This window comes from Modestobacter sp. SYSU DS0904, from assembly GCF_054051115.1.
Genome location: NZ_JBJHAQ010000002.1, coordinates 1 through 57100 on the forward strand (window position 1 = coordinate 1; position 57100 = coordinate 57100).

General features: G+C 73.4%; 54 protein-coding genes (1 of these 54 cut by a window edge). 35 read left to right on the top strand and 19 right to left on the bottom strand.

Translation table 11 applies throughout. The features are described 5' to 3' along the window. Positions 1–130 precede the first annotated feature (130 nt). Positions 131–364 carry a preprotein translocase subunit SecG gene (gene secG, locus ACI79U_RS01180; RefSeq protein ID WP_457064240.1) on the top strand — a complete coding sequence of 78 codons (234 nt, stop codon included), beginning with the start codon at positions 131–133 and terminating at the stop codon, positions 362–364. 211 nt (positions 365–575) lie between these two features. Further along, positions 576–917, top strand: a complete 342-nt coding sequence (locus ACI79U_RS01185; protein WP_457064242.1) for an RNA polymerase-binding protein RbpA — start codon at positions 576–578, stop codon at positions 915–917. A gap of 77 nt (positions 918–994) precedes the next feature. Here the strand turns inward: ACI79U_RS01185 and pgl are convergent, their stop codons facing one another. The 5 genes from pgl to tkt all read right to left on the bottom strand — a co-directional run bounded on the left by pgl (position 995) and on the right by tkt (position 8168). Then, complete coding sequence (gene pgl / locus ACI79U_RS01190; protein ID WP_457064244.1) at positions 995–1825, bottom strand: 6-phosphogluconolactonase; 831 nt, start codon at positions 1823–1825, stop codon at positions 995–997. Next, on the bottom strand, positions 1822–3039 hold the full coding sequence (locus tag ACI79U_RS01195; protein WP_457064246.1) for a glucose-6-phosphate dehydrogenase assembly protein OpcA: 1218 nt from the start codon (positions 3037–3039) through the stop codon (positions 1822–1824). Before ACI79U_RS01195 ends, pgl begins: the two co-directional genes overlap by 4 nt. Positions 3040–3087: 48 nt before the next feature. After that, on the bottom strand, positions 3088–4611 hold the full coding sequence (zwf, locus tag ACI79U_RS01200) for a glucose-6-phosphate dehydrogenase (RefSeq protein ID WP_457064248.1): 1524 nt from the start codon (positions 4609–4611) through the stop codon (positions 3088–3090). A gap of 124 nt (positions 4612–4735) precedes the next feature. Further along, positions 4736–5842 (bottom strand): transaldolase, encoded by a 1107-nt coding sequence (gene tal / locus ACI79U_RS01205; RefSeq protein WP_457064250.1) that lies wholly within the window; start codon positions 5840–5842, stop codon positions 4736–4738. Positions 5843–5930: 88 nt separating this feature from the next. Then, positions 5931–8168, bottom strand: a complete 2238-nt coding sequence (gene tkt / locus ACI79U_RS01210) for a transketolase (protein ID WP_457064252.1) — start codon at positions 8166–8168, stop codon at positions 5931–5933. Positions 8169–8489: 321 nt separating this feature from the next. On the opposite strand from tkt, the gene ACI79U_RS01215 reads away from it, so the two are divergent. Next, positions 8490–9413 (top strand): heme o synthase, encoded by a 924-nt coding sequence (locus ACI79U_RS01215; protein ID WP_457064254.1) that lies wholly within the window; start codon positions 8490–8492, stop codon positions 9411–9413. A gap of 246 nt (positions 9414–9659) precedes the next feature. On the opposite strand, the gene ACI79U_RS01220 is transcribed toward ACI79U_RS01215, so the two are convergent. Together ACI79U_RS01220 and ACI79U_RS01225 are read right to left on the bottom strand one after the other, a co-directional pair. Then, positions 9660–9902, bottom strand: coding sequence for a hypothetical protein (locus ACI79U_RS01220; protein ID WP_457064256.1), 243 nt, complete (start codon positions 9900–9902; stop codon positions 9660–9662). Positions 9903–9971: 69 nt separating this feature from the next. Continuing rightward, positions 9972–10913: a COX15/CtaA family protein gene (locus ACI79U_RS01225; protein WP_457064258.1), complete on the bottom strand. Its 942-nt coding sequence runs from the start codon at positions 10911–10913 to the stop codon at positions 9972–9974. A 173-nt stretch (positions 10914–11086) separates the two neighbouring features. Here ACI79U_RS01225 and ACI79U_RS01230 point away from each other — a divergent pair, with 173 nt between their 5' ends. The 9 genes from ACI79U_RS01230 (at position 11087) to ACI79U_RS01270 (ending at position 20796) form a co-directional block, all read left to right on the top strand. Next, entirely contained in the window at positions 11087–13681 is a 2595-nt protein-coding gene (locus ACI79U_RS01230) for an ATP-dependent Clp protease ATP-binding subunit (RefSeq protein WP_457064260.1), read from the top strand. Positions 13682–13856: 175 nt separating this feature from the next. Next, positions 13857–14645 carry a helix-turn-helix transcriptional regulator gene (locus ACI79U_RS01235; RefSeq protein WP_457064262.1) on the top strand — a complete coding sequence of 263 codons (789 nt, stop codon included), beginning with the start codon at positions 13857–13859 and terminating at the stop codon, positions 14643–14645. 32 nt (positions 14646–14677) lie between these two features. After that, positions 14678–16084: a Fe-S cluster assembly protein SufB gene (sufB, locus tag ACI79U_RS01240; RefSeq protein WP_457064698.1), complete on the top strand. Its 1407-nt coding sequence runs from the start codon at positions 14678–14680 to the stop codon at positions 16082–16084. Continuing rightward, positions 16084–17409 carry a Fe-S cluster assembly protein SufD gene (gene sufD, locus ACI79U_RS01245; protein WP_457064264.1) on the top strand — a complete coding sequence of 442 codons (1326 nt, stop codon included), beginning with the start codon at positions 16084–16086 and terminating at the stop codon, positions 17407–17409. Before sufB ends, sufD begins: the two co-directional genes overlap by 1 nt. After that, positions 17409–17750 (top strand): non-heme iron oxygenase ferredoxin subunit, encoded by a 342-nt coding sequence (locus ACI79U_RS01250; protein WP_457064266.1) that lies wholly within the window; start codon positions 17409–17411, stop codon positions 17748–17750. The genes sufD and ACI79U_RS01250 overlap by 1 nt, the downstream gene beginning before the upstream one ends. A 19-nt stretch (positions 17751–17769) precedes the next feature. Further along, on the top strand, positions 17770–18618 hold the full coding sequence (gene sufC, locus ACI79U_RS01255; protein WP_457064268.1) for a Fe-S cluster assembly ATPase SufC: 849 nt from the start codon (positions 17770–17772) through the stop codon (positions 18616–18618). Beyond that, positions 18615–19952, top strand: a complete 1338-nt coding sequence (locus ACI79U_RS01260) for a cysteine desulfurase (RefSeq protein WP_457064270.1) — start codon at positions 18615–18617, stop codon at positions 19950–19952. The genes sufC and ACI79U_RS01260 overlap by 4 nt, the downstream gene beginning before the upstream one ends. After that, a complete protein-coding gene (sufU, locus tag ACI79U_RS01265; RefSeq protein ID WP_457064272.1) occupies positions 19952–20422 on the top strand; it encodes a Fe-S cluster assembly sulfur transfer protein SufU in 471 nt (156 codons plus the stop codon). The genes ACI79U_RS01260 and sufU overlap by 1 nt, the downstream gene beginning before the upstream one ends. Continuing rightward, positions 20419–20796, top strand: coding sequence for a metal-sulfur cluster assembly factor (locus tag ACI79U_RS01270; protein WP_457064274.1), 378 nt, complete (start codon positions 20419–20421; stop codon positions 20794–20796). Before sufU ends, ACI79U_RS01270 begins: the two co-directional genes overlap by 4 nt. A gap of 102 nt (positions 20797–20898) precedes the next feature. On the opposite strand, the gene ACI79U_RS01275 is transcribed toward ACI79U_RS01270, so the two are convergent. The 3 genes from ACI79U_RS01275 to ACI79U_RS01285 all read right to left on the bottom strand — a co-directional run bounded on the left by ACI79U_RS01275 (position 20899) and on the right by ACI79U_RS01285 (position 24162). Beyond that, entirely contained in the window at positions 20899–21366 is a 468-nt protein-coding gene (locus ACI79U_RS01275; RefSeq protein WP_457064276.1) for a hypothetical protein, read from the bottom strand. After that, positions 21363–23198 carry an SCO7613 C-terminal domain-containing membrane protein gene (locus tag ACI79U_RS01280; RefSeq protein WP_457064278.1) on the bottom strand — a complete coding sequence of 612 codons (1836 nt, stop codon included), beginning with the start codon at positions 23196–23198 and terminating at the stop codon, positions 21363–21365. The genes ACI79U_RS01275 and ACI79U_RS01280 overlap by 4 nt, the downstream gene beginning before the upstream one ends. 76 nt (positions 23199–23274) lie before the next feature. Further along, on the bottom strand, positions 23275–24162 hold the full coding sequence (locus ACI79U_RS01285) for a S1C family serine protease (RefSeq protein WP_457064280.1): 888 nt from the start codon (positions 24160–24162) through the stop codon (positions 23275–23277). A 347-nt stretch (positions 24163–24509) separates the two neighbouring features. Between ACI79U_RS01285 and ACI79U_RS01290 the strand changes: the two genes are divergently transcribed. From ACI79U_RS01290 to ACI79U_RS01320, 7 genes are all read left to right on the top strand, one after another. Further along, a complete protein-coding gene (locus tag ACI79U_RS01290; RefSeq protein WP_457064282.1) occupies positions 24510–26111 on the top strand; it encodes an ABC-F family ATP-binding cassette domain-containing protein in 1602 nt (533 codons plus the stop codon). Between the two features lie 255 nt (positions 26112–26366). Then, entirely contained in the window at positions 26367–26597 is a 231-nt protein-coding gene (locus ACI79U_RS01295; protein ID WP_457064284.1) for a helix-turn-helix domain-containing protein, read from the top strand. Then, entirely contained in the window at positions 26594–27376 is a 783-nt protein-coding gene (locus ACI79U_RS01300; RefSeq protein WP_457064286.1) for an enoyl-CoA hydratase/isomerase family protein, read from the top strand. The genes ACI79U_RS01295 and ACI79U_RS01300 overlap by 4 nt, the downstream gene beginning before the upstream one ends. A gap of 85 nt (positions 27377–27461) precedes the next feature. Next, positions 27462–29354, top strand: a complete 1893-nt coding sequence (locus ACI79U_RS01305; protein WP_457064288.1) for an ABC transporter ATP-binding protein — start codon at positions 27462–27464, stop codon at positions 29352–29354. A 50-nt stretch (positions 29355–29404) separates the two neighbouring features. After that, positions 29405–29872 (top strand): SgcJ/EcaC family oxidoreductase, encoded by a 468-nt coding sequence (locus ACI79U_RS01310; RefSeq protein WP_457064290.1) that lies wholly within the window; start codon positions 29405–29407, stop codon positions 29870–29872. Continuing rightward, the gene (locus ACI79U_RS01315; RefSeq protein WP_457064292.1) at positions 29869–30687 is read left to right on the top strand and encodes a sulfurtransferase; all 819 of its coding nucleotides are present in this window, start codon (positions 29869–29871) and stop codon (positions 30685–30687) included. Before ACI79U_RS01310 ends, ACI79U_RS01315 begins: the two co-directional genes overlap by 4 nt. 64 nt (positions 30688–30751) lie before the next feature. Then, positions 30752–31123, top strand: coding sequence for a hypothetical protein (locus ACI79U_RS01320; RefSeq protein WP_457064700.1), 372 nt, complete (start codon positions 30752–30754; stop codon positions 31121–31123). Between the two features lie 4 nt (positions 31124–31127). Here ACI79U_RS01320 and ACI79U_RS01325 read toward each other — a convergent pair whose 3' ends face one another. From ACI79U_RS01325 to ACI79U_RS01335, 3 genes are all read right to left on the bottom strand, one after another. Beyond that, positions 31128–31835 carry a sirohydrochlorin chelatase gene (locus ACI79U_RS01325; RefSeq protein ID WP_457064294.1) on the bottom strand — a complete coding sequence of 236 codons (708 nt, stop codon included), beginning with the start codon at positions 31833–31835 and terminating at the stop codon, positions 31128–31130. Positions 31836–31911: 76 nt separating this feature from the next. After that, a complete protein-coding gene (locus ACI79U_RS01330; protein ID WP_457064296.1) occupies positions 31912–32661 on the bottom strand; it encodes an SDR family oxidoreductase in 750 nt (249 codons plus the stop codon). Positions 32662–32673: 12 nt separating this feature from the next. Further along, positions 32674–35535, bottom strand: a complete 2862-nt coding sequence (locus ACI79U_RS01335) for an aconitate hydratase (RefSeq protein ID WP_457064298.1) — start codon at positions 35533–35535, stop codon at positions 32674–32676. A 173-nt stretch (positions 35536–35708) separates the two neighbouring features. On the opposite strand from ACI79U_RS01335, the gene ACI79U_RS01340 reads away from it, so the two are divergent. Further along, positions 35709–36452, top strand: a complete 744-nt coding sequence (locus ACI79U_RS01340; RefSeq protein WP_457064300.1) for an SIR2 family NAD-dependent protein deacylase — start codon at positions 35709–35711, stop codon at positions 36450–36452. Positions 36453–36494: 42 nt separating this feature from the next. Here ACI79U_RS01340 and ACI79U_RS01345 read toward each other — a convergent pair whose 3' ends face one another. Continuing rightward, positions 36495–37397, bottom strand: coding sequence for an IclR family transcriptional regulator (locus ACI79U_RS01345; protein WP_457064302.1), 903 nt, complete (start codon positions 37395–37397; stop codon positions 36495–36497). Between the two features lie 321 nt (positions 37398–37718). Between ACI79U_RS01345 and ACI79U_RS01350 the strand changes: the two genes are divergently transcribed. Genes ACI79U_RS01350 through ACI79U_RS01385 form a run of 8 tightly spaced genes read left to right on the top strand, consistent with a single transcriptional unit; the run spans position 37719 to position 43953 of the window. Further along, the gene (locus ACI79U_RS01350; protein ID WP_457064304.1) at positions 37719–38294 is read left to right on the top strand and encodes a UGSC family (seleno)protein; all 576 of its coding nucleotides are present in this window, start codon (positions 37719–37721) and stop codon (positions 38292–38294) included. Beyond that, positions 38291–39385 carry a hypothetical protein gene (locus ACI79U_RS01355; RefSeq protein WP_457064306.1) on the top strand — a complete coding sequence of 365 codons (1095 nt, stop codon included), beginning with the start codon at positions 38291–38293 and terminating at the stop codon, positions 39383–39385. Before ACI79U_RS01350 ends, ACI79U_RS01355 begins: the two co-directional genes overlap by 4 nt. Beyond that, positions 39382–40293 (top strand): SDR family NAD(P)-dependent oxidoreductase, encoded by a 912-nt coding sequence (locus ACI79U_RS01360; RefSeq protein WP_457064308.1) that lies wholly within the window; start codon positions 39382–39384, stop codon positions 40291–40293. The genes ACI79U_RS01355 and ACI79U_RS01360 overlap by 4 nt, the downstream gene beginning before the upstream one ends. Continuing rightward, complete coding sequence (locus tag ACI79U_RS01365; protein WP_457064310.1) at positions 40290–41150, top strand: SDR family NAD(P)-dependent oxidoreductase; 861 nt, start codon at positions 40290–40292, stop codon at positions 41148–41150. Before ACI79U_RS01360 ends, ACI79U_RS01365 begins: the two co-directional genes overlap by 4 nt. Before the next feature lie 16 nt (positions 41151–41166). Further along, positions 41167–41727 carry a UGSC family (seleno)protein gene (locus ACI79U_RS01370; RefSeq protein WP_457064312.1) on the top strand — a complete coding sequence of 187 codons (561 nt, stop codon included), beginning with the start codon at positions 41167–41169 and terminating at the stop codon, positions 41725–41727. Continuing rightward, on the top strand, positions 41724–42779 hold the full coding sequence (locus ACI79U_RS01375) for a hypothetical protein (RefSeq protein ID WP_457064314.1): 1056 nt from the start codon (positions 41724–41726) through the stop codon (positions 42777–42779). Before ACI79U_RS01370 ends, ACI79U_RS01375 begins: the two co-directional genes overlap by 4 nt. Then, positions 42776–43006, top strand: a complete 231-nt coding sequence (locus ACI79U_RS01380; protein WP_457064316.1) for a hypothetical protein — start codon at positions 42776–42778, stop codon at positions 43004–43006. The genes ACI79U_RS01375 and ACI79U_RS01380 overlap by 4 nt, the downstream gene beginning before the upstream one ends. 2 nt (positions 43007–43008) lie before the next feature. Continuing rightward, complete coding sequence (locus tag ACI79U_RS01385; RefSeq protein WP_457064318.1) at positions 43009–43953, top strand: SDR family NAD(P)-dependent oxidoreductase; 945 nt, start codon at positions 43009–43011, stop codon at positions 43951–43953. A 162-nt stretch (positions 43954–44115) separates the two neighbouring features. On the opposite strand, the gene ACI79U_RS01390 is transcribed toward ACI79U_RS01385, so the two are convergent. From ACI79U_RS01390 to ACI79U_RS01410, 5 genes are all read right to left on the bottom strand, one after another. Further along, on the bottom strand, positions 44116–44970 hold the full coding sequence (locus tag ACI79U_RS01390; protein WP_457064320.1) for a DUF559 domain-containing protein: 855 nt from the start codon (positions 44968–44970) through the stop codon (positions 44116–44118). Between the two features lie 123 nt (positions 44971–45093). Then, positions 45094–46011: an SDR family NAD(P)-dependent oxidoreductase gene (locus ACI79U_RS01395; RefSeq protein ID WP_457064322.1), complete on the bottom strand. Its 918-nt coding sequence runs from the start codon at positions 46009–46011 to the stop codon at positions 45094–45096. A gap of 29 nt (positions 46012–46040) precedes the next feature. After that, entirely contained in the window at positions 46041–46937 is an 897-nt protein-coding gene (locus ACI79U_RS01400) for an amidohydrolase family protein (protein WP_457064324.1), read from the bottom strand. Then, entirely contained in the window at positions 46934–47605 is a 672-nt protein-coding gene (locus tag ACI79U_RS01405) for a 3-oxoacid CoA-transferase subunit B (RefSeq protein ID WP_457064326.1), read from the bottom strand. Before ACI79U_RS01405 ends, ACI79U_RS01400 begins: the two co-directional genes overlap by 4 nt. Then, entirely contained in the window at positions 47602–48363 is a 762-nt protein-coding gene (locus ACI79U_RS01410; protein ID WP_457064328.1) for a CoA transferase subunit A, read from the bottom strand. The genes ACI79U_RS01405 and ACI79U_RS01410 overlap by 4 nt, the downstream gene beginning before the upstream one ends. Positions 48364–48748: 385 nt before the next feature. Between ACI79U_RS01410 and ACI79U_RS01415 the strand changes: the two genes are divergently transcribed. From ACI79U_RS01415 to ACI79U_RS01445, 7 genes are all read left to right on the top strand, one after another. Next, positions 48749–49858: an NDMA-dependent alcohol dehydrogenase gene (locus ACI79U_RS01415; RefSeq protein WP_457064331.1), complete on the top strand. Its 1110-nt coding sequence runs from the start codon at positions 48749–48751 to the stop codon at positions 49856–49858. 11 nt (positions 49859–49869) lie between these two features. After that, complete coding sequence (locus tag ACI79U_RS01420; RefSeq protein ID WP_457064333.1) at positions 49870–51348, top strand: aldehyde dehydrogenase family protein; 1479 nt, start codon at positions 49870–49872, stop codon at positions 51346–51348. A gap of 60 nt (positions 51349–51408) precedes the next feature. Beyond that, complete coding sequence (locus tag ACI79U_RS01425) at positions 51409–52527, top strand: NDMA-dependent alcohol dehydrogenase (protein WP_457064335.1); 1119 nt, start codon at positions 51409–51411, stop codon at positions 52525–52527. Positions 52528–52637: 110 nt separating this feature from the next. Then, positions 52638–53738: a zinc-dependent alcohol dehydrogenase gene (locus ACI79U_RS01430; RefSeq protein WP_457064337.1), complete on the top strand. Its 1101-nt coding sequence runs from the start codon at positions 52638–52640 to the stop codon at positions 53736–53738. 44 nt (positions 53739–53782) lie between these two features. Then, a complete protein-coding gene (locus ACI79U_RS01435; RefSeq protein ID WP_457064339.1) occupies positions 53783–54784 on the top strand; it encodes an amidohydrolase family protein in 1002 nt (333 codons plus the stop codon). Positions 54785–55276: 492 nt separating this feature from the next. Next, positions 55277–56884 (top strand): ABC transporter substrate-binding protein, encoded by a 1608-nt coding sequence (locus ACI79U_RS01440; protein ID WP_457072650.1) that lies wholly within the window; start codon positions 55277–55279, stop codon positions 56882–56884. Continuing rightward, on the top strand, positions 56881–57100 hold the 5' end (the start) of the coding sequence (locus tag ACI79U_RS01445) for an ABC transporter permease (protein ID WP_457064343.1). It continues 818 nt past the right edge of the window; only the first 220 of its 1038 coding nucleotides appear in the window; the start codon lies at positions 56881–56883; its stop codon lies beyond the right edge, outside the window. The genes ACI79U_RS01440 and ACI79U_RS01445 overlap by 4 nt, the downstream gene beginning before the upstream one ends.

A 57100-nucleotide genomic window follows, 5' to 3' on the forward strand; every position in this document is an offset into this window, starting at 1 on the left:
GTGTGCCGGCGGCCGGCCGTCGGCGCACGGAGCCGGTCGCACTCCATCGGTTAGGCTGGCAGGTCGAGAGCCCCCGACGGCTGGGGTGCACGCCCCCACACCCCCCGGTCCACGGGCAAGGAGACGAACTGTGATCGAAGGCGCCCTCAACGTGCTGCTGGTGCTGCTGAGCATCGGCCTGATCGTGCTGGTCCTGCTGCACCGCGGCAAGGGCGGTGGCCTGTCGTCGATGTTCGGCGGCGCGGCCTCCTCGTCGCTGGCCGGCAGCTCGGTCGTGGAGAAGAACCTGAACCGGGTCACCGTGCTCTTCGGGGTCCTGTGGACAGTCTGCATCGTCGCCCTGGGCATCCTGATCAAGGCCTGAAGAAGGACCCCCTCCTCCTCACCCCTCGCAATCTCGGGGCGAGCCTCTGGACGGGGCCGCGGCCGGTGCCCGCGGAAAAGGCATGCTGCCGATCGCGTGCCGGTACGGACGGTGTCCGCATCGTGACCTGGGTAACGCTCGGTAGGCCCTAGACTGCCCGCGCGGTGATCAACTCGTCACCGTCGACGGAGCTGACATCAGGGGGCCGTACATGGCTGGTGGGAACGCGATCCGGGGCAGCCGAGTGGGCGCTGGCCCGATGGGGGAAGCCGAGCGCGGTGAGGCAGCCCCGCGCCACCGCATCGGTTTCTGGTGCGCCAACGGGCACGAGTCGCGGATCGCCTTCGCGGCCGAGGTCGAGGTACCGGAGACCTGGGACTGCCCGCGGTGCGGTCTGCCGGCCGGCACCGACCAGCAGAACCCCCCGCCGGCGCCCCGTACGGAGCCGTACAAGACGCACCTGGCCTACGTGCGGGAGCGGCGTTCCGACGAGGACGGCGACGCCCTGCTCGAAGAGGCGCTGACCCGACTGCGCGCCCGCCGGGGCGCCTGAACGGCGAGGGCCCGGGTGCACCACGCACCCGGGCCCTCGCCGTTCGCGCACCGGGGACGGGGACGCGGGTACCGCGCCTACCGCTGCGCGCGGAGGAGCCGGCTGGCGGCGGCCTCGTCGAGCAGCCAGCGGGTCGCCCGCCTGCCCCGGGCTCCGGCCGCCGGGATCTCCAGCCGGGTGGCGCCGGAGAGCGCCCGGGCAACGGCCTCGGCCTTGCCCTCGCCGCTGACCAGCAGCCACACCTCCTCGGCGGAGGTGATCGCGGAGAAGCCCAGGCTCACCCGGGTCGGCGGCGGCTTCGGGCAGTCCCGGACGGCGACCACCGGACGCTCGTCCCGGGCGGCGGGGGAGTCGGGGAAGATCGACGCCACGTGGCCCTCGGGTCCCATGCCCAGCAGCAGGACGTCGAAGCGGGGCAGCTCCGCACCCTCACCGGCGGCTGCGGACAGTTCCCCGGCGTACCAGGCGGCGGCGTCCTCGGGCTCGTCGAACCCGGCGTCGGACGACGGCATGGCGTGCACCCGCTCGGGCGGGATGCCGGCCGGCAGGACCAGGGTCTGCCGGGCACCGAGCTCGTTGCGGTCGCCGGAATCGGCGGGGACGAAGCGCTCGTCGCCCCACCACACGTCCACCGCTGTCCAGTCGACGACCGCCTGCTCGGGCTCGGCCACGAGCTCCGCGACCCGCTGGAGCACGGCGGTACCGATCCCGCCGCCGGTCACCACGACCGACGCGGTGCCGTGCACGGCCTGGGCGGCGGCCAGCCGCGCGACGAGCGCGGAGGCCACGGACCGGGCCAGCCGGTCGGCGTCGGGCAGCACGACCACGTCGGGCGTCTGGCCCTCCTGCAGGGGCCCGCCGCGAGCTTGCGAGTGGTGGGCGGCAGGAGGGTCCTTCTGCTGGCTCATCGCCGTCCTGCCTTCTTCGCGGCGGGTGCACCGGCGGACTGCACGATCGGCTGCTCGTCGGAGTCGTCGGCGGGGGAGTCGTGCTCGCCGCTCTCGGCGATCTCGTCGGTGTCACCGGGGGTGTCGGGCACGGTGGGCGCGGGTGCGGCCGCCGTACCGGACGCCTCGGCCAGCTCGTCGGGCGAGTTCAGCTCCAGCTCCGCCGCCGCGGCCGACTGCTCCGGCCGCATCGGGTCGTACCAGACGTGGTCACGGCAGGCGGGGCGGTCGGAGAGCCCGGAGAGCCCGGAGACCGCCTCCAACGCCTCGCTGTAGGGCTCGTCGGGGTCGAGCCGGCGCAGCTCCTCCCCGATCAGCTCGCCCATCGAGCGGTCGGCCAGCGCGACGACGGCCTCCGGTCGGAACGGCTGCGTGATGACCGCCCCGCCCTTGCGGTCGTCCTCGACCCGCAGCTCCTCGTCCTGGTCCAGCTGCAGCGCGACGGCGTGCACCCCCGACGGCCCGGGGACCCGGGCGGTGCTGCCGACCCGGATGTCGCAGCCGCACCGGGCGGACAGCCACCCGGCGATCAGCTGGGCGGTGGCGCTGGCCGGGTCACCCTCGACCCGGCCGCCGCGGACCCGCACCGGCTCGCCGCGCCGGCCGGCCACGGAGTCCAGCGTGGAGGCGAGCGTCGCCCGCCACGGCGTGCTCCGGGTCCAGGCCAGGTCCGTGTCGCCGGGGGCGTAGTCCGACGCCCGGTTGCGCAGTGCGGCCGCCGGGTCCTCCGCCAGCGCGGAGTCGGTGATCCGCCGGTCGGCGATGACCCCGAGCGCGTCGCGCTCGATGCGCTCCGGTGGCGCCTCGTGCCACCAGGTGACGACGGGGGCGTCCGCGGCCAGCAGCGGCAGCACCACCGACTCGGCGTGCAGGCCCAGCCGGCCGTACATGCGCATCACGACGGCCTCACCCGGCCCGAGCCGGCCACCGATCAGCACCTCGGCGTCCAGCCGGGGCGCCGGGGCCTCGATCTGGCGGCGGACGACGATCAGCAGCCGGCAGGGGTGCGACTCGGCGGCCGCGGCGGCGGCCTGCTCGGCCTCGGCGACCCGGCGTTCGTCGGCGATGACCACCAGGGTCAGCGCGACGCCGCTCATCACGGCGCCGCCGGTGCGGCGCTGGGCCGCCAGTTCCTTGACCACCGCAGATCCGGTGGTGTCCCACAGCGTGGTCACGAGGTCAGCTCCTCAGCTCGCGAGGGTGGGGCAGGGCAGGGATCCCGGTCACGGTCGGCGCCACGCCCGGCCCTCGGCCTCGAGCATGGCGTCGGCAGCCCGGGGGCCCCACTCGCCGGCCCGGTAGGAGTGCGGGGTGGTGCCGGCCCAGAAGTGCTCCAGCGGGTCGATGACCGCCCAGGAGGCCTCGACCTCGGCGTTGCGGGGGAACAGCGTGGCGTCGCCGAGCAGCACGTCCAGCAGCAGCCGCTCGTAGGCCTCGGGGCTGGCCTCGGTGAACTGCTCGCCGTAGAGGAAGTCCATCGCGACGTCGCGGACCTCCATCACGCTGCCCGGCACCTTGGACCCGAACTTCAGCGTCACGCCCTCGTCCGGCTGCACCCGGATGACCAGCTGGTTGTGGCCCAGCTCCTCGGTGTCGGTCGGGGCGAAGGGCAGGTGCGGGGCGCGCCGGAAGGAGAGCGCGATCTCGGTGACCCGCCGGGGCAGGCGCTTCCCGGTGCGCAGGTAGAACGGCACCCCGGCCCAGCGGCGGGTCTCGACGCCCAGCCGGACGGCGGCGTAGGTCTCGGTCGTCGACTCCGGGTCGACGCCCTCCTCCTGCTGGTATCCCTTCGCCCGCTGGCCGGCGAGCCAGCCCTGCTCGTACTGGCCGCGGATCGCGAACTGCGCCATGTCCCCGTCGGCGGGGATGGAGATCGCGCGCAGCACCTTGAGCTTCTCGGTGCGGATCTCCTCGGCGGAGAACTCGACCGGCTCCTCCATGGCGGTCAGCGCGAGCAGCTGCAGCAGGTGGTTCTGCAGCACGTCCCGGGCGGCGCCGGTCTTCTCGTAGAACCCGGCGCGCCCACCGATGCCGACGTCCTCGGCCATGGTGATCTGCACCGAGTCGACGTGGTGGCCGTTCCAGATCGGCTCGAACAGCGTGTTCGCGAAGCGGAGGGCGAGCAGGTTCTGGACCGTCTCCTTGCCCAGGTAGTGGTCGATCCGGAACACGTCGTCGGCGGTGAAGACCGAGTCGACCAGCGCGTTCAGCTCGCGGCTGGAGGCCAGGTCGGTGCCGAACGGCTTCTCCACGACGACCCGGCGCCACCGCTCCTGGGTGCTCTCGGCCATGCCGGTGCGCTGCATCTGCTTGAGCACGACGGGGAACAGCGCCGGCGGGATGGAGAGGTAGAACGCGGCGTTGCCGCCGATGCCGTGGCTGCCCTCCAGCTCGGCCAGGTTCTCGGCGAGCTCGTCGAAGGCGTTGTCGTCGTCGAAGGAGCCCTGGACGAAGCGGACGCTGTTGGCCAGCCGCTCCCAGACCTCCTCGCGCCACGGGGTGCGGGCGTGCTCGCGGGCGGCCGAGCGGGCCAGCTCGGAGAACTCCACGTCGCCCCAGTCACGGCGGGCGAAGCCCAGCAGGGCGAAGTTGGTGGGGAGCAGGCCGCGGTTGGCCAGGTCGTAGACCGCCGGGAGGAGCTTCTTGCGCGAGAGGTCACCGGTGATGCCGAAGACGACGAGAGCGCAGGGCTCGGGTACTCGGGGCAGCCGCCGGTCCCGCGGATCGCGTAGCGGATTGGTGGACATCGGCTCCGTCCTCGATCGCTGGGTGCCCGCCGTCCGGCCCGGGAGGACCGGGCCGGACGGCGGGTCGGGTGCTGCAGCGTTGTTCAGGTGGTGCGGTGCGGGTGCGCCGGGAGCCGGCGCACCGTCACTTCTTGTCCTGCAGCTGCTCCTGCACGGAGGCGGTGAGCTCGTCCCAGGAGTCGACGAACTTCTGCACGGCCTCGTCCTCGAGGACGCGGAAGACGTCGTCCAGGTCGACGCCGGCGTCGGCGACGGCCTGCATGACCTGCGCGGCGTCCGCGTAGGCCGACTGCACCGGGGTGCCGGCCTGGCCGTGGTCGGCGTAGGCCTGCATGGTCTTCTCCGGCATGGTGTTCACCGTGTCCGGGGCGATCAGCTCGGACAGGTACATCGTGTCGGAGTACTCCGGGTTCTTGACCCCGGTCGACGCCCACAGCGGACGCTGCTTGCTGGCGCCCTTGGCCTCCAGCGCCTTCCAGCGGTCGGAGGAGAACACCTCCTCGTAGGCCTGGTAGGCCAGCTGGGCGTTGGCCACGCCGGCCTTGCCCTTGAGCGAGGCGTCGGCGCCGGCGTCGTCCAGCCGCTTGTCGATCTCGGTGTCCACCCGGGACACGAAGAAGGAGGCGACGGACTCGATCCCCTCGAAGGAGGCGTCCGGGTTCTCGGCCAGGCGCTGCTCGAGGCCGGCGATGTAGGCCTCCATCACCGCCTTGTAGCGCTCGAGGCTGAAGATCAGCGTCACGTTCACGCTGATGCCGGCCGCGATCGTGCTGGTGATCGCGGGGAGGCCCTCGAGGGTGGCCGGGATCTTGATGAACAGGTTCGGCCGGTCGACCAGCCACCACAGGTGGGCGGCCTCGGCAGCGGTCGCATCGGTGTCGCGGGCCAGGCCCGGGGCCACCTCCAGCGAGACGCGGCCGTCGCGGCCGGTGCGCGCGGCCACCGGTGCGAGCAGGTCGCAGGCGTCCCGGACGTCGGCGGCGGTGATGGTGCGCAGCGCCTCCTCGACGCTCACCTTCCGCACGGCCATGGCGTGCAGCTGGTCGTCGTAGGAGTCCGAGCCGCTGATCGCGGCGGCGAAGATCGACGGGTTGGTGGTGACGCCGACGACGCTCTGCTCGTCGACCAGCGACTGCAGGTTGCCGCTGCGGATGCGGTCACGCGAGAGGTCGTCGAGCCAGACGGCGACCCCCGCCTTCGACAGCTGTGCCAGGTTCTCGTTCTGGGCCATCTCGTGCCCTCCTGTCGTGGGTGGTGTGGTTCGTGGCCCCGCTGGGGCCCGCCGCGATGCGGGTGGCGGGCCCCAGCGGGGTCGTTCCTCAGTGGTCGCCGGTGGCGTCGGAGCCGTAGACCCCGCCGCGGGAGACCCCGGCTCCGCTGGGGGGAGTGGCACCCGAGGCCGCGGCCTCGATGCTCTCCCGGGCAGCGGCGACGACGGCGTCCTCGGTCAGCCCGAACTCCTCGTACAGCTTCGAGTAGGACGCGCTGGCGCCGTAGTGGTTCAGGCCGACGATCCGGCCGGCGTCGCCGACGAACTCGCGCCACCCCATGGGGACGCCGGCCTCGACGCTGACCCGCGCCTTGACCGAGGCGGGCAGCACCTCGAGGCGGTAGGCCTCGTCCTGCTCGGCGAACCACTCCCAGCAGGGCAGCGAGACGACCCGGGTCGGGACGCCGGCGGCCTCGAGCTGCTCGCGGGCGGCGACGGCGATCTGCACCTCGGAGCCGGTGCCCATGAGGATCACCTCGGGGGAGCCGTTGGAGGCCTCGGCGAGCACGTAGCCGCCCTTGGCGACGCCCTCGGCGGAGCCGAACTCGGTCCGGTCGAACACCGGCAGGTTCTGCCGGGACAGCGCCAGGCCGGCCGGCCGGTCGTTGTGCTCCAGGATCGTCCGCCAGGCGACGGCGGTCTCGTTGGCGTCGGCGGGGCGGACGAAGTCCAGCCCGGGGATCGCCCGCAGCGCGGCGTAGTGCTCGATCGGCTGGTGCGTCGGGCCGTCCTCGCCCAGGCCGATGGAGTCGTGGGTCCACACGTAGGTGACCGGCAGCTGCATCAGCGCCGCCAGCCGCACCGCACCGCGCATGTAGTCGGAGAAGGTGAGGAACGTGCCGCCGTAGACGCGGGTGCCGCCGTGCAGCGCGATGCCGTTCATGACCGCGCCCATGGCGTGCTCGCGGACGCCGAAGTGGAGGGTGCGGCCGTAGGGGCCACCCGTCCACATCTTGGTCTGCCGGTTCGCCGGCACGAACGACGGCTCGCCCTTGACCGCGGTGTTGTTGCTCTCCGCCAGGTCGGCCGAGCCGCCCCACAGCTCGGGGAGCTCGGGGTAGAGCGCGGCCAGCACCTCACCCGAGGCCTTCCGGGTGGCGACGCCCTTGGGGTCGGCGTCCCAGGTCGGCAGGTTCGCCGCCCAGCCCTCGGGGAGGGTGCGGGTGGTCATCCGCTCCAGCAGTGCCCAGCCCTCGGGGTTGGCCTGCTGCCACGCGTCGAAGTCCGACTGCCAGGCGCGGTGCGCCTCCTGGCCCCGGGTGACGGCCTTGCGGGTGTGCTCGATGACCTCGGGGGTGACCTCGAAGGTCTTCTCCGGGTCGAAGCCGAGGATCTCCTTGGTGGCCTTGACCTCGTCGTCGCCCAGCGCCGAGCCGTGCACCGCGCCGGTGTTCTGCTTGTTCGGCGACGGCCAGCCGATGACGGTGCGCAGCACGATCAGCGAGGGGCGGGTGGTCTCGGCCTTGGCGGCGGCGAAGGCGGCGTCGAGGGCGGCGAGGTCCTCACCGTCGTCGACGTGCTGCACGTGCCAGCCGTAGGCCTCGTACCGCTTGCCGACGTCCTCGGTGAAGGCGACCGTGGTGTCGTCCTCGATGGAGATCTGGTTGTCGTCGTAGACGAGCACGAGGTTGCCCAGCTGCTGGGTGCCGGCCAGCGACGACGCCTCGGCGCTGACGCCCTCCTCCAGGTCGCCGTCGGAGGCGAACGCCCAGATGGTGTGGTCGAACAGGCTCTCGCCCTCGGGGGTCTCCGGGTCGAACAGGCCGCGCTCGCGGCGGGCCGCCATGGCCATGCCGACGGCGTTGCCCACGCCCTGGCCCAGCGGGCCGGTGGTGGTCTCGACGCCGGCGGTGTGGCCGACCTCCGGGTGGCCGGGGGTCTTCGAGCCCCAGGTGCGCAGCGCGCGCAGGTCGTCGAGCTCCAGGCCGTAGCCGGCCAGGTAGAGCTGGACGTACAGGGTCAGGCTGGAGTGGCCCATGGAGAGCACGAACCGGTCGCGGGCGACCCAGTTCGGGTCGCTGGGGTCGTGCTTGAGCCACTTCTGGAACAGCAGGTAGGCGGTGGGCGCCATGCTCATCGCGGTGCCGGGGTGGCCGTTGCCGACCTTCTGCACCGCGTCCATCGCCAGCACGCGGGCGGTGTCGATGGCCTTGCGGTCGAGCTCGCCGAAGCCCTCGGGCAGCGTCTGACGGGGCTGGCGCGGGGAGCCGGTGGCGGTGTCGGTGGCGGCCTCCGCCGGCGCCTCGGGGCGGGTTGCTTCGGTCGAAGAGGAGTTGTCAGTGCTCATGTGGCGCTCGGTGCTCCCTCGGGGTAGGTCGATGCCGGGCCGCCCGGGGGCGCAGGGACCCACCCACCCCGGGCGGACGACGGTGCGCACCACGGCCGCCCCGGTCGGGCACGGTCGGAAGTCGGGAGCGGTGGGTGCGCCGGCGTCCTCGACGACCGCCCTACCCGCTCTACGCGCAGAGTCAACGTGATCAAACCCTAGTGGTGCCCGGCCATTCCCATCGAGTCACCCGGTTAGAGTGGTCGCGCAATCCCATCCCCCTGCGGAGAAGGACCTCGTGGTGCCCTGCTGCCCGCGCGACGCCGCGCTCCTGGGCCCCCGGTGACGGCGATCGCCGACCGCCCCGTCGGCCGTACCCGCCCGCGGCGTCCGGTCCGCGCGACGGGGGCCGCCTACGTCTCGCTGACCAAGCCGAAGCTGGTCGAGCTGCTGCTGGTCACCACGCTGCCGGCGATGATGCTCGCGGCCGGGGGCTGGCCGGGCACCGGTCTGGTCGTCGCCACCCTGGTCGGCGGCATGCTCGCCGCCGGGGCCGCCAACACCGTCAACTGCTGGTACGACCGGGACATCGACCGGCTGATGTCCCGCACCCGGAACCGGCCGATCCCCAGCGGGGTGATCGAGCCCCGGGCCGCGCTGATCTTCGGCGTGCTGCTGGCGTGGATCTCGCTGGTGCTGCTCGGGCTGTTCACCACGCCGCTGGCCACGGCCCTCGCGGCCGCCGCGGTGCTGGCCTACTCGGTGCTGTACACGATGGTGCTCAAGCGCCGGACCCGGCACAACACCGTGTTCGGCGGGCTGCCGGGCGCCGCCCCGGTGCTGATCGGGTGGGCGGCCGTCACCGGATCGCTGGACTGGCCGGCCTTCGTCTTCTTCGGCATCGTCTTCTGCTGGCAGATGCCGCACTTCTGGGCGCTGGCCAGCCGGTTCCGCTTCGACTACTTCCGGGCCGGGGTGCCCATGCTCTCCGTGGTGGCCGGGCCGGTCACCGTCGGGCGGCAGTCCGTCGCCTGGGCCTGGGGCACCCTGGGCACCTCGCTGCTGATGGTGCCGGTGACGCCGCAGCTGGGCTGGATCACCGGCATCGCCACCCTGGGCCTGGGCGCCTGGTACGTCGCCGAGTCGCACGCCTGGTTGCGGCGGATCAAGGCCGGCGTCCCCGACCGCCCGATGCGGCTCTTCTCGGTGTCGATCACCTACATGACGCTGCTGTCGATCGCCCTGGTCGTCGACGTCCTCGCCTGACGAAGGACCCCGCTGCCCCCGGCACTCGCGCCCGTAGGGCCGCCTGGTCGAACGGCGGGCGCTGAGTGCCAGCCGGCCGCGGCAGAACCGGCAGTCAGCGCTCGCTGTCGCCGTGCGGCGCTGCGCGGTCGCGGCCGGCCGGCCGGTGGCGGCCTCGCGGGCGGGGGCGGCGTCGACGGGTAGCTCCGACGCCGGGCCGCGGACCGGCTCGCTGGGCAGGCGTCCCGTTCCGGCGTGCTTGGTCCCTCAGGTCCGCTCCGGCTCATCGCCACTGGCCCGGGGGCCGCCCAGTCGGCCGCGCCAGTCGTAGACCCGTGCGTGGACACCAGGCGCGCTCTCTGCCCACTCGTCCGTGGCGCCGTACAGATGGTGCGAGCCGTCAGCCATCACGACCTCGAACTCCGCCGGTGCGACGTCGCCGAGAGCGCTGCCGTCCAACGGCCCACCACGCGCCACGGCTCTGGGGACAGGAGCCGGGTCGATGGTCACACCGGTCACGGTAGGTGGGTGGAGGGCCAGCGGTGCCGGACGTCGTCCCGGTCGCGACCGTCCGGCCTCTCAGCGGGTGGCGGCCTCGCGGGCGGGGGCGGCGTCGACGGGCAGCTCCGACGCCGGGCCGCGGAGGGCCCACACCAGGCGCGCCGTGTAGACGGTGATCAGCACCGCGCCGGCCATGTGCAGCAGCACCAGCACCGCCGGCAGGTTCGTGAAGTACTGGGCGTACCCGACGACGCCCTGGAGCAGCTCCACGACCAGCAGGTCACGGACGGCGCGGCGGACCCGGGCGGGGGCGTCGGTGGCGTGCAGCCCGACCAGCAGCGCCACGGTCAGGCCGATGAGCAGGAAGACGGCGTCGGCGTGCAGCTGGCTCATCAGCTCCGGGTCGAGGCCGGTGCGACCGGCCTCCGGGTCGCCGCTGTGCGGACCGCTGCCGGTGACGACGGTGCCGAGCACCTGCACCACGGCGACGGTGACCGCGAGCCCGGCGGTCAGCAGCGCGAACGGGCGGCGGACCAGCAGCTGGCCCACCCCCGGCTCGCGGGAGCGCAGCCACAGGATCGTCGCGATCGCCACCAGGACCATCGACAGCAGGAAGTGGGCGGCCACCGTCCACGGGTTGAGGCCGGTGAGCACGGTGACCCCACCCAGCAGCGCCTGCGCCGGGATGCCCAGGAAGCTCAGCACCGCCAGCCGGCGCAGGTCGTGGCGGGCCGACCGGAAGACGGCCACCACGGTGGCGATCGCCACGGCGGCCAGCACGAAGGTCAGCAGGCGGTTGCCGAACTCGATCATCCCGTGCCCGGCGAGCTCCGGCGTCGACACGAAGCTCTCGTCGGTGCACCGCGGCCAGGTGGGGCAGCCCAGTCCCGAGCCGGTCAGACGGACGGCGCCACCGGTGAGGACGATCAGCCCGTTCGCCACCAGGTTGGCCAGTGCGATGCGGGACACGGTCGAGGGGCGCACCGCGGCCGAGCGGACCGAGGCGGGAAGAACGGACACGGCTCCGATGCTATCCACGTCGGTGCCCTCACCGGCCCGGCCGAACGGCCCGCCGGTGCCCTCCCCGGCCCCGCCACCCCGGCCGACCGCGCTGATCAGGCCGTCGAGGTGCAGCGCGCCCGGAGCGGGTAGGTGAGCACCGCCACATCGACACGAGAGGCGGCCTACTCCAGATGAGCAGCGGTTTCCCGGGCGGTCCCTACGGCGGCAGCCCGTTCGACGACTTCTTCCAGGCGTTCCTCGGCATGAGCGGTGGCCCCGGCGGGGCGCGGCGCGGGATGCAGCGGGTGGACATCACCCAGCTGCTCAGCTCGCACTCCCGGGAGGTGGTCTCCGCCGCGGCGCAGCAGGCCGCCGCGTGGGGCAGCCCCGACCTGGACACCGCCCACCTGCTGTGGGCGCTGGCCGGGCACGAGCCGACGCGCACCCTGCTGGCCCGCAGCGGCGCGGACGCCGACGGCCTGCGGGACGTGCTGGCCGAGCAGCTGGGCGGCGGCGAGCCCACCGGGCAGCCGCCGGCGCTGACCCCGGCGGCCAAGCGGGCCCTGCTCGACGCCCACCAGGTGTCGCGCGCCAGCGGCTCCACCTACATCGGCCCCGAGCACCTGCTGTTCGCGCTGGCGCTCAACCCGGAGTCCGGCGCCGGCCGGGTGCTGGGCGGTGCCCGGGTGACCCCGGAGGGGCTGCAGCGGGCAGCGGCCGGCGGTCCCGTCCCGGCCGCCGGTGGCGGTGGGGGAGAGCAGCCCCCGTCGAGCACCCCCACGCTCGACGAGTACGGGCGCGACCTCACCGCGTTGGCCCGGGACGGCAAGATCGACCCGGTCATCGGCCGCGCGCAGGAGATCGAGCAGACCATCGAGGTGCTCTCCCGGCGGAACAAGAACAACCCGGTGCTCATCGGCGAGGCCGGCGTCGGCAAGACCGCCATCGTGGAGGGCATCGCCCTGCAGATCGTGGACGGCGACGTCCCCGAGTCGTTGCGCGACCGCCGGCTGGTCGAGCTCGACCTCACCGGCCTGGTCGCCGGCACCCGCTACCGCGGTGACTTCGAGGAGCGGCTGAAGAAGGTGATGGACGAGATCCGCGAGCACAGCGACGAGGTGATCGTCTTCATCGACGAGCTGCACACCGTCGTCGCCGCCGGCGGCTCGGAGGGCTCGGCGGGCGCGGGCAACATGCTCAAGCCGGCCCTGGCCCGGGGCGAGCTGCACATCGTCGGTGCCACGACGCTGGACGAGTACCGGCGCAACATCGAGAAGGACGCGGCCCTGGAGCGGCGGTTCCAGCCGGTGCTGGTGCCCGAGCCCAGCGTGCTGGACACCATCGAGATCCTGCGCGGCCTGCGCGACCGGTACGAGGCCCACCACCAGGTGCGGTTCACCGACGAGGCGCTGGTCGCCGCGGCGGAGCTGTCCGACCGGTACGTGACCGAACGGCACCTGCCGGACAAGGCGATCGACCTGATCGACCAGGCCGGCGCCCGCACCCGGCTGCGGGTGCGGCGGCCGACCACCGACCTGCGTGCGCTGGAGCAGCGCGTGCAGGAGCTGCAGCGGGAGAAGGACCAGGCCGTCGCTGCCGAGCAGTACGAGCGGGCCTCCAGCCTCCGCGACGAGTGCCAGGCGGCGCAGGCCGAGCTGGAGCGGGCCCGCTCCGGCGGGGATGCGGGCATCCCCGAGGTGGGGACGGCGGAGATCGCCGAGGTGGTCTCCCGGGCGACCGGCGTGCCGGTGTCCCAGCTGACCGAGGAGGAGCGCGACCGGCTGCTGCGGCTGGAGGACGTGCTGCACCAGCGGGTCGTCGGCCAGGACGAGGCGGTCGGGGTGGTCGCCGAGGCCATCCGGCGCTCGCGCGCGGGTCTGGGTGACCCGGACCGGCCGATCGGCAGCTTCCTGTTCCTCGGCCCGACCGGCGTCGGCAAGACCGAGCTGGCCCGGGCGCTGGCGGAGGCGCTGTTCGGCGACTCCGACCGGATGATCCGGCTGGACATGAGTGAGTTCCAGGAGCGGCACACGGTCAGCCGGCTGGTCGGCTCGCCCCCTGGCTACGTGGGGTACGAGGACGCCGGTCAGCTCACCGAGGCGGTCCGCCGCCGGCCCTACTCGGTGGTGCTCTTCGACGAGGTCGAGAAGGCGCACCCGGACGTGTTCAACACGCTGCTGCAGCTGCTGGACGACGGCCGGCTCACCGACTCCCAGGGGCGCGCGGTCGACTTCACCAACACCGTGGTGATCATGACCAGCAACCTGGGGTCGGAGGCGATCGTCAACACCGCCGGCCCGCTGGGGTTCACCAGCAACGAGGAGGGGCGCGGCCAGGGGCGCGAGAACTCGGTGCGCGACGCGGTGATGCGGCGGCTGAAGGAGGCGTTCCGGCCGGAGTTCCTCAACCGGATCGACGAGATCGTCGTCTTCCGGCAGCTGGAGCCCGAGCAGCTGGCCCGGATCACCGACCTGCTGCTGGACGAGACCCGGCGCCGGCTCGCCGCCCAGGACATCGCGATCGAGGTCACGCCGGAGGCGGTCGCCTGGCTGGCCGAGCGCGGCTTCGAGCGCCAGTTCGGTGCCCGGCCGCTGCGCCGCGCGATCCAGCGGGACGTCGACAACCAGCTGTCCCGGATGGTGCTCGGCGGCCAGCTCAGCGCTGGCCAGCGGGTCCGGGTCGGCGTGGTGGACGGCGCGCTGGACTTCGCCGTCGACGACGTCGAGCCCAACACGGTGGCCAGCGCCGAGACCGAGGCGGAGAGCGAGGCCACGGCCGGGGTGTGACCTGCCTCTCGGGAGGCCCGCAGGTAAGGGCGACCTTGCTTGCGGGCCTCCCGATTAAGCACACAATCGTGTTGTGGAATCCGCTGCGCCCCGTGTCCCGACCCCGGCTCCGGCCGGCGCCGGGACCGTGCCGTCCCCGGCCCCGCCGGTCGAGGACGGTCGCACCCGGAACCGGGTGAGCGCGCTGCTCCTGGAGCACGGTCCGCAGTCCGCCGCGGAGCTCGCCGGCCGGCTGGGGATCTCCCCGGCCGCCGTCCGCCGGCACCTCGACGGCCTGCTGGCCGCCGGCCGGGTGACGGAGCGGGAGGCAGCTGCCGGTCGCCGGAGCCGGGGGCGCCCCGCCCGCCGGTTCGCGCTCACCGAGGTCGGCCGGGCCTCCTTCCCGCACGCCTACGACGACCTCGCGCTCACCGCGCTGCGGTTCGTCGCCGCCCACGGCGGCCCCGAGGCGGTGCGGGAGGTCGCCGAGCAGCAGCTCGCCGGGCTGGAGGAGCGCTGCTCCGCCGCGGTCGAGCAGGCCCAGCGGGACGCCACCGAACCCGTGGACCGGGCCGAGGTGGTCGCCGCCGCGCTCACCACCGAGGGCTACGCGGCGATGGCGATGTCCCTCGGCGGTGGCGCGATCTCCGGCGGCGAGCAGCTCTGCCAGCACCACTGCCCGGTGGCCCACGTGGCCGCCGAGTTCCCGCAGCTGTGCGAGGCTGAGACCGCGGTGATCAGCCGGCTGGTGGGCACCCACGTGCAGCGGCTGGCCACCATCGCCCACGGGGACGGCATCTGCACGACGCACATCCCCGCCCGTCCACCCCGGGACCCCGGGCCGCACATCCCCGCCCCCAACCAGCGCGCCGGGAACAAAGCCGTCCCGGCACGCCCTGTACCTGCTGGTCGCGCCACAGCCGGGACGGCTGGCGCCAGCACTCGTTCCACCCCCTCGATCGACCGGGAGAGGACCCCCGCATGACCAGCACCCAGCAGCCGGTGACCAGCGCACCGATGACGCAGGACGAGACGATCGACGCTCTCGGCCGGTACAAGTACGGCTGGTCGGACGCCGACGTCGCCGGCGCCTCGGCCACCCGTGGCATCAACGAGGACGTCGTCCGTGACATCTCGCGCCGCAAGAACGAGCCCGAGTGGATGCTCGAGCGCCGGCTCAAGGCGCTGAAGATCTTCGGCCGGAAGCCCATGCCCGACTGGGGCTCGGACCTCTCCGGGATCGACTTCCAGAACATCAAGTACTTCGTGCGCTCCACCGAGGCGCAGGCCACCTCGTGGGAGGACCTGCCCGACGACATCAAGAGCACCTACGACAAGCTGGGCATCCCGGAGGCGGAGAAGCAGCGGCTGGTCTCCGGTGTCGCGGCCCAGTACGAGTCCGAGGTCGTCTACCACAAGATCCGCGAGGACCTCGAGGAGCAGGGCGTCCTCTTCCTGGACACCGACACCGCGCTGCGCGAGCAGCCCGAGCTCTTCCGCGAGTACTTCGGCTCGGTCATCCCGGCCGGGGACAACAAGTTCTCCGCGCTGAACACCGCGGTGTGGTCCGGCGGCTCGTTCATCTACGTGCCCAAGGGCGTCCACGTGGAGATCCCGCTGCAGGCCTACTTCCGGATCAACACCGAGAACATGGGCCAGTTCGAGCGCACCCTCATGATCATCGACGAGGGCGCCTACGTGCACTACGTCGAGGGCTGCACCGCGCCGATCTACAAGACCGACTCGCTGCACTCCGCGGTCGTCGAGATCATCGTGAAGAAGAACGCCCGCTGCCGGTACACGACCATCCAGAACTGGTCGAACAACGTCTACAACCTGGTCACCAAGCGGGCCGTGGCCCACGAGGGCGCGACCATGGAGTGGGTCGACGGCAACATCGGCTCCAAGGTGACGATGAAGTACCCGGCCGTCTGGATGACCGGCGAGCACGCCAAGGGCGAGGTCATGTCCATCGCCTTCGCCGGTGAGGGCCAGCACCAGGACGCCGGCGCCAAGATGGTGCACGCCGCGCCGCACACCTCCTCGACGATCGTGTCGAAGTCGGTGGCCCGAGGCGGTGGCCGCACCTCCTACCGCGGCCTGGTGCAGATCGACGAGGGCGCCTACGGCTCCAAGTCGACGGTGAAGTGCGACGCGCTGCTGGTCGACACGATCAGCCGCTCGGACACCTACCCCTACGTCGACGTGCGCGAGGACGACGTCTCGATGGGCCACGAGGCGACCGTCTCCCGGGTCAGCGAGGACCAGCTCTTCTACCTGATGAGCCGCGGGCTCTCCGAGGACGAGGCGATGGCGATGGTCGTGCGCGGCTTCGTCGAGCCGATCGCCCGGGAGCTGCCGATGGAGTACGCCCTCGAGCTGAACCGCCTGATCGAGCTGCAGATGGAAGGTGCTGTCGGCTGATGTCGGCCCCGAACACCGGTACTGACGACCAGACCACCCTCACGACCGATTCGGCCACCCTCGCCGGGGAGCTCTTCGCCCCCGGCGTGGGTGCGCAGGCGGGCCCGCCGACCACCCCGGCGGCCGGCACCGGCTCGGCCGGCGACGCGCCCCCCGGGTCGCACTCGCACGGCGGCCCCGCGCCGACCGGCTCGCCGGCCGAGCGGTTCACCTCCACCGACCCCGACGCCTTCGGCGTGGTGACCGGCCGGGAGGAGGAGTGGCGCTTCACCCCGATGCGCCGCATCCGCCCGCTGCTGGACGGCGCACCCTCGCAGGCGCAGCTGACCTGGTCCACCGACCTCCCCGAGGGTGTCGAGCTGACCAGCGTCGAGGTCGACGACCCGCTGCTCAAGGGCCTGCCCGAGCCGGTCGACCGGCTCGCGGCGCTCACCCGCCAGCGCAGCGGTGGCGCGGCCGTCGTCCGGATCGCCAAGGAGGCCGTGCTCGACCGCCCGGTCACCCTCGGGCTGGCCGGCACCGGCGGCGACGAGGTCGTCTGGGGCCAGCTGGTCATCGAGGTCGGCGCGTTCGCGCAGGCCACGGTCGTGCTGGACCACAGCGGCCTGGCCCGCTACGCCGGCTCGGTCTCCTTCCTGCTCGGCGACGGGGCCCAGGTCACCGTCGTCTCCGTGCAGGACTGGGCTCCGGGCGCGGTGCACGGCGCGCAGTACGACTCCGTCATCGGCCGGGACGCCCGCCTCAAGCAGGTCGCGGTGACCCTCGGCGGTGACCTGGTCCGGCTGGTGAACAACGTGCAGTACGCCGGCCCCGGCGGCTCGGTCGACATGCTCGGCGTGTACTTCGCCGACGAGACCCAGCACCAGGAGCACCGGCTCTGGGTCGACCACGGCACGCCGAACTGCTCCAGCAACGTCGTCTACAAGGGCGGCCTGCAGGGGGAGAAGGCGCACACCGTGTGGGTCGGCGACGTCCGGATCCGCCCCGCGGCCACCGGCACCGACACCTACGAGCTCAACCGCAACCTGGTGCTCACCGACGGCGCCCGCGCCGACTCGGTGCCGAACCTGGAGATCGAGACCGGCGAGATCGTCGGCGCCGGTCACGCCAGCGCCACCGGCCGGTTCGACGACGAGCAGCTGTTCTACCTCTGCTCCCGCGGCATCGACGCCGAGACCGCCCGCCGTCTGGTGGTGCGCGGCTTCTTCGCCGACGTCGTCCAGCAGATCGGCCTGCCCGAGCTGCAGGACCGGCTGATGGGCACCATCGAGCGTCGGCTCGGCGCACTGCCCGACCTGGACGAGCAGTCGGTCGAGGTGGCCTGATGGCCTTCGCACGTGTCTGCGGCCGGTCCGAGGTGCCCGAGGACGGCGCACTGCGGATCGAGCTGGCCGACGTCGACGTGGCGGTGGTGGACTTCGACGGCGAGCTGTTCGCCATCGAGGACCGCTGCTCGCACGCCGACATCCCGCTGACCGAGGGCGACATCGAGGAGGTCGACGGCGCGCCCACCATCGAGTGCGCGCTGCACGGCTCCTGCTTCGACCTGCGCACCGGCCAGCCCACCAACCTGCCGGCCACCGAGCCGGTCCCCGTCTACCCGGTCCGGGTGGAGGGCGACGACGTGCTGATCGACGTCGACGCCCCCCTCGCCGCGGCCAACTGACCAAGGAGCGAGAACACCCGTGACCAGCCCCACCGCGACCCCGTCCGCCACCGGCCTGCAGGCCGGGAGCGTCCTGGAGATCCGCGACCTGCACGTGACCGTCGGCGAGGGCGACGAGGCCAAGGAGATCCTCCGTGGCGTCGACCTGACCGTCCGCGGCGGCGAGACCCACGCGATCATGGGCCCCAACGGGTCCGGCAAGTCGACCTTGGCCTACTCGATCGCCGGCCACCCCAAGTACACGATCACCGGCGGCACGGTGACCCTCGACGGCGAGGACGTCCTCGCGATGACCGTCGACGAGCGCGCCCGGGCCGGCCTGTTCCTGGCCATGCAGTACCCGGTCGAGGTCCCCGGCGTCTCGGTGTCGAACTTCCTGCGCACCGCGGCCACCGCGGTCACCGGCCAGGCGCCGAAGCTGCGCACCTGGGTCAAGGACGTGCGCACCGAGATGGAGAACCTCGAGATGGACTCGGCGTTCGCCGAGCGCAACGTCAACGAGGGCTTCTCCGGCGGTGAGAAGAAGCGCCACGAGATCCTGCAGATGCGGCTGCTCAAGCCGAAGATGGCGATCCTGGACGAGACCGACTCCGGCCTGGACGTCGACGCGCTGCGGGTCGTCTCCGAGGGCGTGAACCGGGCCAAGGCCGACAGCCCGGTCGGCGTCCTGCTGATCACGCACTACACGCGGATCCTGCGGTACATCAAGCCCGACTTCGTGCACGTCTTCGTCGCCGGTCGGGTCGTCGAGGAGGGCGGCCCGGAGCTGGCGCAGAAGCTCGAGGACGAGGGCTACGCCGCCTACGTCAAGGACTCGGCCGAGCAGGCCGCCATCGAGAAGGCCGACACGGAGGCCCACCAGTCATGACCCAGACCGTCTCGCGTCCCGATGGGGCGCAGCAGGCGCCGCTGCCCCTGGACGTCGAGGCGATCCGGGCGGACTTCCCGATCCTGACGCGCACGGTGCGCGACGGGCGTCGGCTGGTCTACCTCGACTCCGGGGCCACGTCGCAGAAGCCGCGCTCGGTGCTCGACGCCGAGCGGGACTTCTACGAGAACCACAACGCCGCCCCGCACCGCGGCGCGCACCAGCTCGCCGAGGAGGCCACCGGCCTCTACGAGGCGGCGCGGTCGAAGGTGGCCGCCTTCATCGGCGCCCCCGAGCGGGAGATCGTCTTCACCCGCAACAGCACCGAGTCGATCAACCTGGTCGCCTACGCGCTGAGCAACGCCGCCACGGCGAAGGAGCCGGAGTTCCGCCGGTACGCCGTGGGGCAGGGCGACGAGATCGTCGTCACCGAGATGGAGCACCACGCCAACCTGCTGCCCTGGCAGCAGCTGTGCGAGCGCACCGGGGCGACGCTGCGCTGGCTCGGGCTCACCGACGACGGCCGGCTGGACGTCTCCGACCTGGACACCGTGGTCAACGAGCGCACCAAGCTGGTCGCGGTCACCCAGCAGTCGAACATCCTCGGCACGATCAACCCGCTCGAGGGCATCATCGCCCGGGCGCACGAGGTCGGCGCGCTGGTGCTGGTCGACGGCGCGCAGTCGGTGCCGCACCAGCCGGTCGACGTCGCCGCGCTGGGCGCGGACCTCCTGGTCTTCTCCGGGCACAAGATGCTCGGCCCGACCGGCGTCGGCGTGCTGTGGGGCCGGTACGAGGTGCTCGACGCGCTGCCGCCGTTCCTCACCGGCGGCTCGATGATCGAGGTGGTGCGGATGGAGGGCAGCACGTTCCTGCCGCCGCCGCAGCGGTTCGAGGCCGGCGTCCCGATGACCGCGCAGGTGATCGGGCTCGGCGCGGCCGTGGACTACCTGCAGCGGCTGGGCATGGACAAGGTGCTGGCGCACGAGGAGGCGCTCACCGAGTACGCCCTCGCGCAGCTGCAGGCCATCCCCGGCGTCACCGTGATCGGCCCGCCGGACACGGTGGCCCGCGGTGGGGCGATCAGCTTCACCGTCGAGGGCGTCCACCCGCACGACGTCGGCCAGGTCCTCGACGACCTCGGCGTCGAGGTCCGGGTGGGCCACCACTGCGCCTGGCCGGTGGTCCGGCGCTACGGGGTGCCGGCCACCACCCGTGCCACCTTCTACGTGCACACCGGTTACGACGACGTCGACGCGCTCGTCGACGCCGTGCGGGAAGCCCAGCGCTTCTTCGGTGTTGCACCTGCTGTGACCGAGGGCGGGGCGAGCTGATGCAGCTGGAGTCGATGTACCAGGACATCATCCTGGACCATTACCGGAACCCGCACGGGCGCGGTCTGCGCGACCCGTTCGAGGCCGAGGTGCACCACGTCAACCCGACCTGCGGCGACGAGGTCACCCTGCGGGTGCACCTGGAGGGCGACACGATCGCCGACGTCTCCTACGAGGGCATGGGCTGCTCGATCAGCCAGGCGTCGGTGTCGGCCATGTACGACCTGGTGCTCGGCAAGTCGGTGCCCGAGGCGCTGGCCACCGGCGAGCACTTCATGATGCTGATGCAGAGCAAGGGCGACTCGTCCGTGGCCGAGGGGCTGGAGGAGGAGCTGGAGGACGCCATCGCGTTCGCCGGCGTCTCCAAGTACCCGGCCCGGGTCAAGTGCGCGCTGATGAGCTGGATGGCGCTGAAGGACGCGAGCGCCCGCGCGCTGTCCTCCGCCCCGACCGAGGGAGTGAACCGATGAGCGAGACCACCGAGCCGGCTGCGGCCGAGGGCATCTACGGCGGCAAGTCCGCCCTGATCGAGGACCTCGAGGAGGCCATGCGCGACGTCGTCGACCCCGAGCTGGGCGTCAACGTCGTCGACCTCGGGCTCGTCTACGGGCTGGACGTCGACACCGAGGCCAACGTCGCGATCATCGACATGACGCTGACGTCGGCCGCCTGCCCGCTCACCGACGTGATCGAGGACCAGGCCCGCCAGGCGCTGACCGGCGGCCCCGGCCCCGGCCTCGTCGGCGACATCCGGATCAACTGGGTCTGGATGCCGCCGTGGGGCCCCGACAAGATCACCGACGACGGCCGTGAGCAGCTGCGCGCGCTCGGCTTCCGCGTCTAGCCACACCGCGTCTGGCCACACCGCGTCTGGCCACACCGCTTCTGGCCCCACCGCGAGCCGACGAGGGCCCGCACCCCGACCGGGGTGCGGGCCCTCGTCGGCTCAGTCGCACCCCCACGCCGGCTCGGCCACCGGCCACGCCTCTACCGCGCCGGAGGGCTCCACCAGGTAGGCCTCGCGCGGGTCCTCGCCGGGCGGCAGCTCCAGCCGCACGCCGGCCTCGTTCCGGAAGCCCGTGCCGACCGCGTCGTCGGGCAGGGTCGCCTCTCCGTCGAACGCCGCCGCGAGAGCGGGGGAGACGACCCCGTCGGGGTCCCGGACGAACTGGCGCCGCACACCGGCGCCCGGCGGCCAGGCCACGTCCAGGAAGAGGGCCTGCTCCCAGTCGCAGTGCTCCTCCCCGCGGTACAGCGCCAGCTCGGCCCGGTCGACCGGGCCGCCGGCGTCCGCCCAGGCACCGAGGAACGGCGAGTCCGCGCCGCCGCAGGCGCTGACGCCGGTCGCCAGGAGTGCGAGCGCCCCCACGACAGCGGACTTCTGCGTGCAGTGGCTGTACCGACTCCGCGTCATCGCAGGTCGGTGACGCGGGCGAGGGCAGCCCGGGCCCGGGCGCGCCGGTCCTCGTAGACCGCGCCTGCCGTGAGCAGCACGGCGCCGGCGGCCCCGACCACGAGCAGACCGGTCAGCGGCAGGTAGGCGATCACCCGCCCCAGGGCCACGGCGGCCAGCGACGCGGCGCCCACCACCAGCGGCGCCTGCACCGCCCAGCGGCTGCCGGCGACGGCGGTGAGCGTCGCGGCGAGGACGACGAGCACCAGCCGCAGCAGGTCCGGCTCGGTGACCGCCAGCCACACCGACGGGGCGAAGGCGACCACCAGCCCCGGGCCCCAGGCGGGCCACGAGGCGCCGGTGACCAGCCGCCGTCCCGAGTACAGCCACAGCACCGCCGCGGCCGGCAGCGTGTAGGCCTCCGGCACGGCGATGCCGGCCTGGCCGGCGGCCAGCCACGCCGCCACGACGAGCGCGGCGGACCCGCCGGCCCGGGCGGGTGCCCGGTCGGTGACCGTGCCGGACGCGACGAAGCCCGCGCCGACCACGGCGAGCCCGAGGGCCAGGCCACCCAGGTGCCCGGCGCGGGCCAGGTGCACCAGCCCCAGCAGGGCGACGCCGGCGGCCGTCCAGGTCAGCGGCAGCTCCGCCCGGTGCCCGCGCAGGGCGGTCGCGCTGCCCAGGGCCAGCAGGCACAGCAGCACCAGCAGCTGACCGGCCGGTGCCGGCCCGAGGCTGCCGTCGGCCTCGGCCAGCAGCACGGCGGCGGCCAGGCAGCCGACCGCGATCGGCAGCGCGCCGGGGCGGTCGGTGGGCTGGCGGGCAGCGACCACCACCGCGGGGACGGCGGCGACGGCCAGCAGGGCGGCCAGCGCCGACCAGTGCCCCGAGCCGAGCAGCTGCACGACGGCCAGCCCGGTGAGCACCGCGGCACCGGCCAGGCCGGCCGGCCGGAGCGGGGCGGCCCGCTCCGGCGAGGCCACCGCACCCACCACCGTGGCCAGCGCCAGGCCCAGGTACCCGCTGGTCAGCACCCCGACCAGCCCGGCGGCCTGCAGCAGGCCGGCGACGGCGGCCCCGGCCACCATCCCGGCGAGCACCGGCACCGCCGCCCGTGGACCGAGCAGCGACCGCAGGTCACGCCGGCGGCGCAGGGCGAGCAGCGCGCCGGCCGCCAGCAGCATCAGCACCGCCGGCGCGACGGCGACGGCGACCGACTCCGTCGTCCAGACCAGGGCGGAGCCCTCCACCACCCCGGTGACCCACCAGGCGGCCGCGGTGACCAGGGTGACCACCGCGACGGCCCGGCGGGCGGCCAGCGTGGCCGCGAGGCCCACGACGGCGGTGGCCAGCACGGCGCTGGCGTGCGGGGCCAGCGACAACCCGGAGCCGGTCAGCCCGCTCAGCACCGCCCCCTGGGCGGCGCCCCAGGCGGCGGTCGGCCAGGTCAGGGTCGACCGCCCGATCAGGCCGAGGACGGCGAACACCGCGGCGAGCAGCGCGAGCAGCACGGCGGTGGGGCCGCCGGGCCCGTCCCCGGCCGACCACGCGCCCACCGCGGCGAGCACCACCGCGGCGGAGGCGAGCGCCTCCTCGCTGCTGCGCAGGCCCCGGCGGCCGGCCCGCAGCGAACCCAGGGTGGCGGCGACGGTCAGCAGGGTGACCACGAGCAGCCCGGGGACGGAGCCGGCGTCGGTGAGCGAGGCGGCCCCCGCGGCGACCACGGCGACCGCGCCGGCGCCGAGCAGGACCTGCTGCGGCGCGACGTCGCCGGGCCCGGCCTCGGCCGGTGCCGGCGGTGGTGGCGACGGCCGCCCCAGCGGGGGTGGGTAGTCGACCTCCCGCCTCGGCACGGTGGTCCTCCTCCCCGACGGCTCAGGTGTGACGCTCGGGGTCCGAGGTTCCCAGACCGGCGGGCCGCGCGCGGGTTCAGCCGGTCGTCGGGCGATCGGTCAGGGTCAGCTGGACGGTGTCCGTGCCGCCGTCGGCGTGCAGCACCTCCAGCTCGAGGGTGTCGCCGGGCTCGTGCTGCCGCACCACGGCGACGAGGTCCTCGGCGGTGCGCACCGGTTCGCCGTCGGCCTCGGTGATCACCTCACCGGGCTGCAGCCCGGCCACGTCGGCCGGGCCGCCCGGGGTGACGCTCGTGACGACGGCGCCCGCGGACCGGGACAACCCCAGCTGGTCGGCGATCTGCTCGGTGAGCGTGGCCGGGGCGAGCCCGGCGAAGGCGTGGTCGACGGTGCCGGTCCGCCGCAGCTGCTCCACCACGTCGACGACGACCGCCGCGGGGATGGCGAAGCCCAGGGACACCGCCCCGGTGGAGGGCGGGATGTGGGCCTCGTTGATGCCGATCACCTCGCCGGCGTCATTGGCCAGCGCACCGCCGCTGTTGCCCGGGCTGATGGCGGCGTCGGTCTGGATCAGGCCGACCAGGGGCGGCCGGCCCTGGGCGGCCGAGCCGGGGATGTCCCGGTGCAGCCCGGACACGATGCCCGTGGTGACGGTGTTCTCGAAACCCAGCGGGCTGCCGATGGCGATGGCCGGGGCACCGACCTGCGGGGCGTCCTCCTGGAAGCTGGCCGCGGGCAGGCCCTGCCGGTCGGCGCGGACCAGGGCGAGGTCGGAGATCGGGTCGGCGGCCTCGACGGTGCCCGGCACCCGCTGACCGTCGGCGAAGGCGATCTCGACCTGCTCGTTCCCGGCGACGACGTGCGCGTTGGTGACGATCAGCCCGTCGCTGCGGTACACGACACCGCTCCCCAGGCCCTCCGAGGCGAAGATGGTGACCACGCTCGGTCGCAGCTGCTGCACCACCTCGGGCACGGTGATCGAGGTGGCCGCGGTCGCGCTGCCGGCGGCTGCGCTGCCGGAGTCCGAGCCGTCGTCGGTGCTGCAGCCGGCGGTCAGGGCGAGCAGGGCGGCGGCGGTGACGGCGCGAACGGCCGGGGAGCGGAGGGGGTCCGGGGTCCTGGCATGCGGTTCCTCGGGGGTGGGTGGACCGGCATCCGCGCGGCTGGACGGGCGCCCGGGGCTGGGCGACGAGCCGGCGATCCGACCCTAGGTGCGATCCGCGCGGCCCGGCCACCGGAGCCATCGGGGGTGCCCGCTCTCACGGGCGAATCCCCTGGGCGCGCCACGCTGCCCGCTCTACACTGGGACCAGTGATCACGACGACCGGCCTCGAACTGCGCGCCGGCTCCCGGATCCTCATCAGCGACGCCGATCTGAGGGTCCAGCCCGGTGACCGCATCGGGCTGGTCGGGCGCAACGGTGCCGGCAAGACCACCACCCTCACCACCCTCGCCGGGGAGCGCGTGCCGCACGCCGGCAAGGTCGACGTGACCGGCGAGCTCGGGTACCTCCCGCAGGACCCCCGCAGCGGCGATCTGGACATCACCGCCAGCGACCGGGTGCTCTCCGGCCGCGGGCTCGACGTCCTCAAGGCCCAGCTGACCAAGGCCCAGGTCGCGATGGCCGAGCCGGCCGACGACGCCGAGCGCGACCGCGCGGTGCGCCGCTACGGCCGGCTGGAGGACCAGTTCGCCGCGATGGGCGGGTACGCCGCGGAGTCCGACGCCGCGCGGATCTGCTCGAACCTCGGCCTCCCGGACCGGATCCTCGCCCAGGCGCTGCGCACCCTCTCCGGTGGCCAGCGCCGCCGGGTCGAGCTGGCCCGGATCCTGTTCTCCGACGCCGACACCCTGCTGCTCGACGAGCCGACCAACCACCTGGACGCCGACTCGATCACCTGGCTCAAGGGGTACCTGGCCAGCCACCGCGCGGGCCTGGTGGTCATCAGCCACGACGTCGAGCTGCTGGAGGCCGTGGTCAACAAGGTCTGGCACCTCGACGCCAACCGGGCCACCGTCGACATCTACAACCTGGGCTGGAAGCGGTACCTGGACGCCCGGGAGACCGACGAGCGCCGCCGCAAGTCCGAGCGCGCCAACGCCGAGAAGAAGATCGACGCGCTGACCAGCCAGGCGGACAAGATGCGCGCCAAGGCCACCAAGGCGAAGGCCGCGCAGAGCATGGACAAGCGGGCGGCCCGGCTGGCCGCGGGCCTGGCCGACGTGCGGGTGCAGGACAAGGTCGCCAAGCTGCGGTTCCCGACCCCGGCCCCGTGCGGGAAGACCCCGCTCACCGCCGAGGGGATCAGCAAGAGCTACGGCTCGTTGGAGATCTTCACCGGGGTCGACCTGGCGATCGACCGGGGCACCCGGGTGGTCGTGCTGGGCTTCAACGGCGCGGGCAAGACCACGCTGCTGCGGATGCTCGCCGGCACCGAGACGCCGGACACCGGCGAGGTCAAGTCCGGGCACGGGCTCCGGGTGGGCTACTACGCCCAGGAGCACGAGACGCTGGACATGGACCGCACGCTGCTGGAGAACATGCGGTCCTCCGCCCCGGACAGCACCGACACCGAGCTGCGGCGGATCCTCGGCGCGTTCCTCTTCTCCGGCGACGCCGTCGACCAGCGCACCGGCACCCTCTCCGGTGGTGAGCGCACCCGGCTGGCGATGGCCACCCTCGTCGTCTCCGGGGCCAACGTGCTGCTGCTGGACGAGCCGACCAACAACCTCGATCCGGCCAGCCGGGAGCAGGTGCTCGAGGCGCTGCGCACCTACGGTGGCGCGATCGTGCTGGTCACCCACGACGAGGGTGCGGTGCGGGCGCTGAACCCGGACAAGGTGATCATCCTGCCGGACGGCACCGAGGACACCTGGAGCGAGGACCTCGCCGACCTGGTCTCGCTGGCCTGACGCCGGCGACCGGGGAGCGGATCGCGGCGCGCCTCCAGGCCCTGATCTCACTCGCGTAACGGTCGCTCCGCTCCCCGGACCGCCCTGACCTGCGGCGCTGCCGAACTCGGCCGCGCGCGTTCTTGTTGCGGTGGCCGACATCAGCCGGGTGGGTGATCATCGGTGCAGGGACGCCGAGGTCACCGGGACACGGCGCCGGGGGATCAGCGGGACACCACCGACGGCGTCGGCGGACCCCTGACACGGAGGGGAGTCATGGCCGACTCGAGCACTGCGGACCTGAGCAAGGGCAAGCGGATCACCGGCGACGACCGGAGTTCGCTCGCCGACGAGCTGCGCGCACGCTACGACGGCGGGGAGAGCATCCGGTCGCTGGCCAGCTCGACCAACCGCTCCTACGGGTTCGTGCACCGGCTGCTCTCGGAGTCGGGGGCCACGCTGCGTGGCCGGGGTGGCGCCAACCGGAACGCGAAGAAGTCTGCGTGACGTCGGCCCCGCCAGCCGGGGCCGACGCCGACGGGTGGGTGAGGACGGCGCGGGACGGCGCCGTCCTCACCGTCACCCTCGACCGCGCCGACCAGCTCAACGCGCAGACGCCGGCCACCTGGGCGGCGCTGCGCGCGGTGGGGGAGTCCCTCGACGACGCCGTGCGGGTGGTGGTCGTCCGCGGCGCCGGGCGGTCCTTCTCCGCCGGGCTGGACCGCGGCCTGTTCGACCCCGCTGCCACCGGCGGGCTGGGGGAGCTGGCGGCGCTGCCGGTCGAGCTCGCGCAGGACCGGATCCGCGGCTACCAGGCCGGGTTCCGCTGGCTGCGCTCGCCGGGGATCGTCTCGGTCGCCGCGGTGCAGGGCCACGCGATCGGGGCCGGCGCGCAGCTGGCGCTCGCCTGTGACCTGCGGGTGTTCGCCGACGACGCCCAGCTGCGGCTGCCCGAGGCGAGCCTGGGGCTGGTGCCCGACCTCACCGGCACGAGCACCCTGGTCGAGCTGGTCGGCTACAGCCGGGCGGTGGAGCTGTGCCTGACCGGGCGGGCGGTGGGCGCGGCCGAGGCGGTGTCCACCGGGCTCGCCACCGCCGCCGTCCCGGCCCAGGAGCTGGACGCCGCGGTCGGCGACCTGGTCGCGGCGCTGCTCGCGCCGGACGCCGGGGCCGCCCGGGAGACGCTGGCGCTGCTGCGCTCGGCGGTCCGCAACGGGCCCGAGGCGCAGGACGCCGCCGAACGCGCGGCCCAGGTGCGCCGCCTGCGCACCCTCGCCGGCCGCTGAGGAACAACCACCGCGGCGCTGCGGTTGTCCGGCACGATTACGCCGTTACACAGCGCGCGGCGGAGTGCGGGAAGGTGGTGCGCCGGTGGACGGCCCGATGACCTCCATGGCCGCGATGCGGTCGTTCAGCCGGGACTCCTCGGTCACCGCCCGGGAGATCCCGAAGGGCACGGTCCGGCGGATCCTCGCCATCGCCCGGCCCTACCGGCGGGAGCTGATCGCGTTCCTGGCGCTGGTCGTCTTCTCCGCGGTGATCGGGGTGGTCACCCCGCTGCTGGCCGGTGACATCGTGAACCGGATCGCCGGGCTGGAGGGCACCGCCGGCGACATCGTCCGCATCGCGCTGTTCATCGCCGGCCTGGCCGTGCTGGACGCCGGCAGCTCGCTGGCCCAGCGCTGGTACTCCGCCCGGATCGGCGAGGGCGTCATCTACGACCTGCGCAGCCGGGTGTTCGGTCACGTGCAGCAGATGCCGGTCGCCTTCTTCACCCGCACCCAGACCGGCGCGCTGGTCAGCCGGCTGAACAACGACGTGATCGGCGCGCAGCGGGCGTTCACCTCCACGCTCTCCGGCGTCGTCTCCAACGTGATCGCCCTGGTGCTCACCGCCGGGGTGATGCTCACGCTCTCCTGGCAGATCACCCTGCTCTCGGTCGCGATGGTGCCGCTGTTCGTGGTGCCGGCCCAGCGGGTCGGCAAGCGGCTGCAGTCGATCACCCGGGAGTCCTACGGGCTGAACGCCTCGATGAACGCCACGATGACCGAGCGGTTCAACGTGGCCGGCGCGCTGCTGGTCAAGCTGTTCGGCCGGCCCGAGGCCGAGGCCGAGTCGTTCCGCGGCCGCGCGGCCCGGGTGCGCGACATCGGCGTGCTCTCGGCGATGTACGGCCGCGCCTTCTTCACCGCGCTCACCCTGGTCGCCGCGCTGGCCACCGCCCTGGTCTACGGGCTGGGCGGGTGGCTGGCCTTCACCGGCTCGCTGTCGGCCGGCGACGTCGTCGCGCTGGCCCTGCTGCTCACCCGGCTCTACGGCCCGCTGACCGCGCTGGCCAACGTGCGGGTCGACGTGATGAGCGCGCTGGTCAGCTTCGACCGGGTGTTCGAGGTGCTCGACCTCGAGCCGATGGTCGCCGAGGCGCCGGACGCCGTGCCGGTGCCGGCCGGCGACCGCTCCGTCGAGTTCGACCGGGTCTCCTTCCGCTACCCGGCCGGTGCGGAGGTGTCGCTGGCGTCCCTGGAGGACGTCACCGTCCCCGAGCACGGGGCGTCGGCGGAGGTGCTGCACGGGGTGTCGTTCCGGGCCGAGCCGGGCCAGCTGGTCGCCCTGGTGGGCAGCTCCGGGGCGGGGAAGTCGACGATCGCCGCGCTGGTGTCCCGGCTCTACGACGTCACCGGCGGGGCGGTCCGGGTCGGCGGGGTCGACGTCCGGCAGGCCACCAGCGACTCGCTGCGCGACGCGATCGGCGTGGTCAGCCAGGACGCGCACCTCTTCCACGACACGATCGGCGCCAACCTCCGCTACGCCCGGCCCGACGCGACCGAGGAGGAGCTGTGGTCGGCGCTCACCGGCGCGCGGATCGCCGCGCTGGTGCACTCGCTGCCCGACGGGCTGGACACCGTGGTCGGCGACCGCGGGTACCGGATGTCCGGTGGGGAGAAGCAGCGGCTGGCGATCGCCCGGGTGCTGCTCAAGGCGCCCGGCATCGTGATCCTGGACGAGGCGACCGCGCACCTGGACAGCGAGTCCGAGGTCGCCGTCCAGCGTGCGCTGGACACCGCGCTGACCGGCCGCACGTCGCTGGTGATCGCCCACCGGCTGTCCACGATCCGCAACGCCGACCAGATCCTGGTGGTCGACGGCGGCCGGATCGTGCAGCGCGGCACCCATCAGGAGCTGCTCGCCGCCGGTGGTCACTACGCCGACCTGTACCGGACCCAGTTCGCCGACGGCGGGCCGCGAACCGTCGAGGTCGGCTGACGACTAGCGTCACTCCTGAACCACGAGCACCACGTCCCAGGAGTTGAGCGTTGAGCGCAGGCCATCCCCACGACACCCAGATCCGGGCTCTCTACGCCCGCTTCCTGGCCGGGTGGAACCAGCGCAGTGGCGCCACGGTCTCCTCGGTCTTCGCCGACGACGGCGATCTCATCGAACTCGACGGCACGATCCACAGCGGCCGGCTGCAGATCGCCTCGGACATGCGCCGGCTGTTCGCCGAGCGCGCCACCCCGACGTTCGTCGGGATCGTCCGGTCGCTGCGCCCGCTGGGTGACGGCATGGCCGTCCTCTACGCGGTCGCCGGGATGGTGCCGCCCGGCGCCACCGCACTGGAGCCGGCGCTGCACACCGTGCACTCGCTGGTGGCCGCCGAGGACGCGGGCCGCTGGCGGATCGCCGTCCTGCAGAGCACCCCGGCCCGGTACGGCGGCCGCGCCGACGTGATCGCCGCCCTCACCGCGGAGCTGGAGGAAGCCCGGCAGGGAGGGTCCGCGTGACGGTGCTCACGTCGGTTGCCGACCTGCTGCGCGACCCCGCGCCGGTGCTGCTCGACGTCCGCTGGCAGCTGGGCTCGGACACCGGCCGGGACGACCACCTGGCCGGTCACCTGCCCGGCGCCGTCTACGTCGACCTGGACGACGAGCTCTCCGCGCCGGCCTCGCCGGAGGCAGGCCGGCACCCGCTGCCGTCGGTGCAGTCGCTGCAGGCGGCGGCCCGGCGGTGGGGGATCTCGGCCGGCTCCCGCGTCGTCGTCTACGACGCCGGCCCGGCGACGGCGGCGGCCCGGGCCTGGTGGCTGCTGCGGTGGGGTGGCCTGGCGGACGTCACCATCCTGGACGGCGGGCTGGCGGCCTGGACCGCGGCCGGCGGCCCGGTCGAGACCGGCGAGGTGGTGCCGGTGCCCGGCGACGTCACCCTCACCGGCGGTGCCATGCCGGTGCTCGGCATCGACGAGGCGGCGGCCCTGCCCGGCACGGGCGTGCTGCTCGACGCCCGGGCCGGCGAGCGCTACCGGGGCGAGGCCGAGCCGATCGACCCCCGCGCCGGCCACGTGCCCGGGGCGGTCAACGCACCTACGGCGGAGAACGTCGGCCCGGACGGCCGGTTCCTTGCAGCCGCTGTACTGAGCGAGCGGTTCGCCCAGGTCGGCGCCACGCCGGGGACGCCGGTCGGCGTCTACTGCGGCTCCGGGATCACCGCCGCGCACGAGGTCGCCGCGCTGGCGCACGCCGGGATCGACGCGGCGCTGTGGCCCGGTTCCTGGTCGCAGTGGTCGAACGACCCCGCCCGCCCGGTCGCCACCGGGAGCTGAGCGACCGGACACGTGGCGGAGGACGCCGCCGCGGCGGGTGGGGCACTAGCCTGCGCGCGTGATCATGACCGTTGCCGTCGTCGGCGTGCTGCTGCTCGCCGGTCTGGCCGTCTTCCAGGTCGCCCTCGTCGCCGGGGCGCCGCTGGGCCGGTTCGCCTGGGGCGGGCAGCACGTCGTCCTGCCGACGGGGCTGCGGATCGGCAGCGCGGTGTCCATCGCGGTGTACGGCGTGATCGCCCTGGTCGTCCTGCAGGCCGCCGGGGCGTTCGACGTCGTCCCGCGCCCGGTGGCCGACGTCGGCATCTGGGTGCTCACCGGCTACTTCACCCTGGGCGTGCTGATGAACGCCGCGTCGCGGAGCCGGCCGGAGCGACTGGTGATGACCCCGGTCGCGCTGGCCCTGGCCGTCGTCTGCCTGGTGCTCGCCCTGCGCTGACGGGTCAGGCGGGGGTGAGAGCGGCGTCGTAGCGGTCGAGCAGGACCGCGGCGATCCGCTCGTCGGGCAGCAGTGGTGCCGTGACGCGATCGGCCCCCGCGCCCTGGAGCTTGTCGTGGAAGTGGCCCGGGGCGAGCAGGTAGGCCGCCACCACCACCCGCTCCGCGCCGGCCTTGCGGGCCGCGGTCACCGCGTCGGGCACGGTGGGCTGGGCCGCCGAGCCGTAGCCGGTGGTCACCGGCCCGGCCCAGTCCCGCTGCAGCAGGTCCGCGGTGCTCTCCACGTCGGCCACCGAGCGGGCGTCGCTGGACCCGGCGGCGGCCAGCACGATCGCGGTCAGCGGGTCACCCGGGTCGGTGCCGGCCTCGCGCAGCCGGTCGGTGAGGACGGCGGCCAGCCGGGGGTCGGGCCCCAGCGGGCGCGCGGCGACCGCCTGCGGATGCGCCTCGACCGCCCCGGCGATGTCGACGTGCACGTGGTACCCGCCGGACAGCAGCAGCGGGACCACGACCGCCGGGGTGCCGTCGTCGGCCAGCCCGCGCACCACGTCGACGACGGTGGGCGGCTGGACGTCGACGAACGCCGCCGTCGTGCGGACGCCCGGTCGCTGCGCCCGGGCGGCCAGCGCGAGCTCGGCGATGAGCCGCCGCCCGGTGGGGTTGCGGGTGCCGTGCGCGCAGGCGACCAGGACGGGGTGCGGGGGTGCGCTCACGACGGGCTCCTCGGGGGTGGTCACAGCGGGGTGGTCACAACGGAGGGGTCACAGCGGAGGGGTCACAGCGGAGGGGTCACAGCGCACGGGTCACGCCGCCGTCGACGGCGATCATCGTGCCGGTGACGTAGGACGCGGCGGGGGAGAGGGCGAAGGCGGCCACCCGGCCGAACTCCTCGGGCCGGCCCACCCGGCGCAGCGGGATGGAGCCCTCCGTGCGGGCCCGGGCGGCCGCGGGGTCGCCGGAGGCCGCCTCGATCTCGGTGACCCGGTCGGTGGCGATCGTGCCCGGCAGCAGGCCGAAGACCCGGATGCCGCGGGGGCCGAGCTCGTCGGCGAGGGCCTTCGCGGTCATCGCCAACCCCGGCCGCAGCCCGTTGGAGATCGCCAGGGAGCCGATCGGCTGGCGCACCGACGTGGACAGCACGAAGCCGATCGCCGCCCCCTCGGCCAGCTGGGGCACGAGCGCCCGGACCAGCCGCAGCGGGCCGAGCAGCACGCTGTCGACGCCGGCCCGCCAGGCGTCCTCGCCCACCTCGAGCACGGAGCCCGGAGTGGGCCCGCCCACCGAGACGAGCGCGCCGTCGACCCGGCCCAGGCGGTCCAGGGCCGCGTCGACCAGCGTCCCGGCGGCATCGGGCTCGGCCAGGTCGGCCGGGACGCCGAACGCCGCCGGTCCGCCACCGAGGGCGGACACGGAGTCGGCGCCGCGGGAGCTGATCAGCACCCGGGCGCCGTCGTCGACCAGGGCCCGGGCGGTCGCGAACCCCAGCCCCCGGCTCGCGCCGGTGAGCAGGATCCCGCGACCGCCCAGCCCCAGGTCCATCAGACGGTCAGGTCAGGCGGAGACGGAACCGCGGAGCGACCGGAGGACGTACTGCATGATCCCGCCGTTGCGGTAGTAGTTCGCCTCACCGGGGGTGTCGATCCGGACGCGGGCGTCGAACTCGACGTCACCGGCCGTGACCTTCACCGTGCGCGGGACCGAGCCGTCGTTCAGCTCGGTGATCCCGGTGATGGTGAACTCCTCGTCGCCGGTCAGGCCCAGCGACTCCCGGTCCTGACCCTCGGGGAACTGCAGCGGCAGCACGCCCATGCCGATCAGGTTCGACCGGTGGATGCGCTCGTAGCTCTCGGCGATGACCGCCTTGACGCCCAGCAGCGCCGTCCCCTTGGCCGCCCAGTCGCGGGAGGAGCCGGAGCCGTACTCCTTGCCGGCCAGCACGACCAGCGGGATGCCCTGCGCCTGGTAGGCCTGGGAGGCCTCGTAGATCGACGTCGTCTCACCGGTCAGGTGGTTCTTGGTGACGCCGCCCTCGGTGCCGGGCACCAGCTGGTTGCGCAGCCGGATGTTGGCGAAGGTGCCGCGGATCATCACCTCGTGGTTGCCGCGGCGGGACCCGTAGGAGTTGAAGTCGCGGCGCTCGATGCCGTGCTCCTGCAGGTACCGGCCCGCCGGGGAGTCGGCCTTGATCGAGCCGGCCGGCGAGATGTGGTCGGTGGTGACCGAGTCGCCGAGGACGGCGAGGGTGCGGGCACCGGTGATGTCCTGGACCGGGGTCGGCTCGGCCGGCATGCCGTCGAAGTACGGGGGCTTCCGGACGTAGGTGCTCTCCGCGTCCCAGGCGAAGGTGTCACCGGTCGGCGTGGGCAGGTTCTGCCACTGCTCGGTGCCGGCGAACACGTCCTGGTAGCTGTCGCCGAACTGCTCGGCCGAGACCGCCTCGTCGATGACCCGCTGCACCTCGTGCGGGGAGGGCCAGATGTCGCGCAGGTACACGTCCTGCCCGTCGGTGCCCTTGCCCAGCGGCTCCGTCGTCAGGTCCAGGTCCATCGTCCCGGCGAGCGCGTAGGCGATCACCAGCGGCGGGGACGCCAGGTAGTTCATCTTGACGTCGGGGTTGATCCGGCCCTCGAAGTTGCGGTTGCCCGAGAGCACCGAGACGACCGCGAGGTCGGCCTCGTTGACCGCCTTGCTGACCGGCTCCGGCAGCGGGCCGGAGTTGCCAATGCAGGTGGTGCAGCCGTAGCCGACCAGGTAGAAGCCGAGCTTCTCCAGGTAGGGGGTGAGCTGGGCCTTCTCGTAGTAGTCGGTGACGACCTTGGACCCGGGGGCCAGCGTGGTCTTCACCCACGGCTTGCTGGTCAGGCCGAGCTCGACGGCCTTCTTGGCCAGCAGCGCGGCGCCGATCATGACCGACGGGTTCGAGGTGTTGGTGCAGGAGGTGATCGCGGCGATCACCACGTGCCCGTGGTCGACGAAGGTCTCGGTGCCGTCCTCCATCACGATCCTGGTCGGCTTGTTCGGCCGGTCGGGGAGGACGTCGCCGTGCACGAACGGGTGCGGCTTGCCGGCCTCACCGTTGCCGTGCGCGAACGGGCTGACCGGGTCCGAGGCCGGGAACGACTCGGCGGACGCCTCGTCGGCGGCGGACTCGACGCCGTAGGGCTGCTCGTTGGACGGGACGCCGGGCTTGCGGTCCTCGCCGCCGACCTCGTCGTCGGCCACGTACGTCGGCAGCGCCGCGCGCCAGGCCTCCTTGGCGTCGGTCATCGCGACCCGGTCCTGCGGGCGCTTCGGGCCGGCGATCGAGGGGACGACGGTGGACAGGTCCAGCTCGAGGTACTCGGAGAAGGCCGGCTCGCGGGTGTCGTCGTGCCACAGGCCCTGGGTCTTGGCGTAGGCCTCGACCAGGGCGATCTGCTCGGCCGAGCGGCCGGTCAGCTTCAGGTAGGTGATCGTCTCGCCGTCGATCGGGAAGATCGCCGCGGTCGAGCCGAACTCCGGGCTCATGTTGCCGATCGTGGCGCGGTTGGCCAGCGGGACGGCGGAGACTCCGGCGCCGTAGAACTCGACGAACTTCCCGACCACACCGTGCTGACGCAGCATCTCGGTGATGGTGAGCACCAGGTCGGTGGCGGTGGCGCCGTCGGGCAGCTGGCCGGTCAGCTTGAAGCCGACCACGCGGGGGATGAGCATCGACACCGGCTGGCCGAGCATCGCGGCCTCGGCCTCGATGCCGCCGACGCCCCAGCCCAGCACGCCCAGGCCGTTGACCATGGTGGTGTGCGAGTCGGTGCCCACGCAGGTGTCGGGGTAGGCGACGACGCGGTCACCCTCCGGCCGCGGGAAGACCACGCGGGCCAGGTGCTCGATGTTGACCTGGTGCACGATGCCGGTGCCCGGGGGGACGACCTTGAAGTCGTCGAAGGCGCCCTGGCCCCAGCGGAGGAACTGGTAGCGCTCGCCGTTGCGCTCGTACTCGATCTCGACGTTGCGGCCGAAGGACTCCGGCGTGCCGAAGACGTCGGCGATCACGGAGTGGTCGATGACCAGCTCGGCCGGGGCGAGCGGGTTGATCTTCTGCGGGTCGCCGCCCAGGTCGGCCATCGCCTCGCGCATGGTGGCGAGGTCGACGATGCAGGGGACGCCGGTGAAGTCCTGCATGACCACGCGGGCCGGGGTGAACTGGATCTCCTGGTCGGGCTCCGCGTTCGGGTCCCAGCTGGCCAGGGCACGGATGTGGTCGGCGGTGATGTTCGCGCCGTCCTCGGTGCGGAGGAGGTTCTCCAGCAGGACCTTCAGGCTGAAGGGGAGCTTCTCGCTGCCCTCCACCGCGTCGAGCCGGAAGATGTCGTACTCGGTGCCGTCGACGTCGAGTGTCGACCGGGCTCCGAAGCTGTCCTTGCTGGCTGCCACTGCTTGCGCCTCACCCTCGCTGGTCCTGCGCGCCTTGTCCTGCGCCTCGATGTGCCACCCGTCATCTTCCCAGGCCACCGGAGCCGGTGCCGACCAAGGCCACCCTTCCCTCACCCTCGGTGAGGGGTCCGCCCCGTGGTGGTCGGCCGGCCAGGCTCCTACCGTGGGACGGCGTGACCGTGCCCGAGCCCCTCCCGGACTGGCTGACCGACGCGCGACGGGTCTGCGTGCTGACCGGGGCGGGGATCTCCACCGACAGCGGGATCCCCGACTACCGGGGGCCCGACGGCGTCTGGACCCGCGATCCCGACGCCGAGAGGCTGGTCACGCTGTCGTACTACCTGGGCGACCCGGCGATCCGCCGCCGCTCCTGGCTGATGCGCCGGGACCTGGCGGCCGCCGACGTCCGGCCGAACGCCGGGCACGCGGCCCTGGCCGACCTGGCGCGGCAGGGCCGGCTGCGGGCGCTGCTCACCCAGAACATCGACGGTCTGCACCAGGCGGCCGGGGTGGCGGGGGTGCTGGAGCTGCACGGCACGGTGCACGAGGTGGTCTGCACCGCCTGCGGCGCGCGGACGCCGACGCCGGAGGTGCTGGCGCGGGTCGACGCCGGGGACGCCGACCCGGCCTGCCTGCGGTGCGGAGGCGTGCTCAAGACGGCGACGGTGTACTTCGGTGAAGCGCTGGACGCCGAGGTCCTCGACGCCGCCGCGCAGGCCGCCGCCGACTGCGACGTGTTCCTGGCCGTGGGCACCTCGCTGGGGGTGCACCCCGCGGCCGGGCTGGTGGAGGTGGCCGCCGCGCACGGCGCCCGGGTGGTCATCGTGAACGCCCAGCCGACGCCCTACGACGGTCTTGCCGACCTCGTCGTCCGCGAGCCGATCGGCTGGGCGTTGCCGCGGTTGCTGGCCGGCTGACCGCGGCCCCCACCTGGTCGGGGGCCGCGGAGCGGCACCGGGTCAGATGAGGTCGGGCTCCATGGTGCGGCGCACGGTGCGCGGGTCGACGGTGCTCACCGACGGGGCGCCGAGGGCCCGGCTGATCCCCCGGGCGGTGGCGGCCAGCACCGGGATGAGGGCGTGGCTCTTCACCGTCTCGCGCTGCACGGTCACCCCGAGGGAGGCCACCACCTCGTCACCCGGGCCGCGGACCGGGACGGCCAGGGCCAGGGCGCCGGCCGGCGGCAGCTGGTTCTCGGCGATCGCGACCCCGGTGCGCCGGACCTCGGCGAGGACCCGGCGCAGCTTGTCGACGTCGGTGATGGTGTTGGCGGTGAACCGGCGTAGCGGGGTGGCGAGCACCTCGCGCTGGACCTCCGGGTCGGCGTAGGCCAGCAGCACCTGGCCGGTGCCGGTGGCGTGCAGCGGCCAGCGCCCGCCGAGCCGGGAGAGCACCCGGATCGCGCCGCGGGCGCGGAGCGCCTCCACGTAGACGACGTCGTGCCCGTCGCGCACCGCCAGGTGGATGTTGGCCCGGGTGGCGTGGTGCAGGTCGTCCAGGAACGGCAGCGCCAGCTCGCGCAGCTGCAGCCCGTGCGGCGCCAGGGCGCCGAGCTCGAGCAGCCGCAGGCCGATGGCGTACCGGCCGTCGGGGCCGCGTTCGAGGGCGCCCCACTGGCGCAGTTCGCCGACCAGCCGGTGGGTGGTGGTCAGCGACAGCCCGGTGCGGCGGCTGATGTCGGACAGCGAGAGGGAGGCGTGCTCCGGCCCGAAGGCGGCGAGCACGGCCAGGGTGCGGCCGGCGGCGGTCGCCGGCGAGGCGGGGGCGGCACCCCCTGGGGTGGCGCCACCCGTCGCGGACGGGCGGCCGGGGCGGGTGGCCCCGTCGCTGGCGGTCGAGTGCAGCGGCATCGTTGCCGGCATGTCGTCCTCCTGGCTCGGACCGGGTGGGCAGACCGGCGGTGGCTGGTGAAGTCGATCACAAATCTCCGGCCGTTCAGAGTGCTTGTCAAGCACTGCGGATCGCACGTCGCTTCCGCCCGGGGGAAGCGATCTCGATCCGTCGACGGCGCCGGGACGACCATCATCGCAGAGCTGAGGTGACCCCGGTCACCCGCCAGACCGCGGCCCGACCGGCCACCCCGACGTCCTCGGGGTGGCCGGCGGAGCTCCACCCGAGGAGGACCGTCCGATGTCCCGTCAGAGGCAGCAGCGCCGCCGCCCCGTCCCGGCCGAGGTGGCGTGATGGCCACTCTTGCCGACGTCCTGGACCCCACCGGCCTGAGCACGGTGCGGGTGGCCAGCAGCTCGCTCGCGCCCCGGCGCGCCGACCTGTCCGGTGCCCGCATCGGCCTGCTGGAGAACACCAAGCACAACGCCGCCCTATTGCTGGACGAGATCGCCGGCCACCTGGAGCGGGAGCAGGGCGCGACCACCGTGCTGCGCCGCACCAAGACGGCGTTCGCGCTGCCGATGCCGGCCGAGCTGCTCGAGGAGCTCACCCGCGAGTGCGACGTCGTCCTGGTCGGCGTCGGCGACTGCGGCTCGTGCAGCGCCTCCGCCGTCGCCGACGGCATCGCCCTGGAGCGTGCCGGCGTGCCGACGGCGGTCATCTGCTCCGACGCCTTCACCGCCACCGCCAGCGGCATGGCCGAGGTGCAGGGCGACCCGGACTACGCCTACCTGACCACCCCGCACCCGGTCGCCATCCTCACCCCCGAGGCGGTCGCCGAGCGGGCCACCGGCCTGGTGCCGGAGGTCCTCGCCACCGTGACCGCCGAGGGCACCGCAACCGCGGTGCCGAGCGAGCGCGCCTCGTGACCGCGGTGGAGTCCCGTCCCACCGTCGAGGCCGACCCGGACGCCGCCCGCGCGGCGATCGAGCACTGCTACGACCAGGGCTGGTCCGACGGGCTGCCCCTGGTCCCGGCCACCCGGACGCTGGTCGACGAGTTCCTCGCCACCGTCGACCGGGCGCCCGACGAGGTGATCGGGGAGCTGCCGCACCTGCACCGCACGGTCACCGTCGAGCTGGCCGCGATCAACGCGGCCATGGCCGGCTGCCGACCCGAGTACTTCCCGGTCGTGCTGGCCGCCTGGGCGGCGATCCAGCGCGACCGGTCGGCGACCGGGGGTGGCTGGCAGAGCACCAGCGGACCCTCACCGCTGCTGATCGTGAACGGGCCGGTCCGCGCCGAGCTGGGGATCAACTCCGCCGGCGGGGTGTTCGGCCCCGGCTTCCGGGCGAACTCGACCATCCCCCGGGCGCTCGGGCTCATGGTGCGCAACGCCTTCGGCGTCGTCCCGCACGGCTTCGAGCAGGCGACCCAGGGGCTGCCCGGTCGCTGGCAGGTCTGCCTGGGGGAGAACGAGGAGGAGAGCCCCTGGGAGCCGATGTCGGTCGAGGGCGGCGTGCCCGCCGGCACCAGCGCGGTCTCGGCGATGCTCACCCGCACCGTCGAGTACGTCGACAACCGGCACACCGCCGACCCCGAGCAGCTGCTCGCCGACTTCGCCGACACCATCTCCCGCAGCGGGGCGCTGATCTTCAAGCACGCGCCCGCCGGGATCGTCTTCTGCCCCGAGCACGCCCAGCTGCTCGCCGGCGCCGGCATGAGCCGCGCCGACGTCCGCGCCTGGCTGGTCGAGCGGTGCGGCCGCAGCAAGGCCGACCTCGCCCGGGTCGGCAAGGACGGCGTCGGCGACAACGGCGTCCGCTTCGCCGACGGCAGCACCCCGCCCGACGCCTTCGACCCCCTCTTCGCCGCCGCCGGCCCGGAGATCCTGCCCATCGCCGTCGCCGGTGCCCGCAACGCGGGCATCTCGATGGTCGTCCGGGTGTTCTCCGGGTGGTCGGCCAGTTCCGTGCCGGTCGAGGGCACCACCACCACCGCACGAGGGAGTGCCCAGTGACCCGCCCCGCAGGAACCCAGCCCGATCCGCTCCGTGACCCGTTCGGCGCCGCCGGCGACCGCTGGATGACCGGCCGCACCGCGCTCGTCACCGGCGGCGGGCAGACCAGCGAGGAGCAGCCCGGCGTCGGCTTCGCCATCAGCCAGGTGCTCGCCGCGCACGGTGCCCGGATCGCCGTCCTGGACCGGGACGAGGCCGCCGCCCGGCGCACCGCCGACCGGATCACCGCCGACGGCGGGGAGGCCGTGGTCGTCGTCGCCGACCTGCTCGACGACGGCGACTGCCTCCGCGCCGTGGAGGAGACCGTGGCCGCGTTCGGCTCGGTCGACACCCTGGTGAACAACGTGGCCGTCGGCGACCGCGCCGGTGTCTTCGAGGTGACCCCCGAGCGGTTCCACCAGCTGATGGACCTCAACCTGACCACCGCCTGGCAGATGACCCGGCACGCCGCGCCCCGGCTGCCGCGCGGCGGGGCGATCGTGAACATCAGCTCCGTCGGCGTGCGCGCCCGCGGCCCGGCGATGGTCTACAACCTGGCCAAGGCCGGGCTGGAGAACCTCACCATCGGCGCCGCGAACACCCTCGGCGACCAGGGGGTGCGGGTCAACTGCGTGCAGGTCGGCGCGATCTGGGGCGCCTTCGCCGCGGCCAACATGTCCGAGGACATGCGCGAGATCCGCAAGGGCTTCTCCGCGCTGGGCACCGAGGGCACCCCCTGGGACATCGCCCAGGCCGTGCTCTTCCTGGCCAGCGACCACGCCCGCTGGGTCTCCGGGCAGATCCTCTCCGTCGACGGCGGGCCGGCCGTCGGGAAGCCGCCGCGGGCCCGGCCGGTCCAGGCTCAGGTCGAGGTCCCGGAGACCACCACCCCCGAGGGCGTCCCGGCCGTCTCGGGGTCCCAGGCGTGAGCGCGGACCGGGTCGCCCTGGTCACCGGCTGCGGCAAGCCCGACGGGATGGGCCAGGCCATCGCGCGCCGGCTCGCCGCGTCCGGGCACGCCGTCGTCGTCACCGACCTGCAGCCGGCCGGCGTGCCCAACGCCCGCCAGGAGCAGCGCGGCGCCGGCTGGGGCGGCGTGGAGGCGCTGGCCGCGGAGATCACCGCCGCCGGCGGGGACGCCCTCGCCGTCCTCGGGGACGTCAGCGACCCCGACGACGCCGCCGCCATGGTCGCCGCGGCGGTCGACCGGCACGGCCGGCTCGACGTCCTGGTCAACAACGCCGCCGCGCCGCAGGGCCCCGACCGGGCCGACGTCGCCGACGTGCCGATCGAGGTCTTCGACCGGGTGATCGCGGTCAACCTGCGTGGCCCCTGGCTGATGAGCTCGGCGGTGGTGCCGGTCATGCGCGCCCAGCGCTCGGGCCGGATCGTGAACATCTCCTCGATGGCCGGGCTGACCGCGGCGCCGTTCTCCGGCGCCTACTCCGCCTCCAAGGCCGGGGTGATCGGGCTGACCCGCGCGCTGGCGATGGACCTCGGTCCGTGGGGGATCACGGTCAACGCGCTGTGCCCCGGGCTGGTCGCCACCAGCCGGGCGTTCCTCTCCGCCGCGCCGGACGTCGACGAGGCGGCGCTGATGGAGCAGCGCGGCCGCAACATCCCGGTCGGTCGACCCGGGCACGCCGAGGACATCGCGGCTGCGGTCGCCTTCCTCGCCTCGCCCGAGGCCGCCTACATCACCGCCCAGGCCATCCCCATCGACGGCGGCGGGATGACCCCCTTCCCGCTGCGCCGTCCCGAGCCGGCCGTCCCGGCCGGCAGCTGATCCCCTGGAGGCACCCGTGTCCCTGTTCGACGACATCGTCGACCCCACCCGCGGCCCGGCCGGCAGCGTGAAGGGCCGGACGGCGCTCGCCGCCCGCCCCGGTGACCTGGCCGGGCTCCGCGTGGGGCTGCTGGTCAACACCAAGCGCAACGCGGAGGAGTTCGTGCAGGAGGTGGCCGCCCTGCTGGAGTCCCAGCACGGCGCCCGCATCGCCATCCAGCGCAAGAAGCCGAGCATCGTGCACCCGGCCCCGGAGGAGATGCTCGCCGAGCTGCGCGCCGAGGCCGACGTCGTCGTCGTCGGGGTGGGCGACTGCGGTTCGTGCAGCGCCTCCGCCGTCGCCGACGGGCTGCAGCTGGAGGCCGCCGGCATCCCCGCCGTCGTGCTGGTCAGCGACGCCTTCCGGGTCAGCGCCGACGCGATGGCCGCCCTGCAGGGCACCGCCGGCTACGAGTACGTGACCACCCCGCACCCGGTGGCCAGCCTGTCCCGCGAGGGCGTGCGGGCCCGCGCCGAGCGCGCCGTGCCGGAGATCGTCACCCTGCTCACCCGCCCGGTCGTGGCGGCCGCGTCGTGACCGCCGCCCCGGAGGCGCCCGCCGACGAGCTGCGGGTGGTGCGGCAGGCGATCGAGCACTGCTACGCGCAGGGCTGGACCGACGGGCTGCCCGTCGTCCCGGCCACCACGGCCGACGTCGCGGAGTTCCTCGCCACCGTCGACCGCGACCCCGACGAGGTGATCGGCGCCCAGGAGCACCTGGACCGCCGGGTCACCGTCGCCCAGGCCGCGGTCAACGCGGTGATGGCCGGCTGCCTGCCCGAGTACTTCCCGCTGGTGCTCGCCGCCTGGGAGGCGGTCCGCGAGGAGCCGTCGTCCCGCGGTGGCGCCTGGCAGTCGACCAGCGGGCCGGCGCCGCTGCTGGTGGTCAACGGGCCGATCCGCGCCGAGCTCGGCGTCAACTGCGCCGGCGGCGTGCTCGGCCCGGGCTTCCGGGCCAACGCCACCGTCGGCCGCGCGCTCGGGCTGCTGGTGCGCAACGGCTACGGGATCAAGCCGCAGGAGCTGGAGCAGGCCACCCAGGGCGTGCCCGGCCGCTGGACGCTGTGCATCGGGGAGAACGAGGAGCTCTCCCCGTGGGAGCCGTTCAGCGTCGCCGGGGGCGTGCCCGCCGGCACCTCGGCGGTCTCCGCGATGCTGATCCGGGACGTCGAGTACATCGACAACCGGCACACCGAGGACGTCGAGGCGCTGCTGCGCGACTTCGCCGACACCCTCGCGCGCACCGGCGCCTACCTGGGCATGAAGCACTCCACCGGCGGGCTGATCCTCGGGCCCGAGCACGCGCAGGTGCTCGCCGCCGCCGGGTACTCGCGGGCCGACGTCCAGCACTGGCTGTTCGAGCACGCCGTCCGCCCGCAGGCCGACCTGGTCGCCGCCGGCAAGGAGTCGCACGACGTCGACCCGGGGCCGGACCCGATGCCGATGTTGCCCTCGGCGGCGGAGATCCCGATCATCGTCGCGGGTGCGGCCAACGCCGCCATCTCCGCGGTCTTCCGTCCCTTCGGCTGGGCCACCTGGTCCGGCCGTTCCGTCCCCGTCCACCGCCGAACCGAGGAGAGCGCCCCGTGACCGTCGACGAGAAGCAACTGGACCAGCTGCGGCAGACGCTGCAGGCCGACGACTACCGGCTCGACGTCGACGTGACCGGCGACCGCGCCGCCGTCACCATCGTCGCCGGGCCCGATGCCTGCGAGGAGTGCCTGGTGCCCAAGCCGCTGATGCAGCAGATGCTCGCCCCGGTGCTCGGCGTCGACCCCGCCGGCATCGACCTCACCTACCCGGTCGACGGGCACTGAGCGTGGAGGTCAGCCTCGAGGGCAAGGTCGCGCTGGTCACGGGCGTCGGACCGAACATCGGCAGCGGCATCGCGCTGGCGCTGTCCCGGTACGGCGCCAAGGTGGCGTGCAACGACGTCAACGACGACGTCATCAAGACCGCCATGGCGCGGATCGAGCGCAACGGCGGTGAGGCGATGGCCGCCCCCGGCGACGTCACCGACGAGGCCGCGGTCCAGGGCTACGTCGACGCCGTCCTGGAGAAGTGGGGCCGGATCGACATCCTGGTGAACAACGCCGCGATGCTCGGCGGCAAGGGGGTGCTCGACGAGGACGCCGGCACCTTCGAGCGGTCGATCAAGGTCTCCGGGCTGGGCTACTTCCTGAACACGAAGATCGTCGGCCGGGCGATGGCCGAGCGCGGTATCCGCGGGTCGATCGTGTGCATCTCCTCGTCCAACGGCTGGAACGGCTCGGCCGGGGTCATCGCCTACGCGTTCAACAAGGGCGGGGTGAACAACTTCGTCCGCGCCGCCGCGATGGACCTCGCGCCCTACGGCATCCGGGTCAACAGCTACACGCCCACCGCGCCGACCGTCGACAACCCGGAGCTGCTCGCCGAGTACGCCGCCCGGGGCATCCCCGCCGACATGCTCAACGCCGGCCGCAAGGGCGGCGGCGGTGGCGGCCTGGGTGGCGGTGCCGGCGAGGAGGAGTGGCGCCGGCCGGCGCGGTGGAGCGGGGAGCGGCCGCCGCTGGTGCCGATGGGCAGCACCGGCACGCCGACCGACATCGGGCACGCCGTCGCCTGGCTCTGCTCGGACTACGCGCGGCTGATCACCGGCACCGACCTGGTCGTCGACGGGGGAGCGCGGGCGAAGAACTTCGCCTACTTCCCGGCCGACCCCGAGGACCTCGCCGGCCCGGTGCCGCTGATCCCGCTGGAGGACCAGACCCCCGCCGGCTGATCTGCCGCAGCCCGCGGGCGCACGAAAGGGCGGGGCCCGGACCGGTGACGACCGGTCCGGGCCCCGTCTCCGTCTCCGTCCCCGTCCCCGTCTCCGTCTCCGGGGCGACAATGGCCATCTCCGCCCGCTTCGCGGCGGCGAAGATGGCCATCTCTGCCCGTGTCACCGGGCGAGGGCAGCCCGCACCCGCGTGACGACGGCGTCCAGGTCACGCAGGTCGGTGGCGCTCAGCCGGATGACCCGCCAGCCAGCCGCCTCGAGGCACCGGATGCGTGCGTCGTCCCGGGCGATCTGGGTGCCGTCGAAGTGGTGGGCGCCCTCGTACTCCACCGCCAGCCGCGCCTCGGGAAAGGCCAGATCGGTGCGCGCCAGGAAGCGCCCGGCCACCCGCACCTCGTACTGCGGCACCGGCTGCAGCCCCGCCACCACCAGGGCCACCCGGACCCGCGACTCCGGCGCCGACTCCGCCCGCGGGTCGACCAGCGCGAACGCCCGGCGGACGCGGACGACGCCCCAGCGCCCGGTGCCGCGCTCGAGCAGCTGCGCCAGGTCGGCCGGGTCGACGGTGCCGGCCCGGACCATCGCGTCCAGCGTGGCGACCGCGGTGGCCAGCGGCTCCAGGGCGGCGACGTCCCAAGCGGTTCGCCGTGGCGTCGTCACCGGTACGCCGTCGTGCCGAGCGACGTCCGCCGGCGTCAGCGCGGCGCGGTGCACCCGGACCTCGCGTGGGCCCTTCCACTCGACGCCGGGTGGCCGGACGACGGTGACCGGATCGTGCGCACCGGCGAACGGGGCACCGTGCCAGGCGGCGGCCGAGTACCCGCCGATCGCCGCTCCGGCCGGCAGCAGCAGCGCTGCGCCCGTGCACCGCAGCCGGTGGTCGAACGGCAGCGCCGGGTCGGCGTACACACCGTGGACCAGCCGCCGGTAGCTCAACTGCCGCAGCCGTTTCGTCGTGATGAGGCCCGCGGCGACCGCGTGGCTCCCGATGAAGACACCGGTGAGGTCCTTGGACACCGCGCGAGGGTGGCGGACGCGGGGGCAACCGCGCTGACGCTGTCCACAGGCCAGAGCAGAAATGGCCATCTCCGCCCCGGTTCAAGGGGCGAGGATGGCCATTTCGGCGAAACGAACGGGAGGTCAGCCGCCGACGCGGTCGGTGAGGCTGGGGGAGGGGAGGCGGTTCTCCGGCGCGTAGATCGGCGAGCTGGTGAGGAAGGGGATCGCCGCCGCGCGGGCCTCGTCGATCGGCTCGTCGGGGAACGCGGCCAGCGTCGTCTCGAACCGCTCCCGCACACCCTCCCGGAACTCCGGGTGGGTGAGGATGAACAGGTCGCCCCGCCGGATGCCGTTCAGCACCCGCTCGCCGGCCTCCACGTAGCTCATGTACGGCTGGCTCTTGGCCCGCTCGAGGAACTCCGCCGGCGGCGGGGTGTAGCCGCTCTCCCCGTACTGCTCGGGCCGGGCGGCGACGGCGCCGGCGATGTTGGAGTGCACCGGCCCCGGGCAGTACGCCGAGACGCCGATCCCCTCGGGGGCCAGCTCGATCGCCAGCGCCTCCGACAGCGCGATCACCGCCGCCTTGCTCATCGAGTACAGCCCGGCGACGATCGGCAGCAGACCGGCCATCGACGTGGTGGTGACGATGTGCCCGCCCTCGCCGTGCGCCCGGATGTGCGGCACGAACGCCCGCAGACCGTTGCCGACGCCCTTGATGTTGACGTCGATCAGCCAGTCCCAGTCGCTGGGGGTGGCCCCCATGACCGGCCCGGTCAGCCCGATGCCGGCGTTGTTCACCAGCACGTCGACCCGGCCGTGGCGCGCCACGGTCTCGGCCGCGGCGGCCTCCACCGCGGCCGCGTCGGTGACGTCGAGCTGGACCGCGTCGACCTCGAGGCCGGCGGCGGCGAACTCGGCGGTCGTCTCGTCGATGTGCTCCTGCCGGCGGCCGCTGATCACCACCGTCATGCCGGCCCGGGCCATGGCGAGTCCGATCCCGCGGCCGATGCCGCTGGATCCGCCGGTGATGAAGGCGACCTTGCCCTCGACGTCCTGCATGGAGGTGTGTCCTGTCTGTGAAAGGGAGGTCAGCGCTCGGGCGGGAGCAGCCCGAGCAGCCGTGCGGCGTTCGACTTGTAGATCAGCGGCTTGACCTCGTCCTTCAGGCCGATGGTCTCCGCGTCCTTCATCCACCGCTCCGGGGTGATCACCGGGAAGTCGGAGCCGAAGAGCACCTTGTTCTTGAGCAGGCTGTTGGCGTACCGGACCAGCTGCGGCGGGAAGTACTTCGGCGACCAGCCGGACAGGTCGATGTGCACCCGCGGCTTGTGGGTGGCCACGGCCAGCGCCTCGTCCTGCCAGGGGAAGGAGGGGTGGGCCAGGATGATGTCCATGTCCGGGAAGTCGACGGCGACGTCGTCGACGTCCATCGGGTTGGAGTACTTCAGCCGGATCCCGCCGCCGCCCGGGGTGCCCGCGCCCACGCCCGTCTGGCCGGTGTGGAACAGCGCGATCAGGCCGGCCTCGGCGATCACCTCGTAGAGCGGGTAGGCCTTGCGGTCGTTGGGGCGGAAGCCCTGGGTGTTGGGGTGGAACTTGAACCCGCGGACGCCGTGGTCGGTGATCAGCCGGCGCGCCTGGCGGACCCCCGCGGCGCCCCGGGCCGGGTCGATGCTGGCGAACGGGATGACGACGTCGGAGTGCTCGGCGGCGAGCTCGGCGACCTCCTCGTTGGTGGGCGACAGCTCCTCCCCGGTCTGGGAGATGCTGTCCACGCCGAAGGCGACGCAGGCCATGTCCCGCTCCCGGTAGTACTGGGCGAGCTCGGGCAGCGTGTACTGCGGCATCGAGCCGATGCCGAAGTAGGCGCCCATGTCATCGGCGCTGCTGCCGGCCGGCGGCGGGGCGGAGACCGACCGGTGCACGTGGGTGTGCACGTCGATCGCGGTCACCCGGTCCAGGTCGATGCGCGAGGTCCAGGTCACGACCGCAGGTCCTCGGTGTAGGGCGCCTCGGTGTTGGCGCGGACCTGGGCGGGGGTGACGCCGGGGGCGCACTCGACCAGCCGGAGGGTGCTGTCGACGACGTGGAAGACCGCCAGGTCGGTGTAGATGCGGGTGACGCACGCCTTGCCGGTGAGCGGCATCGTGCACTCGGGGACGATCTTGGAGCGGCCCTTCCGGTCGCAGTGCTCCATCGTCACCCACACCTGCGGGGTGCCGGCCACGAGGTCCATCGCGCCACCGACGGCCGGGTTGCGGCCGGGCACGTACCAGTTGGCGAGGTCCCCGGCGGCCGACACCTGCAGCGCCCCGAGCACGGTGACGTCGAGGTGGCCGCCGCGGATCATCGCGAAGGACATCGCCGAGTCGGTGATCGCCGCCCCGCTCATCAGCGTGATCGGCTGCTTGCCCGCGTCGGTGAGGTCGACGTCGCCCTCGCCGTCGGGGGCCGGGCCCAGGCCCAGCACGCCGTTCTCGGCGTGCAGCACGACCTCCACACCCGGCGGGATGAACTTGGGCACCGCCAGCGGGAGGCCGACGCCGAGGTTGACCACGTAGCCGTCCTGCAGGTCCTGCGCCAGGCGCTCGGCGATGCCCTCGCGGGTGCGGCCGGTCACCGAGTCCTTCCTGGCGGCGAGCGTCTCGGTCATGAGCGGGTCCTCGCGATCAGCCGGCTGTCATCCGGGGTGGTGGTGGGAGCGGGGCTGGTCAGCAGCACGTCGTCGACGAAGACACCGGGCAGGTGGACGTCGTCCGGGTGCAGCTCGTCGACCTCGACCAGGCGGTCGATCTCGGCGAAGGTGTGCCGGCCGGACATCCCGGCCAGCGGGTTGAAGTTCCGGGCCGACAGCCGGAAGCGCAGGTTGCCCTTGCGGTCCCCGGCGTGCGCCTTGACCATGCCGAAGTCGGCGACGATGCCGGTCTCCAGCACGTACTCGCGCCCGTCGATCAGGCGGTGCTCCTTGGCCGGCACGTGCTCGGCGACCCCGCCGTCGGGGGAGTAGCGCAGCGTGAAGGTGCCGTCGGCGAGCATCGTGCCGGCGCCGGACGGGGTGAAGAAGGCGGGGATGCCCGAGCCCCCGGCCCGCATCCGCTCCGCCAGGGTGCCCTGCGGCACCAGCTCGAGCTCCACCTTGCCGACGAAGTACTCGTCGTAGAACTCCTGCAGGATCGGGAAGGACGCCGTCACCCGGCGCAGCCGTCCCTCGTGCAGCAACCTCCCCACGCCGGTGAAGTCGTGGCCCACGTTGTTCACGTAGACGTGCAGGTCGCGCTTGCCCAGGTCGCAGAGGGCATTCAGGAGCAGGTCCGGGCGGCCGGAGCTGCCGAAGCCGCCGACCGCTATGGACGCCCCTGACGGCACCTTGTCGACCACGGACAACACGTCCTCGCGGAACTTGTCGATCACGCCGTGTCCCCTTCTCACGCCGGCCCCTTGGTACGGCCGGCTCGTGCACTGGTGCGAATCCCGACGGCGGGCCCGCGCGCTGGGCGGGACGGCGACTGTGTCGAGGGTCACCTGGACGCACCGAAGGTATGGACGCCGCGCAGTACCCGAGAAGGCGGATTCCACCCGGGGGAAGGAAGGGCCGCCGGCACCCCGCGTCCACCGCCGGGCGGCCGACGCCGTCCGCTCGGCTCGTCTTCCGCCGGTCGGAATGTCGTGTGGCCCACGCCACGTCTGCGGGAGCAGTGTCCCCAGTGGCTCCGGGCCTCGCCCCGGGGTGTCAGCGAGGCTCTCGCCCCCCGGCCAGTGCCCGTACCACCAGTCGTCAGCACGGAAGGGGCCCCAGATGAGCATGACCACACGCGCCGCGGTCTGTCGGGAGCCGGGCAAGCCGTGGGAGATCACCGAGCTCGAGCTCGACGACCCCCAGGCCAACGAGGTCCGGATCAAGTTCATGGCCGCAGGGATGTGTCACTCCGACGACCACATCCAGAAGGGCGACGCGATGATGCGCTTCCCCGTGGTCGGTGGCCACGAGGGCGCGGGGATCGTCGAAGCCGTCGGTGACGGCGTCACCCGGGTGAAGGTCGGCGACCACGTCGTCTGCTCCTTCATCCCGGCCTGCGGCAAGTGCCGCTACTGCTCCACCGCCCGGCAGAACCTCTGCGACGAGGGCAAGAACGCCTCCACCGGGCAGTTCCCCGACGGCACGTTCCGCTTCCACCAGAACGGTGAGGACTTCGGCGGCCTGTGCGTGCTCGGCACCTTCTCCGAGCGCGCCGTCGTCAGCGAGTTCAGCGTCATCCCGATCCCCCAGGACATCCCGTTCGAGGTGGCCTCGCTGGTCGGCTGCGGCGTCCCCACCGGCTGGGGCAGCGCGGTGCACGCCGCGGGCGTGCGCGCCGGGGAGACCGTCGTCGTCTACGGCGCCGGCGGGGTGGGCAGCAACGCGGTGCAGGGCGCCCGGTACGCCGGCGCGCAGCGCGTCGTCGTCGTCGACCCGGTCGAGTTCAAGCGGGAGATGGCCACCGTCTTCGGTGCCACCCACACCTTCGCCACGGCCAAGGAGGCCCAGGAGTTCGTCAACGAGGTCACCTGGGGCGAGCTCGCCGACCACGCGATCATCACCGTCGGCGTCCTGCACGACGAGGTCATCGCCGATGCGCTGCAGGTGGTCGGCAAGACCGGCCAGGTCACCGTCACCGCGGTCGGCAACGGCTGGGTGAACGAGCACCCCGGCGCCCTCATCGGCTACCAGCGGCGCATCCAGGGCGCGATCTTCGGCGCCTGCAACCCGCTGTTCGACGTCCCCCGTCTGCTCAGCCTGTACCGGTCCGGTGACCTGAAGCTCGACGAGCTGGTCACCCGCACCTACCGCCTCGACGAGGTCAACCAGGGCTACCAGGACATGTTGGACGGCAAGAACATCCGCGGCGTGATCATCCACGAGCACTGAAGGAACCGGACATGACCATTGCTCCTCCCGGCCCGCAGGCCGGCTCGCCCCTGCTCATCGACGACGCCCAGCTGATCGGCGGCGACTGGGTGCCCGCCGCCGGCGGGCAGACCATCGACGTGATCAACCCCGCCACCGGTGAGGTGCTCGGCCGGGTGCCCCGCGGCGGTGCCGAGGACGTCGACGCCGCCGTGCGCGCGGCCGAGGCGGCCTTTCCCGCCTGGCGGGACACCAACGCCACCGCCCGCGGCGCGCTGATCAGCCGCTGGGCCCAGCTGATCGACCAGCACGCGACCGAGCTGGACCAGCTGGAGTCCCAGGAGGTCGGCCGGCCCAGCTGGGGCCCGCCGCCGATGTCCCGCATCCTGAACTTCGTCGCCGGCCAGGCCGACAAGGTGCAGGGCCTGACCCTGCCGACCTACACCCCCGACGCCATCGGGCTCACCCTGCGCGAGCCCTACGGCGTGGTGGGCGCGGTCATCCCGTGGAACGCCCCGGCCCCGATGTTCGTCAACGACGTCGGCCCGGCCATCGCCGCCGGCAACACCATCGTGATCAAGCCGGCCGAGGACGCGCCGCTGACCGCGCTGGCGCTGGCCAAGCTGGCGCTCGAGGCGGGGATCCCGCCGGGCGTGGTCAACGTGGTCACCGGCTACGGCCACGAGGCCGGCGCCGCCGTGCCCGCCCACCCGGGCATCCGCCGGATGAGCTTCACCGGCTCCCCGGACACCGGTTCCCTGGTGATGGCCGCCTGCGCGGCGAACCTCACCCCGCTGCACCTGGAGCTGGGCGGCAAGTCGCCGCAGGTGATCCTCTCCGACGCCGACCTGGACGCCGCCATCCCGGCGATCGCCATGGGCATCACGATGAACACCGGCCAGATCTGCGCCGCCGGCTCGCGCGTGGTGGTCGAGCGCTCGATCCACGCCGAGGTCGTGCAGCGGCTGGCCGAGCAGATGTCCAAGGTCAAGGTCGGGCCCTGGTACGAGCAGGTCAACATGGGCCCGCTGATCAACGGCAAGCAGCACGAGCGGGTGCTCAAGTACATGCAGCTGGGCCAGGAGGAGGGCGCCGACCTCGTGCTCGGCGGCGGCCGTCCCGCCGGCGAGCAGTACGAGCGCGGCTTCTTCGTCGAGCCGACGCTGTTCGACAACGTCGACCCGTCGATGCGGATCCACCAGGAGGAGATCTTCGGTCCGGTCCTCGGCGTCACCGCCGTGGCCGACGAGGCCGAGGCCCTCCAGGTCGCCAACGGCACCGACTACGGCCTGGTCGCCTCGGTGTGGACCAACGACGTCGGCAAGGCCGTGCGGTTCTCCCGCGGTCTGCAGGCCGGACAGGTGGCGGTCAACGCGGCGCTGGGCGCCGGCGTCATCGGCGGCCCGTTCGGCGGCTACAAGCGCAGCGGTTTCGGCCGCACCATGGGCGCCGACGCCGTCCTGGACTACACCCAGGTCAAGACCGTCTCCCTGCGCGGCACCAGTGCCTGACCGCACCGCGACAGGCCCGGTCGACCCCGCCCCCGTCCACCCTGCTTGGGAGGCATCCCGATGAGCATCACCACGCACGCCGCCATCGCCCGCGGGCCGCACCTCGGCTGGGAGATGGTCGACCTGCAGCTGGACGACCCCAAGGCCCACGAGGTGCGGATCAAGTTCGCCGCCTCCGGCCTCTGCCACTCCGACGACCACATCACCCAGGGCGACGCCCCGGTGCGGATGCCGGTCGTCGGCGGCCACGAGGGCGCGGGCATCGTCGAGTCGATCGGTCCCGACGTCCGGCGCGTCAAGGTCGGCGACCGGGTCATCTGCTCCTACATCCCCGCCTGCGGGGCCTGCCGGCCCTGCTCGACCGGTCACCAGAACATGTGCGTCAAGGGCCTGAACGCCGGCACCGGCATGTTCCTGGACGGCACGTTCCGCTTCCACCTCGGCGACGAGGACCTCGGCGGCTTCTGCTCGCTGGGCACCTTCAGCCAGTACGCCGTCATCTCCGAGTGGGCGGCCGTGCCGATCGCCGACGACATCCCGTGGGAGGTCGCCTCGCTGGTCGGCTGCGGTGTGCCCACCGGCTGGGGCTCGGCGGTCTACGCCGCCGGCGTCAAGCCCGGGGACACCGTGGTGGTCTTCGGCTCCGGCGGGGTGGGCAGCAACGCCGTCCAGGGCGCCCGGTACGCCGGGGCGAAGAACGTCGTCGTCGTCGACCCGGTGGAGTTCAAGCGGGAGATGTCGACCGTCTTCGGCGCCACGCACTCCTTCGCCTCGGCGAAGGAGGCGCACGACTTCGTGGTGGAGACGACGTGGGGCCAGCTGGCCGACCACGCCATCCTCACCCCAGGCGTGGTCACCGAGGAGATGGTCAACTCGGCGCTGGCGATGACCGGCAAGGGCGGCAAGGTCACCATCACCGGCGTCGGCAAGCTCAACGAGAAGGCCGTGCACTTCCACGCCGGCGCGCTCATCGGCTACCAGCGCCAGGTCCGCGGTGCGCTCTTCGGCGACTGCAACCCGCTGTACGACATCCCGAAGCTGCTGGGCCTGTACCGGGCCGGCGACCTCAAGCTCGACGAGCTGGTCACCCGCAGGTACGCCCTGGACGAGGTCAACCAGGCCTACCAGGACCTGAACGACGGCAAGAACATCCGCGGCGTCATCGTCCACGACATCTGACGTCCACCGGCCACCCTCCGTGGCCGTCCCCGGAGTCCGGTGCCACCCGTCCGCACGGGTGGCACCGGTTCCCCGGCGCGCCCGTGCGCCGGCCGAGCTCGAGGAGAGCGATGAGCGACAGTGTGCGCGCGGTGGTCCAGACCGGACCCCGGAAGATGGAGCTGCGGGACTTCCCCCGCCCGGCGATCGGCGCCGACGACGGGCTGCTGCGCGTGGAGGCCAACGGCATCTGCGGCAGCGACGTGGAGACCTACAAGGGCCACATGTCGATGGGCCGCGGCGACTTCATCCCCGGTCACGAGCCGATGGGCATCATCGAGGAGATCGGTGACCGCGCGGCCGAGCGCTGGGGCGTCCAGGTGGGCGACCGGGTGGCGCTGGAGGTCATCGTGCCCTGCCGGGCCTGCGCGAAGTGCCTCACCGGGCGCTACCAGGCCTGCCCGAACCGCACCCTCGGGCACGGCGTCACCGGGATCGACACCGAGCCCAGCCTGTTCGGCGGCTTCGCCGAGCACCTCTACCTGACGCCCAACTCGGTCCTGCACAAGATCGACAAGACCATCCCCGCCGAGATCGCGGTCATGTTCAACCCGCTGGGCGCCGGCGTCCGCTGGGCCGTGCACCTGGGTGGCATCGGCCTCGGCGACACCGTCGTGGTGCTCGGTGCCGGGCAGCGCGGCATCGCCTCGGTGATCGCGGCCAAGGCCGCGGGGGCCGGGACGGTCATCGTCACCGGCCTGGCCGCCGACGAGCACAAGCTGGCGCTGGCCCGCGAGTTCGGCGCCGACCACACCGTGGTGGTGGGGGAGGACGGCGAGGACGTCGTCGAGCGGGTCCGGGAGATCACCGACGGGGAGCTGGCCGACGTCGTCCTGGAGCTCACCCCGATGGCCGCCGGTCCGGTCACCGACGCGCTGAAGGTCGCCCGGTTCGGCGGCACCGTGGTGCTCGCCGGGCTCAAGGGCGGGCGGGAGATCCCGCTGAGCACCGACCTGATCATCAACCGCGGGCTCGTCGTCAAGGGCGCCTTCGGCGTGGACTACGCGGGGCAGGAGGCCGCGATCGCGCTGATCGAGTCCGGTCGCTTCCCGCTGGAGAAGCTGCACACCCACACGTTCGGACTGGACGACACCGCCCTGGCGATCGAGACCCTCGCCGGCGAGGTGCCGGGGGAGTCCCCGGTGCACGTGTCGGTCCACCCCAACCTCTGACCCCGCACCACTCCTGCCCCGCACCACTGAGCCCTGGAGGTCCCGTGCTCGTCGATGCGCACGCCCACATGCTGCCCCGCGACTACCCGGCCGACGCGCCGGAGTGCTTCCCCCGGATGGAACCGGTCGACGGCGACACCGCGCGCACCCTGGTCTTCGGCCAGATGCGGTTCACCGCCCGGGACGCCTTCTTCGACGCCGAACGCCGGATCGCCGAGCAGGACGCCTCGGGGGTCGACGTCGAGGTGCTCAGCCCGATGCCGCCGCTGCTGCGCTACGACCTGCCGGCCGACGACGGGATGTCGCTGGCCCGGTGGGTGAACGAGGCCACCGCGCTGCTCTGCGCCGAGGTGCCCGACCGGCTCAAGGGGCTGGGCATGGTGCCGATGCAGGACCCCGACGCCGCCACCGCCGAGCTCAAGGCGATCAAGGACCAGGGTCTGCACGGGGTGGAGATCGCCTCCAACATCCTGGGCAAGTCGATCGGCCACGAGCAGTTCCTGCCCTTCTTCACCGAGGTCGAGCGGCTGGGCCTGTCGGTGTTCGTGCACGCCATGCCCAGCCCTTCCGAGCGGCTGCCGATGTCGGCGATGGGCACCTACGTGGTCGGCGTGGAGGGTGCGTTCGCGGCCGGCTCGATGGTGACGGGCGGGACGGCGAAGGCCTGCCCGGACCTGCGGATCTCCTTCAGCCACGCGGCGGGGGGCTTCCCGCTGATGCTGCCCCGGGCGCAGTACTTCTGGGGCGGCTCGTGGAACGAGGAGCCGGTCGACCTGACCCGGGCGGTGATGCACGACGACGGGCCCTCGCCGGTCGAGCTGGCCCGGCGCTTCTGGTACGACTCGATGGTCTTCGACCACCGTGCGCTGCGGTTCCTCGTCGACTACCTGGGCGCCGACCGGCTGCTGGTCGGCTCGGACTTCCCGGCGATGCTGCGCGAGGACCCGGCCGGGCGCACCCTGCGCACCCTGGACCTGCCGCCGGAGGACCTCGCCGACGTGATGAGCGGCAACGCGTTCCGCTGGCTGGGGATCGACCACCCCTGACCCCCCCGCCCTCCCACCGGGCCCCGTCCGCGACCCGGGACGGGGCCCGGTGCCGTTCCCGAGCCCGCCAGGGCGCTCGCTGCGGGCCGGGCGCTCTCCGGGCGGCCCGGGACCCGGGAAGAGCCGCTCCACCTCAGGTGGTGCGGCTCCAGCCCTGCCGGCGAGGTCGCCGGCACCCGGTTCCATGCGCCGGGACCCCTCGGCGGCCCGTTCGTGACCCTCCTCGTACCCCTGCTCGTGACCCACTTGTGACCCTCTCGTGACCCCGCTGCGGAACGGAACCGGAGGGGCCGCCCAGGGGGCCAACTTGTCTCCCGTACGGCGGAAGCGACGGGCCGGGTGTGGCCCTCGCCACGGGAGATTGGGACCAGCGCAGTGAGCCCGGTCACTAGGCCCGGTCACTGCGGCAGCACCGAGGCTCACCGGCCAATCGCCGGATCCGCGCAGCCAACGACGCCTTCTGAAGCGGGAGCACCCCACGTGAGAAGAATGATGAGACTGGCCCCGGTCGCCGCGGCCCTGATGCTGGTCACCGCCTGTGGTGGCGGCGACAGCGGCTCCACCACCGGGAGCGACAACGGCACCGCCGCACCCGTCGGCGAGCCGGTCAGCGGCGGTGAGATCACCGTCCTGGAGGACGCGTCCTTCGCCGGTTCGTGGCCGGCCGGCCTCGACCCGGCCACCAACACCACCGGTGGCTCGAACATCGCCATGAACCAGGCGATCTTCGGTGGGCTGTTCCTGCTCCGCGCCGACGACGACGGCACCAACGCCGAGGTCGCGCCGAACCAGGCGGAGAGCTACGAGATCTCCGAGGACGGCACGCAGTTCACCGTGACGCTGCGGGAGGGCATCGAGTTCAGCGACGGCACGCCGCTGGACGCCGAGGCGGTGCGCTGGAACTGGGAGCGCGACCTGGCCAACCCCTGCACCTGCAAGCCGACCTGGCCGCTGGCCGAGGAGAACGGCATCGAGGTGCTCGACCCGCTGACGATCCGGCTGACCTTCACCCGCCCGTACCCGGCGATCCTGGCCTCGTTCCCGTCCGCCAACGTCAACTGGATCGCCAGCCCGACCGCGGTCCAGGAGCAGGGCGAGGACGACTTCGCGATCAACCCGGTCGGCGCCGGCCCGTTCACCGTCGTCGAGAACCAGCTGAGCTCCCGGCTCGAGCTGGCGAAGAACGAGAACTACTTCAAGGAGGGCCTGCCCTACCTGGACGGGCTCACCTTCCAGTCCATCGGCGGTGACCAGCCGGCCTACCAGGCGCTGCAGGCCGGTCAGGCGCAGGCCTACGAGGGCCTGAACACCACCCCGCTGCTGGACCAGGCCGAGGCCAGCGGTCAGCTGCAGGTGACGATCCAGCCGGCCACCTCGCCGTACGTCATCCAGCTGAACACCGCGATCGCGCCGTTCGACGACGTGCGGGCGCGCGAGGCGATCTACCGGGCCACCGACTTCGAGGCCATCAACGAGGGCATCTTCGGCGGCAAGTACGACGTCAGCCAGAGCTTCACCGGCCCCGGTGGCAAGTTCCACCAGCCGGAGATCGAGGGCTACCCCGAGTACGACCTCGACCGGGCCAAGGAGCTGGTGGAGGAGCTCGGCGGGCTGACCGTCCGGCTCGGCACGATCAGCAACTACGTCGCCACCCAGATCAACACCGCCCTGCAGACGCAGTGGCAGGAGGCCGGGATCGACGTGGAGATCAACGACTACCAGCTCTCCGGGGTCATCCAGGAGTTCACCAGCGGCCAGTGGCAGGCGATGCTGCAGACCGCCGGTGCCTGGGACCCGGCCGCCGGTGTCGGCGTCGGCTTCCGCTTCGCCTCCGGTGTCCCCTACAGCGGGGTGAACGACCCGGAGTTGGACCAGCTGCTGAACGACGCGTCCGCCACGGTCGACGAGGAGGAGCGGGCCGACCTGTACCGGCAGGCCGGTGAGCTCATCGCGGAGAACTTCTACGCACCGTTCGGTCTGGCCTTCGCGCCGGCCAACCTCGCGGTGGAGGGCGTGCACGGTCCGGGGCTGACCACCAAGATCCCGCCGATCCTGGTCAACGCCGGGGTCATCTGGGACGAGGTCTGGCAGGAGCAGTGACCACCGCCACCACCAGCCCGCGGGTCCCGGTCAGCCGGGACCCGCGGGTCTCCCCGCTCAGCCGGGTGACCAGCTCGCCGGTGCTCCGGCTGGTCGTCAAGCGGCTGCTGATGGCGATCCCGATCATGCTGGGCGTCACGATCCTGACGTTCTGGGTGCTCAGCCTCATCCCGGGCAACGCGGCCCAGCAGCTGCTGGGCCCGGAGGCCACGCCGG

Coding starts and splice junctions, on each gene's coding strand:
- ACI79U_RS01185 (WP_457064242.1), top strand. CDS start 576: ATGGCTGGTGGGAACGCGATCCGGGGCAGCCGAGTGGGCGCTGGCCCG.
- pgl (WP_457064244.1), bottom strand. CDS start 1,825: ATGAGCCAGCAGAAGGACCCTCCTGCCGCCCACCACTCGCAAGCTCGC.
- zwf (WP_457064248.1), bottom strand. CDS start 4,611: ATGTCCACCAATCCGCTACGCGATCCGCGGGACCGGCGGCTGCCCCGA.
- tal (WP_457064250.1), bottom strand. CDS start 5,842: ATGGCCCAGAACGAGAACCTGGCACAGCTGTCGAAGGCGGGGGTCGCC.
- tkt (WP_457064252.1), bottom strand. CDS start 8,168: ATGAGCACTGACAACTCCTCTTCGACCGAAGCAACCCGCCCCGAGGCG.
- ACI79U_RS01230 (WP_457064260.1), top strand. CDS start 11,087: ATGAGCAGCGGTTTCCCGGGCGGTCCCTACGGCGGCAGCCCGTTCGAC.
- sufB (WP_457064698.1), top strand. CDS start 14,678: ATGACGCAGGACGAGACGATCGACGCTCTCGGCCGGTACAAGTACGGC.
- sufD (WP_457064264.1), top strand. CDS start 16,084: ATGTCGGCCCCGAACACCGGTACTGACGACCAGACCACCCTCACGACC.
- ACI79U_RS01250 (WP_457064266.1), top strand. CDS start 17,409: ATGGCCTTCGCACGTGTCTGCGGCCGGTCCGAGGTGCCCGAGGACGGC.
- ACI79U_RS01260 (WP_457064270.1), top strand. CDS start 18,615: ATGACCCAGACCGTCTCGCGTCCCGATGGGGCGCAGCAGGCGCCGCTG.
- sufU (WP_457064272.1), top strand. CDS start 19,952: ATGCAGCTGGAGTCGATGTACCAGGACATCATCCTGGACCATTACCGG.
- ACI79U_RS01270 (WP_457064274.1), top strand. CDS start 20,419: ATGAGCGAGACCACCGAGCCGGCTGCGGCCGAGGGCATCTACGGCGGC.
- ACI79U_RS01275 (WP_457064276.1), bottom strand. CDS start 21,366: ATGACGCGGAGTCGGTACAGCCACTGCACGCAGAAGTCCGCTGTCGTG.
- ACI79U_RS01295 (WP_457064284.1), top strand. CDS start 26,367: ATGGCCGACTCGAGCACTGCGGACCTGAGCAAGGGCAAGCGGATCACC.
- ACI79U_RS01320 (WP_457064700.1), top strand. CDS start 30,752: ATGACCGTTGCCGTCGTCGGCGTGCTGCTGCTCGCCGGTCTGGCCGTC.
- ACI79U_RS01330 (WP_457064296.1), bottom strand. CDS start 32,661: ATGGACCTGGGGCTGGGCGGTCGCGGGATCCTGCTCACCGGCGCGAGC.
- ACI79U_RS01345 (WP_457064302.1), bottom strand. CDS start 37,397: ATGCCGGCAACGATGCCGCTGCACTCGACCGCCAGCGACGGGGCCACC.
- ACI79U_RS01350 (WP_457064304.1), top strand. CDS start 37,719: ATGGCCACTCTTGCCGACGTCCTGGACCCCACCGGCCTGAGCACGGTG.
- ACI79U_RS01395 (WP_457064322.1), bottom strand. CDS start 46,011: ATGCAGGACGTCGAGGGCAAGGTCGCCTTCATCACCGGCGGATCCAGC.
- ACI79U_RS01405 (WP_457064326.1), bottom strand. CDS start 47,605: ATGACCGAGACGCTCGCCGCCAGGAAGGACTCGGTGACCGGCCGCACC.
- ACI79U_RS01415 (WP_457064331.1), top strand. CDS start 48,749: ATGAGCATGACCACACGCGCCGCGGTCTGTCGGGAGCCGGGCAAGCCG.
- ACI79U_RS01420 (WP_457064333.1), top strand. CDS start 49,870: ATGACCATTGCTCCTCCCGGCCCGCAGGCCGGCTCGCCCCTGCTCATC.
- ACI79U_RS01425 (WP_457064335.1), top strand. CDS start 51,409: ATGAGCATCACCACGCACGCCGCCATCGCCCGCGGGCCGCACCTCGGC.
- ACI79U_RS01430 (WP_457064337.1), top strand. CDS start 52,638: ATGAGCGACAGTGTGCGCGCGGTGGTCCAGACCGGACCCCGGAAGATG.
- ACI79U_RS01440 (WP_457072650.1), top strand. CDS start 55,277: ATGAGACTGGCCCCGGTCGCCGCGGCCCTGATGCTGGTCACCGCCTGT.